Source organism: Accumulibacter sp., assembly GCF_029255285.1.
GTDB lineage: Bacteria > Pseudomonadota > Gammaproteobacteria > Burkholderiales > Rhodocyclaceae > Accumulibacter.
In genome coordinates this window covers 1-56,492 of record NZ_JAPUVI010000098.1, presented here as the reverse complement: position 1 = coordinate 56,492, position 56,492 = coordinate 1, and the positions used below count along the sequence as shown (strand labels likewise).

General features: G+C 64.5%; 54 protein-coding genes. 33 read left to right on the top strand and 21 right to left on the bottom strand.

Annotation, left to right across the window (positions count from 1 at the left end):
* Nucleotides 1-175 precede the first annotated feature (175 nt).
* From Q1M07_RS14170 to Q1M07_RS14155, 4 genes are all read right to left on the bottom strand, one after another.
* Nucleotides 176-766, bottom strand: a complete 591-nt coding sequence (locus Q1M07_RS14170) for a DNRLRE domain-containing protein (protein WP_300454565.1) — start codon at nt 764-766, stop codon at nt 176-178.
* 389 nt (nt 767-1,155) lie between these two features.
* On the bottom strand, nt 1,156-2,262 hold the full coding sequence (locus Q1M07_RS14165; protein ID WP_300454564.1) for an FkbM family methyltransferase: 1,107 nt from the start codon (nt 2,260-2,262) through the stop codon (nt 1,156-1,158).
* A gap of 9 nt (nt 2,263-2,271) precedes the next feature.
* Entirely contained in the window at nt 2,272-3,234 is a 963-nt protein-coding gene (locus Q1M07_RS14160) for a hypothetical protein (protein WP_300454563.1), read from the bottom strand.
* 4 nt (nt 3,235-3,238) lie between these two features.
* A complete protein-coding gene (locus Q1M07_RS14155; protein WP_300454562.1) occupies nt 3,239-3,748 on the bottom strand; it encodes a DapH/DapD/GlmU-related protein in 510 nt (169 codons plus the stop codon).
* 21 nt (nt 3,749-3,769) lie between these two features.
* Here Q1M07_RS14155 and Q1M07_RS14150 point away from each other — a divergent pair, with 21 nt between their 5' ends.
* From Q1M07_RS14150 to Q1M07_RS14135, 4 genes are all read left to right on the top strand, one after another.
* Complete coding sequence (locus tag Q1M07_RS14150; RefSeq protein WP_300454561.1) at nt 3,770-4,012, top strand: hypothetical protein; 243 nt, start codon at nt 3,770-3,772, stop codon at nt 4,010-4,012.
* Nucleotides 4,013-4,156: 144 nt separating this feature from the next.
* The gene (locus Q1M07_RS14145) at nt 4,157-5,176 is read left to right on the top strand and encodes a methyltransferase domain-containing protein (RefSeq protein ID WP_300454560.1); all 1,020 of its coding nucleotides are present in this window, start codon (nt 4,157-4,159) and stop codon (nt 5,174-5,176) included.
* Between the two features lie 13 nt (nt 5,177-5,189).
* Nucleotides 5,190-6,278: a class I SAM-dependent methyltransferase gene (locus Q1M07_RS14140; RefSeq protein WP_300454559.1), complete on the top strand. Its 1,089-nt coding sequence runs from the start codon at nt 5,190-5,192 to the stop codon at nt 6,276-6,278.
* 15 nt (nt 6,279-6,293) lie between these two features.
* Nucleotides 6,294-7,847, top strand: a complete 1,554-nt coding sequence (locus Q1M07_RS14135) for an amino acid adenylation domain-containing protein (RefSeq protein WP_300454558.1) — start codon at nt 6,294-6,296, stop codon at nt 7,845-7,847.
* Nucleotides 7,848-7,900: 53 nt separating this feature from the next.
* On the opposite strand, the gene Q1M07_RS14130 is transcribed toward Q1M07_RS14135, so the two are convergent.
* A complete protein-coding gene (locus Q1M07_RS14130) occupies nt 7,901-9,070 on the bottom strand; it encodes a VWA domain-containing protein (RefSeq protein WP_300454557.1) in 1,170 nt (389 codons plus the stop codon).
* Nucleotides 9,071-9,090: 20 nt separating this feature from the next.
* On the bottom strand, nt 9,091-9,933 hold the full coding sequence (locus Q1M07_RS14125) for a MoxR family ATPase (RefSeq protein ID WP_300454556.1): 843 nt from the start codon (nt 9,931-9,933) through the stop codon (nt 9,091-9,093).
* Between the two features lie 139 nt (nt 9,934-10,072).
* On the opposite strand from Q1M07_RS14125, the gene Q1M07_RS14120 reads away from it, so the two are divergent.
* The 5 genes from Q1M07_RS14120 to Q1M07_RS14100 all read left to right on the top strand — a co-directional run bounded on the left by Q1M07_RS14120 (nt 10,073) and on the right by Q1M07_RS14100 (nt 14,932).
* The gene (locus Q1M07_RS14120) at nt 10,073-11,404 is read left to right on the top strand and encodes an RHS repeat-associated core domain-containing protein (protein ID WP_300454555.1); all 1,332 of its coding nucleotides are present in this window, start codon (nt 10,073-10,075) and stop codon (nt 11,402-11,404) included.
* Complete coding sequence (locus Q1M07_RS14115) at nt 11,401-11,967, top strand: hypothetical protein (protein WP_300454554.1); 567 nt, start codon at nt 11,401-11,403, stop codon at nt 11,965-11,967. The genes Q1M07_RS14120 and Q1M07_RS14115 overlap by 4 nt, the downstream gene beginning before the upstream one ends.
* A 350-nt stretch (nt 11,968-12,317) precedes the next feature.
* The gene (locus Q1M07_RS14110) at nt 12,318-12,785 is read left to right on the top strand and encodes a hypothetical protein (protein ID WP_300454553.1); all 468 of its coding nucleotides are present in this window, start codon (nt 12,318-12,320) and stop codon (nt 12,783-12,785) included.
* 39 nt (nt 12,786-12,824) lie between these two features.
* Nucleotides 12,825-14,324, top strand: coding sequence for an RHS repeat-associated core domain-containing protein (locus Q1M07_RS14105; RefSeq protein ID WP_300454552.1), 1,500 nt, complete (start codon nt 12,825-12,827; stop codon nt 14,322-14,324).
* Nucleotides 14,325-14,572: 248 nt separating this feature from the next.
* Nucleotides 14,573-14,932 carry a hypothetical protein gene (locus Q1M07_RS14100; RefSeq protein WP_300454551.1) on the top strand — a complete coding sequence of 120 codons (360 nt, stop codon included), beginning with the start codon at nt 14,573-14,575 and terminating at the stop codon, nt 14,930-14,932.
* Nucleotides 14,933-15,871: 939 nt separating this feature from the next.
* On the opposite strand, the gene ppc is transcribed toward Q1M07_RS14100, so the two are convergent.
* Nucleotides 15,872-18,628, bottom strand: coding sequence for a phosphoenolpyruvate carboxylase (ppc, locus tag Q1M07_RS14095; protein ID WP_300454550.1), 2,757 nt, complete (start codon nt 18,626-18,628; stop codon nt 15,872-15,874).
* Nucleotides 18,629-18,921: 293 nt separating this feature from the next.
* Here ppc and fabI point away from each other — a divergent pair, with 293 nt between their 5' ends.
* A complete protein-coding gene (gene fabI / locus Q1M07_RS14090) occupies nt 18,922-19,755 on the top strand; it encodes an enoyl-ACP reductase FabI (protein WP_300454549.1) in 834 nt (277 codons plus the stop codon).
* 97 nt (nt 19,756-19,852) lie between these two features.
* Here fabI and Q1M07_RS14085 read toward each other — a convergent pair whose 3' ends face one another.
* Both Q1M07_RS14085 and Q1M07_RS14080 read right to left on the bottom strand, forming a co-directional pair.
* Entirely contained in the window at nt 19,853-21,037 is a 1,185-nt protein-coding gene (locus tag Q1M07_RS14085) for an acetate kinase (RefSeq protein WP_300454548.1), read from the bottom strand.
* A 1-nt stretch (nt 21,038) separates the two neighbouring features.
* Nucleotides 21,039-22,451: a bifunctional enoyl-CoA hydratase/phosphate acetyltransferase gene (locus Q1M07_RS14080; protein ID WP_300454547.1), complete on the bottom strand. Its 1,413-nt coding sequence runs from the start codon at nt 22,449-22,451 to the stop codon at nt 21,039-21,041.
* Nucleotides 22,452-22,755: 304 nt separating this feature from the next.
* Here Q1M07_RS14080 and Q1M07_RS14075 point away from each other — a divergent pair, with 304 nt between their 5' ends.
* The 5 genes from Q1M07_RS14075 to grxD all read left to right on the top strand — a co-directional run bounded on the left by Q1M07_RS14075 (nt 22,756) and on the right by grxD (nt 27,421).
* Nucleotides 22,756-23,328, top strand: a complete 573-nt coding sequence (locus tag Q1M07_RS14075) for a lipid-binding SYLF domain-containing protein (RefSeq protein ID WP_300454546.1) — start codon at nt 22,756-22,758, stop codon at nt 23,326-23,328.
* Nucleotides 23,329-23,708: 380 nt separating this feature from the next.
* Nucleotides 23,709-24,977, top strand: a complete 1,269-nt coding sequence (hemA, locus tag Q1M07_RS14070; protein WP_300454545.1) for a glutamyl-tRNA reductase — start codon at nt 23,709-23,711, stop codon at nt 24,975-24,977.
* Between the two features lie 67 nt (nt 24,978-25,044).
* Entirely contained in the window at nt 25,045-26,127 is a 1,083-nt protein-coding gene (gene prfA, locus Q1M07_RS14065; RefSeq protein WP_300454544.1) for a peptide chain release factor 1, read from the top strand.
* 98 nt (nt 26,128-26,225) lie between these two features.
* Nucleotides 26,226-27,026 carry a peptide chain release factor N(5)-glutamine methyltransferase gene (prmC, locus tag Q1M07_RS14060; RefSeq protein ID WP_300454543.1) on the top strand — a complete coding sequence of 267 codons (801 nt, stop codon included), beginning with the start codon at nt 26,226-26,228 and terminating at the stop codon, nt 27,024-27,026.
* 71 nt (nt 27,027-27,097) lie between these two features.
* A complete protein-coding gene (gene grxD, locus Q1M07_RS14055) occupies nt 27,098-27,421 on the top strand; it encodes a Grx4 family monothiol glutaredoxin (RefSeq protein ID WP_300454542.1) in 324 nt (107 codons plus the stop codon).
* A gap of 65 nt (nt 27,422-27,486) precedes the next feature.
* Here the strand turns inward: grxD and Q1M07_RS14050 are convergent, their stop codons facing one another.
* Nucleotides 27,487-27,855 (bottom strand): carboxymuconolactone decarboxylase family protein, encoded by a 369-nt coding sequence (locus Q1M07_RS14050; RefSeq protein ID WP_300454541.1) that lies wholly within the window; start codon nt 27,853-27,855, stop codon nt 27,487-27,489.
* 226 nt (nt 27,856-28,081) lie between these two features.
* On the opposite strand from Q1M07_RS14050, the gene Q1M07_RS14045 reads away from it, so the two are divergent.
* Nucleotides 28,082-28,513 (top strand): hypothetical protein, encoded by a 432-nt coding sequence (locus tag Q1M07_RS14045; protein ID WP_300454540.1) that lies wholly within the window; start codon nt 28,082-28,084, stop codon nt 28,511-28,513.
* 26 nt (nt 28,514-28,539) lie between these two features.
* Here Q1M07_RS14045 and Q1M07_RS14040 read toward each other — a convergent pair whose 3' ends face one another.
* The 5 genes from Q1M07_RS14040 to Q1M07_RS14020 form a co-directional block, all read right to left on the bottom strand.
* On the bottom strand, nt 28,540-29,826 hold the full coding sequence (locus tag Q1M07_RS14040) for a serine/threonine-protein kinase (protein ID WP_300454539.1): 1,287 nt from the start codon (nt 29,824-29,826) through the stop codon (nt 28,540-28,542).
* Nucleotides 29,827-29,843: 17 nt separating this feature from the next.
* Nucleotides 29,844-31,229, bottom strand: coding sequence for an argininosuccinate lyase (gene argH / locus Q1M07_RS14035; RefSeq protein ID WP_300454538.1), 1,386 nt, complete (start codon nt 31,227-31,229; stop codon nt 29,844-29,846).
* A gap of 182 nt (nt 31,230-31,411) precedes the next feature.
* Complete coding sequence (locus tag Q1M07_RS14030) at nt 31,412-32,410, bottom strand: SGNH/GDSL hydrolase family protein (protein WP_300454537.1); 999 nt, start codon at nt 32,408-32,410, stop codon at nt 31,412-31,414.
* A 275-nt stretch (nt 32,411-32,685) separates the two neighbouring features.
* On the bottom strand, nt 32,686-33,918 hold the full coding sequence (locus tag Q1M07_RS14025; protein ID WP_300454536.1) for an ABC transporter permease: 1,233 nt from the start codon (nt 33,916-33,918) through the stop codon (nt 32,686-32,688).
* Entirely contained in the window at nt 33,915-35,150 is a 1,236-nt protein-coding gene (locus Q1M07_RS14020; RefSeq protein ID WP_300454535.1) for an FtsX-like permease family protein, read from the bottom strand. The genes Q1M07_RS14025 and Q1M07_RS14020 overlap by 4 nt, the downstream gene beginning before the upstream one ends.
* Before the next feature lie 194 nt (nt 35,151-35,344).
* On the opposite strand from Q1M07_RS14020, the gene Q1M07_RS14015 reads away from it, so the two are divergent.
* The 14 genes from Q1M07_RS14015 to rpmG all read left to right on the top strand — a co-directional run bounded on the left by Q1M07_RS14015 (nt 35,345) and on the right by rpmG (nt 46,729).
* Nucleotides 35,345-36,208 (top strand): ThiF family adenylyltransferase, encoded by an 864-nt coding sequence (locus Q1M07_RS14015; RefSeq protein WP_300454639.1) that lies wholly within the window; start codon nt 35,345-35,347, stop codon nt 36,206-36,208.
* A 1-nt stretch (nt 36,209) separates the two neighbouring features.
* Complete coding sequence (locus Q1M07_RS14010) at nt 36,210-37,277, top strand: hypothetical protein (protein WP_300454534.1); 1,068 nt, start codon at nt 36,210-36,212, stop codon at nt 37,275-37,277.
* An 84-nt stretch (nt 37,278-37,361) separates the two neighbouring features.
* On the top strand, nt 37,362-37,601 hold the full coding sequence (gene hfq, locus Q1M07_RS14005) for an RNA chaperone Hfq (protein WP_300454533.1): 240 nt from the start codon (nt 37,362-37,364) through the stop codon (nt 37,599-37,601).
* A 142-nt stretch (nt 37,602-37,743) separates the two neighbouring features.
* Entirely contained in the window at nt 37,744-38,913 is a 1,170-nt protein-coding gene (gene hflX / locus Q1M07_RS14000) for a GTPase HflX (protein ID WP_300454532.1), read from the top strand.
* Nucleotides 38,914-38,933: 20 nt separating this feature from the next.
* The gene (gene hflK / locus Q1M07_RS13995; protein ID WP_300454531.1) at nt 38,934-40,196 is read left to right on the top strand and encodes an FtsH protease activity modulator HflK; all 1,263 of its coding nucleotides are present in this window, start codon (nt 38,934-38,936) and stop codon (nt 40,194-40,196) included.
* Entirely contained in the window at nt 40,193-41,083 is an 891-nt protein-coding gene (gene hflC / locus Q1M07_RS13990; RefSeq protein ID WP_300454530.1) for a protease modulator HflC, read from the top strand. Before hflK ends, hflC begins: the two co-directional genes overlap by 4 nt.
* Nucleotides 41,080-41,265 carry a DUF2065 domain-containing protein gene (locus Q1M07_RS13985; RefSeq protein WP_300454529.1) on the top strand — a complete coding sequence of 62 codons (186 nt, stop codon included), beginning with the start codon at nt 41,080-41,082 and terminating at the stop codon, nt 41,263-41,265. The genes hflC and Q1M07_RS13985 overlap by 4 nt, the downstream gene beginning before the upstream one ends.
* Complete coding sequence (locus Q1M07_RS13980) at nt 41,262-42,443, top strand: ATP phosphoribosyltransferase regulatory subunit (RefSeq protein ID WP_300454528.1); 1,182 nt, start codon at nt 41,262-41,264, stop codon at nt 42,441-42,443. The genes Q1M07_RS13985 and Q1M07_RS13980 overlap by 4 nt, the downstream gene beginning before the upstream one ends.
* The gene (locus Q1M07_RS13975; RefSeq protein ID WP_300454527.1) at nt 42,425-43,732 is read left to right on the top strand and encodes an adenylosuccinate synthase; all 1,308 of its coding nucleotides are present in this window, start codon (nt 42,425-42,427) and stop codon (nt 43,730-43,732) included. The genes Q1M07_RS13980 and Q1M07_RS13975 overlap by 19 nt, the downstream gene beginning before the upstream one ends.
* Before the next feature lie 92 nt (nt 43,733-43,824).
* The gene (locus Q1M07_RS13970; RefSeq protein ID WP_300454526.1) at nt 43,825-44,853 is read left to right on the top strand and encodes a hypothetical protein; all 1,029 of its coding nucleotides are present in this window, start codon (nt 43,825-43,827) and stop codon (nt 44,851-44,853) included.
* Nucleotides 44,854-44,980: 127 nt separating this feature from the next.
* Nucleotides 44,981-45,472 carry a hypothetical protein gene (locus Q1M07_RS13965; RefSeq protein ID WP_300454525.1) on the top strand — a complete coding sequence of 164 codons (492 nt, stop codon included), beginning with the start codon at nt 44,981-44,983 and terminating at the stop codon, nt 45,470-45,472.
* Between the two features lie 78 nt (nt 45,473-45,550).
* A complete protein-coding gene (gene radC, locus Q1M07_RS13960) occupies nt 45,551-46,228 on the top strand; it encodes a DNA repair protein RadC (protein ID WP_300454524.1) in 678 nt (225 codons plus the stop codon).
* Nucleotides 46,229-46,328: 100 nt separating this feature from the next.
* On the top strand, nt 46,329-46,562 hold the full coding sequence (gene rpmB, locus Q1M07_RS13955; protein ID WP_300454523.1) for a 50S ribosomal protein L28: 234 nt from the start codon (nt 46,329-46,331) through the stop codon (nt 46,560-46,562).
* A gap of 11 nt (nt 46,563-46,573) precedes the next feature.
* Nucleotides 46,574-46,729 (top strand): 50S ribosomal protein L33, encoded by a 156-nt coding sequence (gene rpmG, locus Q1M07_RS13950; protein ID WP_300454522.1) that lies wholly within the window; start codon nt 46,574-46,576, stop codon nt 46,727-46,729.
* Between the two features lie 100 nt (nt 46,730-46,829).
* On the opposite strand, the gene aroG is transcribed toward rpmG, so the two are convergent.
* The 3 genes from aroG to Q1M07_RS13935 form a co-directional block, all read right to left on the bottom strand.
* Nucleotides 46,830-47,909 (bottom strand): 3-deoxy-7-phosphoheptulonate synthase AroG, encoded by a 1,080-nt coding sequence (gene aroG, locus Q1M07_RS13945; RefSeq protein WP_300454521.1) that lies wholly within the window; start codon nt 47,907-47,909, stop codon nt 46,830-46,832.
* Between the two features lie 219 nt (nt 47,910-48,128).
* Nucleotides 48,129-49,214 carry an HD domain-containing phosphohydrolase gene (locus tag Q1M07_RS13940; protein WP_300454520.1) on the bottom strand — a complete coding sequence of 362 codons (1,086 nt, stop codon included), beginning with the start codon at nt 49,212-49,214 and terminating at the stop codon, nt 48,129-48,131.
* 163 nt (nt 49,215-49,377) lie between these two features.
* Nucleotides 49,378-50,295, bottom strand: a complete 918-nt coding sequence (locus Q1M07_RS13935) for an SLATT domain-containing protein (protein WP_300454519.1) — start codon at nt 50,293-50,295, stop codon at nt 49,378-49,380.
* Between the two features lie 366 nt (nt 50,296-50,661).
* Between Q1M07_RS13935 and Q1M07_RS13930 the strand changes: the two genes are divergently transcribed.
* The 3 genes from Q1M07_RS13930 to Q1M07_RS13920 all read left to right on the top strand — a co-directional run bounded on the left by Q1M07_RS13930 (nt 50,662) and on the right by Q1M07_RS13920 (nt 53,996).
* Complete coding sequence (locus tag Q1M07_RS13930) at nt 50,662-51,963, top strand: efflux RND transporter periplasmic adaptor subunit (protein WP_300454518.1); 1,302 nt, start codon at nt 50,662-50,664, stop codon at nt 51,961-51,963.
* Between the two features lie 11 nt (nt 51,964-51,974).
* A complete protein-coding gene (locus tag Q1M07_RS13925; RefSeq protein ID WP_300454517.1) occupies nt 51,975-53,201 on the top strand; it encodes an FtsX-like permease family protein in 1,227 nt (408 codons plus the stop codon).
* 78 nt (nt 53,202-53,279) lie between these two features.
* Nucleotides 53,280-53,996 (top strand): ABC transporter ATP-binding protein, encoded by a 717-nt coding sequence (locus Q1M07_RS13920; protein ID WP_300454516.1) that lies wholly within the window; start codon nt 53,280-53,282, stop codon nt 53,994-53,996.
* 156 nt (nt 53,997-54,152) lie between these two features.
* Here Q1M07_RS13920 and Q1M07_RS13915 read toward each other — a convergent pair whose 3' ends face one another.
* The 3 genes from Q1M07_RS13915 to Q1M07_RS13905 all read right to left on the bottom strand — a co-directional run.
* Nucleotides 54,153-54,938, bottom strand: coding sequence for a hypothetical protein (locus Q1M07_RS13915; RefSeq protein ID WP_300454515.1), 786 nt, complete (start codon nt 54,936-54,938; stop codon nt 54,153-54,155).
* A gap of 101 nt (nt 54,939-55,039) precedes the next feature.
* The gene (locus Q1M07_RS13910; RefSeq protein WP_300454514.1) at nt 55,040-56,068 is read right to left on the bottom strand and encodes a toll/interleukin-1 receptor domain-containing protein; all 1,029 of its coding nucleotides are present in this window, start codon (nt 56,066-56,068) and stop codon (nt 55,040-55,042) included.
* On the bottom strand, nt 56,065-56,492 hold a 428-nt coding region (locus Q1M07_RS13905), incomplete at its 5' end, for a tetratricopeptide repeat protein (RefSeq protein WP_300454513.1). The genes Q1M07_RS13905 and Q1M07_RS13910, both read right to left, overlap by 4 nt.

Genomic DNA, 56,492 nt, shown 5'->3' with positions numbered 1-56,492 from the left:
GCGAATTGTACCGCCGTTTCACGCTGCCAAAAAGCGGCTCGGAGCGATGCAACGGCGTCTGGCGACTGCTTCGCCCGAACCAAGCGGCAAGGATTTCAGTGGGCCTTGGAGTGCGTCGCGGACACGATGCCGGCGAGCCTCGTCCGGCAAGGGTCGCGTAGCGGGGGGGCCGGCATCAGGCCGTCGGTCGCCGGCGTGAAAAACAGCCGAGCAGGCCGAGGCTTCCCGCCAGCAGCGCTGTCGTCGATGGCTCGGGGACGGCCGAGATCTCGAGCAAGGGGCGTCGTGTCGTGTCGGCCGAGGCGGAGGAGGCGTACAGCGAGGCGATCGGGCGGCCGGAGGGAGAGCTGACAACGTCGGGTTGCAGGAGCTCGATGCCGAAGTTGGTCGTCGGATCGGATAGCCAGTCCTTGACCAGTTCAGTCACGTCGAAAGACACCCACCTATTCACACCATCCTGCACCGCTGACGTAAACGGTCCCGCCACTGCCGGCTGCGTCTCCCAGGTCACCGTGGTCTCGTTCCACGCCTCGGTCACGCGATGCAGTTGCGTGGTGACCGGATTGCTCGTCGTCGGGTTGTCGAACGGCGGCAGGCCGGGCAGGGCAAAGAGCTTGAGCGTCGCCTTGCCGACTTGGCCGGCGGTGAGGGCCAGCGTGCCGAGATCGAAGCGCAGCAGCGACCGTGTGTCGTGGGCGCGAGTCTCGCCCAGAGCGCCGATCAGCGGCTCGGTATTGCTGCTCCCGAGAAAGTTGCCGAAGGGCACCGCTGGCGCCGGTGACAGCGCGTTCAGCGTCTGGCTGTCGAGGTTGGTGACGCGCGCTGCGGTGGCGATGCGAAAGGCGCCGGGAACGCCGAATTCATAGACGAAGACGTCTGCGCTCGCCGCCTCGTCGGGTTGCAGGATGGTCGCCCCGTGCGCGGCACTCGTCAGTGCGGTTGCGAGGAGCAGCGGCAGCGCTCGGGATCAGGCAGTTTTTGTCATGTGAAAGACCTCCAGTACAAGGTGTGGCGGCAGGCACACACCATGTGTCCCGCCCCGTTCCCGATACGCGGGAAATCCCCGGCTGGATGCTTCTGCTTTGCCGCCGGCTTGCGATGGGGTGGTAAATCTGGTCCTGGTGCCGCGTACCGGGTTGGTTGCCGGCACGACGTTTACGGCGAGTCGAAAACTCCGTACAGCACCAGCATCATCGACATGTAGTTGCGCTGCCGCAGGTACAGGCGCATGTCCGGGGCCAGTTCCTTCAACAGGATCGGCAGGCGGAAGAAGTCTTCCTTGCGGTGCAATCGGGTGACGACGCGCGGGCGAAGTCGGCGGATCGTCTCCCGGGCGCCTGAAATCGCGGGATACTCGGCGCCGTTGATGTCGAACTTCATCAGGCTCACCGGCTCGGCGATGTCGTGCAGTAGCGCATCGATCCGGTCGACGGCAATCCGGCCGACACCGCCCGGGCTGATACGGTTGTCGATCGGCACTTCCTGGGGGGCAAACGGAAGCGTCGTCTTTTCGTCCCAGGCGCCGATTCTGAGCGGCAAGACCCTGGTCAGCCCCAGTTCCTCGATGGTCGCCTGGAGCTTGTTGAAGTTCTCTGCACTTGGCTCTAGCGAGATGATTCTTGAATATCTGCCGCCGGTGATCTCGTGGAATTCGCGCACGGTGTCACCGGTGAATCCGCCGACGTCGAGCAACACCTCGCTGTCGTGCAGGGGAAACTCCGTCGCCGGAAAATAAAGCCTGTCCAGGCGCACGAAGGGCCGCACATGTTCGAGATCCTCGCTGATCTTGGTGTTGATCGCCGCGACGTAGGTTTCCCGCGACAGGTCGTCGGCCAGCAGAGCCCATGCGGCGTCGAATCGTTCGGCGTTCTCCCGCACGAACCGACGGTCCATGAAAGCATGCGGCATGTTGAGATAGTCCGGGACATCGATCACGTGCACGTCCGTCACGCCCAGGCGGGTCAGCTTGTCGATCAGCAGCGGGTAGTTGGCGATGCCGACCACGATCGGCTGGCCGGCAAGCCGAGGCAACGCGTCCTCGGTGCGGGCCGGTGTCATGCCCATGAAGGGCTGTTCGGAATGATAAGCGGCGTCCACCATCACTCCGCCGACGGCGACGCCGTTCGCGTCGAGAAAGCGCTTCAGCACGTAGGCGTAAACGCCGGCGCCGTAGATCACGACCGGCTGCTGCGCTTCGCGGAGCCGGCGCAACAAGTCGCGCTGCGGCTTGCTACCGCTGGTGAGTCGATCGGCAATTCGCACTGGCAGGTGTCACCCTTCTTCAGGCCCGTAGCCCGTCAGTTCAGCAATCCCGAAGCCCGCACGGCCAAAATCGTTGCCGCAATAGAAGAGGAGAATACGTCCGTCGACTTCCAGCACCTGGCCATAGCACATCATCTGCGAGTCCCAGCCGGTCGCCGAGAGGTCGATCCCGACCTGCGAGTCGTCGCGCACCCAGCGCTTCAGATCGGTCGACGAAGCCTGCCCCAGACGATAGGCGCCGGCCGAAGTCGACGGCCGGCGCCAGGCGAAGATGGCGTGCCACTTGCCATCGATCTGGAACGGCGAGGCGATGTCCTGACACTCGTCGTCCGCCAGCGTCGGGATGATCGGCCGGCCATCGTGCTGCCAGTTCACACCGTCGCCCGATGTGGCCACGGCAATCTGGTACACCGGTTCATACTTCCCTTCGTCGAACAGCCATTTGCGGCCCGTCAGGTACCACATGTACCAGAGGCCGTCGATGATGCGCACGATCGGGCCGGTAACGAAATACGGTTCGCCCAGGCTGAGACCGAGAACCGGGCCGTCGCCGACGCGTTCGAAAGACGCTCCCCCGTCGCGGCTCACCGCCAGGCCGATCGCCAGGCTGTAGGGAACCGAGCGCAGGCGGGTCCACCCGGTGTAGTAGAGCAGAATCTCGTTACCCTGGCGTACGACGCTGCCCGGCATGACCCCGAACTCGTCGAAACAACCCATTCGGCCGAGACTCATCAGGGGCGCTTCGGCGACGCCGACAATTCGCGAAAGCTCATGTCGCGCCAGGTCGACGTAGGCGGGATAGGAGACGTACTGCCGATCGGCGGCGCGTTGCGGCCGGCCGGCGAAATAGACGCGAATGACCTCTTCGTCGAGCACCAGAGGTGTAGGGCACTGCGCGTACTCGCGTAGCCAGGAAGTGGCCGGACTTGCCGTCGGGTCGAAAACGCGGCCCAGTTTCTTCCACGCGAGCATGCCGTCAGCGACCTTCGCGGTTCGTCCCGAGCGCCGGCATCCGGGTCATGCGAAGAAAGGCGTCGCTTTCCAGCCGAAACCGCTCGGTGGCCGGCGCGATGAACACGCTGCGCGGCGGCGCGTCCTTGAGGACCCGTGTCGCGGCGCCCAGGAAGCAATCGGCGCCGATCGACAACTCGCCGCCGATGGTGGCGTTGAGGCCGACAAACGACCGTTCCCCCAGCACCACGCCGCCGCCCAGCGTTGCCCCCGCCGCGATCCAGCAATGATCGCCGATCGTCGAATGATGGCCGATCAGCGTGTTGTTCCACAAAGACACATCGTCGCCAATCCGCACTCCCGGCTGAATCCCCACTCCGTCGAGGATCAGGCAGTTTTCGCCGATCTCGAGCCAGGGGCCGTGATCCGCCCGCGGACTGACATAACTGACCAGGGTATAACCTTTGGCTTTCGCCTCGCCACACTTCCTGGCCCTGAGGGCGTTGAGTTCGTGATAGCCGAGCGCGACGAACATCGCCACCGACCCCGGCGGATAGTGACGTTCGAGATTCTCGAAAGGCACGACGGGATGGCCGTGGTGCCGGATTTCAGGCTCTCCGCCCGCTTCAGGCAGCCAGGCGGCGTCGCAGGTGAAAGCGACGACCTGGTAATCGCCATCGCGTTGAAAGTGCTGGTATGCGACATCGGCGATCTTTCCGAGGCCGAAAATAACGAGTGGTGGCATCGTCGTTCTACTCTCGCTGGGAACTCGTTCGCCCTGTCCAGTCTCACCCGCTGAGCGGACAGCCCGGAACGGCACGCCTGTCGCTTTACGTGCCGACCGGATATTGGCACACTGCGAGTATAGCCACCTTACGACCGCTTTCCTATGCCATGCCGCCGGTCGGGGTCCGGCCGACCGTTCGACACTCGGAAAGAGATCATGCGCCGCGGCGAAGAAAGCTTTTATGTCGATCCACTGACCCTCGAACCGCTGACCCTGGCGGAGGAAGAAATCCGGGAGGGAAATGAAGTCGTATCGGGGGTGCTGGCCAGCCCCTCCGGTCACCGTTTCGCAATCCGCCAGGGAGTTCCCGACCTGGTGTACCCGTTCGAACTGCCGGCGATCGATCGCCAGGCCTTGCAGCAGTATGAGGAACGGGCCGATGCCTACGACCGTTATCTTCCCCTGACCTTCAGCACCTATGGCGAGGACGAACAAACGGTGCGCAACGCGATGGTGGACAAGCTCGAGTTGCGTCCGGGTGCGATCGTGCTGGAGACGGGTGCCGGAACGGGGCGCGACTCGGAGATCATCGCGCGCCGCCTGGGTGCCGAAGGTCGCTTGTACATTCAGGATCTGGCACCGTCGTTTCTGGCGAAAAACATCGAGCGCCTGCGCGGAGTCGCCACCCGCGTCGAACCGGCGCTGGCCAATGGCTACTATCTCCCGTTCGCCGAAAACAGTTTCGATGCCTGCTTCCACTTCGGGGGCATCAACGCTTTCGGCGACATCCGCCGCGCCTTCGCCGAAATGGCGCGCGTCACCAAGCCTGGCGGCAAGGTCGTGGTGGGGGACGAAAGCATGCCGCCCTGGTTGCGCGATACCGAATTCGGCCGGATTCTCATGAATTCGAATCCCGAGTTCGTCTATCCGCTGCCCCTCGAAAAACTCCCCGTCGAGGCGCGCAAGACGCGTCTGGAATGGATCATCGGCGGCGTTTTCTATGTCATCGATTTCGTCGTCGGCGTAGGCGAGCCGCCCGCCGATCTCGACTTTCCGATTCCCGGGATGCGTGGTGGCACTCACCGCACGCGCTACTACGGGCAACTCGAAGGCGTCACGCCGGAAGCCAAACGGCTGGCCGCGGCCGCCCGCGCGGCGACCGGCAAGAGCATGCACCAGTGGCTGGACGACGTGGTGCGCGAGGCCGCCAGACGCGACCTTGGCCACGGCGACTAAGCCGCCCGGCAGCATGCGGCCTCCCGACGCGATGGGTGCGACGCTGGTTTTCCCGGCCGTCAATCAGGCCGCCGCCGACTACCTCGCCGCCGCTCGCCAAAGGGGGGAGCGGACCGTCTGCGCCGCCTCGCTGCCGAGCGACGCCGTAGACCCGGAAGGGGACGAAGTCCATCGCTTGCCGTCGATTTACGACCAGGATTTCGAGCCGCGATTCCTGTCGCTGGTGACGCAGTATTCGATTCGGCGCGTGTTCTGCCCGGTCGCCAGCGTGCATGCGTTCATGCGCCGCTTGATCGACCAACAGCAACTCGGGCTGGCCATGGTCGGCCAGTCGCCGATCCGCCAGCAGGTCGAGCAGCATCGCCGCCTGATGGCCCGGGCCGAACGCTTGCTGCCTTTGGTGCGGCTCTGCGCGGACGGCGCTGGCGGCCTTTCACTGATCGAAGTCGCCGGCGTTCTCCGCCAGGCGTCGCTGATCTACGGCGAATCGAACGACGACAAACTAGCCGCCATGATGGGAATCTTTGCCCGTGCACCGACCGGGGACGTGCTGGAGATCGGTTCGCTGATGGGACGCTCGGCTTTCGTCCTGCTCTATCTGGCCTGGCGCTACCGCATCGGCCCGCTGCTGACGGTCGATCCCTGGATGTCCGACAACGCCGTTCAACGGCAGTCGCCGCAATCGTTTCAGACCTTGGTCGAGGAGTGGGATTTCGACGTATTGCGCGAAGGTTTCCTGGTCAATATGGTGGCCTTGCGGGCGGACGACCATAACCACCTGCAGCTCAGCTCGCAACAGGCTTTCGAGCGCTATGCGGCGGGCCAGGCCGGTCGGTGTGAAGCGACGGCCAAGGTGAGCTACTCGGGCAGAATCGCGGTCATCCATATCGACGGCAACCACGACTACGAGTTCGTCAGGAACGATTGCCGGCTCTGGCTCGGCAGGACGCAACCCGGGTCGTGGCTCATCCTCGACGACTATGTCTGGGCGCACGGCGATGGGCCCTACCGGGTGGGCAACGAGTTTCTGCTCGAGCAGGCCGACCGGGTCGAAACGGCCTTTGTCTGCGGCAAGGCGCTTTTCGTCAGATTGCGCGACTAGCCGGCCGATTGCAACGTGGGCTACGTTTATAACCTGGGCCTGGCTTTCGAGAGCCTTGCCTTCAGCCAGCCCGAGAGACCGGCACTCGTCTTGGGCGGCGGTCGGACGCTCTCCTACGGCGATCTCGACCGCCTGGCAAACCGGCTCGCTCATTGGCTCAGGTCACGCGGCGTCGGCCGCCGGGACGTCTTGGGGCTGTTCAACGGCAAGACCGGCGAAGCCTACGCCTCAATGCTCGCCGCCTTGAAGATCGGCGCCGCCTACGTCAATTTCGACGACCAGAACCCGCCGCAGCGTCTGGCACGAATCCTCGCCACCTGCCGGCCACGACTGGTGATCGCCGATCACGACCTGGCGCCGGAAATCGAGCACGCCTGCGCAGCCGCAGGCACGCCCGTGACCAGGCTTCCCGACGCCGAATCCTTGACCGGCTGGCCGACGACGCGCAGCGGTGAAATGCCGCGCGTGACCGGCGGCGACCCGGCGTATCTCATGTTCACCTCGGGGTCGACCGGCAATCCCAAGGGGGTCGTCGTATCCCACGCCAGCGTTCTCAACTTCATCCCGTGGGCCGCCGACGAATTCGGCATCACGCCGCAAGATGTCCTGACCGGCGTCAATCCGCCGTACTTCGACAATTCCGTCTTCGACTTCTACGCCTCCTTGTTCACCGGCGCCGCACTGGCGCCGATCGGTCGTGACACGGTCGCCGCGCCGCGCGAGCTGGTGCGCAGGGTGGGGAAGTTGGGCTGTACGCTGTGGTTTTCCGTTCCTTCCTTGCTGATTTATCTGATGACCATGCGCCAGCTCCGCGCCGGCAGTTGGCCGGCGCTGCGCTGTGTCGTTTTCGGTGGCGAGGGCTATCCGAAACGGGAACTGAAAAAACTGTTCGACCTGTTCCACCCGACTGCCCGGTTGGTCAATGTCTATGGACCGACCGAATGCACCTGCATCTGTTCGGCCTATACCCTGAGCGAAGGGGATTTCCTCGACCCGAATGGGCTGGCGCCGCTCGGCAAACCGGCGGCCAACGTCTCCTGCCTCCTTCTGAAGGACGCCGATACGCCGGCCAGGCCCGGCGAAGTGGGTGAACTCTGCCTTCTCGGCCCGCAACTGGCGATCGGTTATTACAACGACGCCGAGCGCACGGCGATCAGCTTCGCGACCAATCCGCGCTGCATGGACTTTCCCGAGCGCATGTATCGCACCGGCGATCTCGTCCGGCAGGACGAACAGGGCTTGCTGTATTTCGTCGGCCGGATCGACAACCAGATCAAGCACCTCGGCTATCGCATCGAACTCGAGGAGATCGAAGCCGCTCTGCAGTCGCTGCCGCAGGTCACGCAGGCGGTGGCGATCTATCAACGCGTTCGCGAGCAGCACGGGCGCATCGTGGCCTTCGTCGGCAGCCGTGCAGCGATCGACGAAAGTGCCCTGCGCGACGCTCTGCACGACCGACTGCCCGCCTATATGATTCCGGGGCACATCGCAGTGCTCGCCGAGCTGCCGCGCAACGCCAACGGCAAGGCTGACCGGCAGGCGCTCGCCCAGCGTCTGCCGCCGCCTTGAGGTGCCGCCAGGTTGGCTTGCCGGGCCCAAGGGTGAAGAACCCCGGCCGGCGCCTACTTGCTCAGCAGGCGCATCCCTCGTTCGAGGCCGTCGAGCGTCAGCGGAAACATCCGGCTACCCATCAGGTTGTAGATCAGCGACGTCGACTGTCGATACGGCCAGGAGTGTTCCGACTCCGGGTTGAGCCAGATGGCGTGCGGCCAGGTTTCGGTCAGCCGGCGTAGCCAGACGGCACCGGGTTCGCTGTTGTTGAACTCGATGCTGCCGTTGGGCTGCACCAGCTCGTAGGGGCTCATCGCCGCGTCGCCAACGAAGATCAGCTTATAGTCGTTGCCGTACTTGTGCATGACATCGAGCGTCGGCACGCGCTCGCTGTGGCGCCGGCGGTTGTCCTGCCACAGGTAGTCATAGACGCAGTTGTGGAAATAGTAGTACTCGAGGTGCTTGAACTCGCTGCGGCAGGCCGAGAACAGTTCCTCGCAAACCCGGATGTGATCGTCCATCGAGCCGCCGATGTCGAGAAACAGCAGCACCTTGACGGCGTTGTGACGCTCCGGCCGCAGGTGCAGGTCGAGCCAGCCGGCGTTGCGCGCCGTACCGGCGATCGTGCCCTCGAGGTCGAGTTCTTCCGGCGCCCCCTGGCGGGCGAAGCGCCGCAGGCGACGCAGCGCCAGCTTGATGTTGCGCGTACCGAGTTCGACGCTGTCGTCGAGATTGCGATATTCGCGCTGCTCCCAGACCTTGACCGCCGAACGGTTCTCGCTCCGGCCGCCGACGCGGATTCCCTCGGGATGCGTACCGCCGTGGCCGAAGGGCGACGTGCCGCCGGTGCCTATCCATTTGCTGCCGCCGGAATGACGTTCCTTCTGCTCGGCGAGGCGCTGTTTGAAGGTTTCCATCAGCTTGTCCCAGCCGAGTTTTTCGAGCTGCGCGCGCTCGGCGTCGGTCAGGTGTCGCTTTGCCGCTTGCTTCAACCACTCCTCGGGAATCAGGACGTCCATCCCGGGCAGCGCCTCGACGCCCTTGAAATACTCGCCGAAGGCGCGATCGAACTTGTCGAAATGGGTCTCGTCCTTGACCAGGATGGCGCGCGAGACGACGTAGAAGTCGTCCAGGCTGTGCTCGATGACGTGCTCGCGCAGCGCTTCGAGCAAGGCGAGAAACTCCTTGATCGAAACCGGCAGTCGGCGCGCCTTGAGATGGAGGAAGAAGTCGATCAGCATCGCCGGCCCGTTGCGGCCACTCAGCGGTGGTGGCGTGCCATGAAGATCAGGCGTTCGAAGAGATGAACGTCCTGCTCGTTTTTGAGCAGCGCACCGTGCAAGGGCGGAATCGCCGCCTTTTGATCCTTGCTGCGCAGCGCTTCGGGCGGAATGTCCTCGGCCAGCAACAGCTTGAGCCAATCGAGCAGTTCGGAGGTCGATGGCTTCTTCTTGAGGCCAGGAATCTCGCGCAGTTCGAAGAACACCTCGAGCGCTTCGCGCAGCAGGGCCGGCTTCAGGCCCGGAAAATGGACGTCGACGATGCGGGTCATCGTCTCCTTGTCGGGGAACTTGATGTAATGGAAGAAACAGCGTCGCAGGAAGGCGTCGGGCAGTTCCTTCTCGTTGTTCGAGGTGATGAAGACGAGCGGGCGATGGCGGGCGCGAACGTTCTGACGAGTTTCGTAGACGAAAAACTCCATGCGGTCGAGTTCGCGCAGAAGGTCGTTGGGAAACTCGATGTCTGCCTTGTCGATCTCGTCGATCAGGACGACCGACGGCGTTTCACAGTCGAAGGCCTGCCACAGGACGCCCTTGACGATGTAGCTGCCGATGTCGGCGACCTTGGCCTCACCGAGTTGGGAGTCGCGCAGGCGGGAGACCGCGTCGTATTCGTACAGCCCCTGCTGCGCCTTGGTCGTCGACTTGACGTGCCACTGAAAGAGCGGCAAGCCCAGCGCCGCAGCCACTTCCTCGGCCAGCATGGTCTTGCCGGTACCCGGTTCGCCCTTGATCAGCAGCGGCCGCTGCAAGGCGATGGCGGCGTTGACGGCAAGGGTCAGGTCGCGGGTGCTCACGTAGCTCTCGGAACCGGCAAAGCGCATGGTCTTGCTCCTCTCGAAGAGCTGTCGATTCTACCCGCAAATCCGGTGTTACGGATCGGACAAGCCTTTTCCACCCTGGTATGAGCCAGGACAGCTACCTCGCCTTCGTCGACGACCAGGGCGCGCGCCTGAAGCAGAAGTGGCTGGCCAACGGCATCACCACCGAATACGCCGACCACGCCGACAACGGCGTCGCCCAAGTCCGCCACCGGGTCTACCATTTCAGCAACCGCCACACCCGGACGCTGACTCAGCACGACCTCAGCTACGACGCCCTCGGCCGGCGGCGCACTGCCGGCGAGCGCGCCGGCCCCTTCACGCCGCCGGCGAACGGCCCCGACATCGTCGCCGAGTACGAAGGCGACTGGCAGCAGCCAACGGCCTTCACGACGCACGGTCCGAACACCGACGACCCGATCTGCGCTACACCCGCAATGCCGCCGGCGGCTACGACAAGCGCTACGACCACCAGGATGCGCAGAACAACGCGGTCGCCGTCACCGACGGCAACGGCGCGCTGGTCGGCGCGCCACTCTTCGACGCCTGGGGCAACGCCGTCCCCGGCGCGCAACTGGGCCGCATCGAGCGCTACGGCGATACCGGTCGCGAGCCCGACGCCAGCGGGCTGATCTACTACCGCGCGCGCTACGACGACCCGACGCTCGCGCGCTTCACGCAACGAGACCCCAGCGGGCTGGCCGGCGGCCTCAACCCCTACGCCTACGTCGGCAACGACCCGGTCAATTACATCGACCCGAGCGGGCTGGTCAGGGCCAGCCCGGTCAGCACGAGCCACGAGACCGCCTACGGCGGCGGCGACTGCCTGTCGGTCAACGACGGCTACGGCGACGACGGTGAAACGCTGACGGATGCCGAGGTCGCGCGTGGGGAGGTGGAGTTTGGGGAGGGGGCGGTGCGGCTGGCGTACCTACAGTGCATGGAATGGGACGATGGCCGGACAGGACGGATAGCCGCCAGTCCTGATCCGCGTGCCGGGTCGATCGAGCACCAGTTGGCGCCGTACATGCAGGAAGCGATGGTCAATGTGATGGCGGGATCAGCGATCAAGGCCCTCGTTGGTACGGTCGGGGCGGTGGTGAGCAGGGGTACAATGCTGGTGCGGGAGGCGTTGGTTGGTGGGGAGGCGGCAGTTGCCGCAGAGACGGGAGTGCAGGCAACTCAGCCCAATCGAATCAATTCAGTCCGTGAATTGATTCGAAGAGCATACGAACCGGGACCATTCCAAAACTTCCCTGAATCGTTCAATGCGGAGATTTTCCAGAGCGGCACGAGGACGGTGACGCCGAACTTCTACCGAACCGCGAGACCCAACATGAGCAACGATTCGATTATGTATTCGTTGCCGGAGCAGGTGAATGGCCGTACTGGTGTGTTTGAAATTGGCGTCCGTCCTTCGGCATCGGGGAATTCAGAGGTCATCACACACCGCTTTTTCAGACGGAACCCATGATGATCAAGCAACCATTCCCATCGGCTTTCGAGTTTGAGGTGTTGAGTGAACTAGGCTCAGGCAACACCAAGCGTCGGTTTTATCCCGGAGCCGTTGAATCGGGCGGGCACGATGGCTTGAACGTCCGGGTAGTTCCGCACGAGGGCGAAGCGTGGATCGGCACATTCGCTTTCGGGCGATTCGGTCCCAAAACGATTACCGGAGTGTTTGCTACACCGAACCCAACTAAGCTCTGTGTGGTCGCCGAAGGGGAAGCCTACATCGTGGATGTCGCTAATCCCAAAGAGCACGAAAATCTTTCAATCGTCCCGGTGATCGCTGTGCGAAGCTCGGCAAAGCATCGGCTCTTGATCTTTGCCAATCACACCGAGCTTTTCGCGATTGGGGCTAACGGAATTGCATGGCGAACCGAGCGGCTTTCATGGGATGGCCTGAAGCTCACCACCATGACCGACGAGACTCTTTGCGGGGTGTTTTGGGACATCCGGACCGAATCCGAACAGAGCTTCAGCGTGGATTTGGCGACTGGGACTCACATCGGCGGAGCGTTCGTGCCAATCTAAGTTCGCACTTCGGAAGCAAGCTGGCACAACGTCGGGGTCAGGTTTTGAATCTTGCACTCGCTCACCTGTTCCGCCCGAAACCGAACACATCACCCTCGCCCATGCCGCGGACCTCGCACGACCTCACCTAAGACGCCCTCGGCCGGCGGCGCACCGCCAGCGAGCGCGTCGGCCCGTTCACGCCGCCGGCGCAGACCGTCGCCTACGGCGACGACCCGCTCGGCAACCGCCTCCGGCAGACCGACGGCGGCGCCGTCACCGCCTACCTGCACGACGCCACGCCGCAACTCAATGCGATCCGTTCCGGCGGCCCCGCCGGCGCGCTCGTCTACGACAACGCCGGCAACCTGGTGCGCAAGTGCCAGGGCGGCGGCGTCAGCGGCGGCGCCGCGACCTGCAGCGGCAGCCAGATCCTCGATCTTGTTTACGACGCCAACCAGCGCCTCGTCGCCGCCGCCGGCAACGGCGTCAGCGAGACCTACGGCTACGACGACCCGGGCCGGCGGATCCGCAAGACGAGCCACGGCGTCACCACCTGGTACCTCTACAACGGCCCGGACATCGTCGCCGAGTACGAGGGCGACTGGCAGCAGCCGGCAGCCTTCACGACGCACGACCCGAACACCGACGACCCGATCGTGCGCTACACCCGCAACGCCACCGGCGGCTACGACCAGCGCTACTACCACCAGGATGCGCAGAACAGCGCGGTCGCCGTCACCGACGGCAACGGCGCGCTGGTCGGCGCGCCGCTCTTCGACGCCTGGGGCAACGCCGTCCCCGGCGCGCAACTGGGCCGCATCGAGCGCTACGGTTAGAAAACCTCGGGGTCAAACCTCGGGGTCAGGTCTTGAATCTTGCATTCGCTCACCCATTCCGCCCGAAACCGACACATCACCCTCGCTAATACCGTCGCCGCCAAGAAAACTGCCCGCTGGCAATCGACCACGATGACCGATGCCACTCTTGCCTTTGCTCCGGCTCCGCTGACCCCTGCCGCTTTGGCGTTCGCGTTCGCCTTGCCCGAGCGGCTCGCCACCGTCTCGAACAGTCCGCTAACGGGCCCTCGACCAGCCCTTGCTGGACGCCTCGTTCCGCCGCCACCTATCCAGGAACTGCCGCATGAAACCCCTTTGCCGGTCAGCCCAGTTCGCCCTTCTCGCCGCTGTGCTCCTGCCACGGCCGACTCTTGCCCAGACGCCGCCGGTGGCGGCGTGGCTGCCGGCGGTCCTGCAACTGCTGCTGTCCTGCACCCCGGAGCCCGGCGCGGGCGTCTGCCTGCCCCGGGTGGCGCTCACGACCCCACCGGATGCCAGCTTCTTCTTCCTTCCGGCCACCATTCAGCTCGAGTTCTCGTCGCGCCTGGCTTCTTTCCCCTAGACGCTGACCCCGCACAACCTCATTCACGACGTCCTCAGCCGGCGGCGCGCCGCCAGCGAGCGCGCCGGCCCGTCCACGCCGCCGGCGAACGGCCCCGACATCGTCGCCGAGGACGAAGGCGGCTGGCCACCGGCGGCGACGACAAGCGCTACGACCACCAGGATGCGCAGAACAGCGCGGTCGCCGTCACCGACGGCAACGGCGCGCTGGTCGGCGCGCCGCTCTTCGACGCCTGGGGCAACGCCGTCCCCGGCGCGCAACTGGGTCGCATCGAGCGCTACGGTTATACCGGGCGCGAGCCCGACGCCAGCGGGCTGATCTACTACCGCGCGCGCTACGACGATCCGACGCTCGCGCGCTTCACGCAAAGAGACCCCAGCGGGCTGGCCGGCGGCCTCAACCCCTACGCCGACGTCGGCAACGACCCGGTCAAATACCTCGACCCCAACGGACGGGTCGGAGTCCGCCCGTTCAGCGCGAGCCACGAGACTGCCTACGGCGGCGACTGCCTGTCGGCCAACGGGTACGGCGACGGGAGGCTGAGCGACGCCGAGGTAGTGCGCTGGGAGGTGGAGTTCGGGGAGGGGTCGGTACGGCTGGCCGAAGGCGGATGCACCTCGTTCGGCGTGCGGGCAACGATTCAGACGGGGATCGATGCCTGGGTTGAAGAGGCTGACTACTCGGTGCCGGCGATGGCCGCCGGTGCGTTGCTGACCGCAGCCAACCAAATGAGTGTGCCGGATACGCCGTCGGAAGAGGCAAGGATGTTCGTGGCGCCGGTTCGCGTGCTGGGCAGGGATACAATGCTGGCGAGGGCGGCGTTGGTTGGTGGGGAGGCGGCGGTTGCGGCAAATAGTGCCGTGACGCTGAATGCGAGCACAATCCGGTTCAGCCGGAGCAATGTTCGCAGCTCTCTCCCTGAGATTACTGCGAGTATGAGGGCGAACGTCTGGCAAGGAGCGCCGATTGATGTGTAAGAATGGCTGAGGTACCTTGACCGCAGTGGACAACACCCGGCTTGCCGCTGCTGCGATGTCGAACACTCCCGTTCAAGGCATCATCCGGGGTTTTGGTGAAGCATTTCCGCCCGCACGGGAGGAAACCTGCAAGGTGGAACCTGGGGTGAGGCAGCTATGAATCGCATCGGTAATCTGAGCCCAGCGTGGCGACGCCTATACCCGAATGGCTCGCCGGGTGTTCACCCATCAACCCCAGGCTTCTCTCCATGAGTAAAGAACTGTTCATCGCACCTTCACATCAACGCCCGGTTTGGCTTGAGTATCCGCATTCGTTTTGTCGGCTAGTCGAGCAAGGGCTGATCCACCTCACCCCTTGGCACATCATGGAAGTTGAGTGGGCATTGGTTCACGCACGTGGCTTGGGCGAACGCTATCCGGGACGTGAGCTGTTTCCGTTCGCTTACCGGCAAGACAACGATGACGTGGCATGCTGGTCGAGCGGTGCAGGGGAAAAGGTGTTCGTCATTCATGACTTTGCTTCCCCAGGCTGGGAAGACGAAGCCGCGTTCAGCGACGTCTGGGCGTGGTTCCGGTCAGCCATCGATGAAACCATCGCTTGGGAGTGAGATTGTTGCAGAAAATAGGGGACGCACCACGATTTCACCCGGCGCGAAGCACTGTTCTTTTGCAACGCTGGGGGTCGAGTCTTGAACCTTGCACCTGCTAACCCGTTCCGCCCGAAACCGAACACATCACCCTCGCTAATACCGTCGCCGCCAAGAAAACCGCCCGCTTGAAACCGACCTCGATGACCGACGCCACCCTCGCTTTCACTCCGCCTCCGGCCCGAACGACCGCTGCGCCGGTCTCCGCACCCGCCTTGCCCGAGCGTCTCGCCACCCGTCTCGAACAGTCCGTTAACAGGCCCTCGACCAGCCCTTGCTGTACGCGTCGTTCCGCCGTCACTTCTCCAGGAACTGCCGCATGAAACCCCTTTGCCGGTCAGCCCAGTTCGTCCTGCTCGTCGCCGCCGCGCTCCTGCCACCGCCGGGCCTGGCCCAGACGCCGCCGGTGGCGGCGTAGCTGCCGTCGGATCTGCAACGGCGGCTGGCCGGCACGCTGGAGCCCGGCGCGGGCGTCTGCCTGCCCCGGGTGGCGCTCACGACCCCACCGGATGCCAGCTTCTTCTCCCCCCGGCCACCATCCAGCTCAAGATCTCGTCGCGCCTGGCCTCTTGCCCCTGGACGCTGACCCCGCACAAGCTCATTCACGACGTCCTCAGCCGGCGGCGCACCGCCAGCGAGCGCGTCGGCCTCTTCACGCCGCCGGCGCAGACCGTCGTCTACGGTGACGGTCTGCGCCGGCAACCACATCCGCCAGACCGACGGCAGCGCCGTTACCGCCTACCTGCGCGCCGCCACTCCGCAACTCAATGCGATCCGTTCCGACGGCCCCGCCGCTGTGCTCGCCGGTGCGCTGCCCTACGACAATGCGTGGCCTGATTCGGGTATTCGCCCCTCCCGCCGCGGCATAAAGGCGACGGGCAGAGCCTTCGCGCCTTGGACTCAGCCGCTGTTGCGCAGACCAGCGGCGATGCCGTTGATCGTCAGGTGGATGGCGCGTTTCACCCGCTCGTCCTGGTTGCCGGCACGCAGCCGCCGTATGAGTTCGATCTGCAGGTGATTCAGCGGGTCGAGGTAGGGAAAGCGGTGCCGGATCGACCTGGCGAGCAGCGGATTTTCTTCCAGTAGGCAGCCCTGCCGACTGATCGCCAGCAGGGCATCGACCGTCGCCTGCCACTCGGCCTTCAGCCGCGGGAAGATCGCGGCACGCAGCGCAGAATCCGTGACCAGGTCGGCGTAGCGGGCGGCGATCGCCAGATCGCTCTTGGCGAGAACCATGTCCATGTTCGACAGCAGGGTGCGGAAAAAGCCCCACTCGTGGTACATGCGCTGCAGCAACTCCAGACCCGCCGGCTGCTCGGCGAGGAATTCGCGTACCGCGCTGCCGAAACCGTACCAGCCCGGCAACATCAGGCGGCACTGAGCCCAACTGAAGACCCAGGGTATGGCGCGCAGATCTTCGATGGCAGTGGTTTTCTTGCGCGAAGCGGGTCGGCTGCCGATGTTCAGATGCGCGATCTCGGCGATGACCGTCGATTCCCAGAAGTAGCGTTCGAAGCCCTCCGTCTCGTAAACCAGGCCGCGATAGGCACGATAGGCCGACTGCGAGAGCCTGGCCATCGCTTCGAGGTACTCCGGCTGCGGCGCCGGGTCGGGCGCCGCCAGCAAGGTCGCTTCGAGAACGGCAGCGGCCAGGATCTCGAGGTTGCGCCGACCGAGCTCCGGATTCGAGTACTTGCTGGCAATTACCTCGCCTTGCTCGGTCAGTCGCAGCCTGCCCTGGACCGCGCCACCAGGCTGGGCGAGGATCGCCTGGTAGCTCGGACCGCCGCCGCGGCCCACCGAGCCTCCGCGTCCGTGGAACAAGCGCAGCTTGACGCGGTGACGCGCGAACACCTCGACCAGCGCAATCTCTGCCTGGTACAGTTCCCACCCCGAAGTCAGGAAGCCGCCGTCCTTGTTGCTGTCCGAATAGCCCAGCATCACCTCCTGCAGGTCGCCGCGGCTGTGCACGAGCCGCCGATAGGCCGGCAGCGAAAGCAGTTCGTCCATCACCCGCGGGCAGTTGCGCAAGTCCGGGATGGTTTCGAAAAGCGGCACGATATTCACCGCCAGATCGGCCGACTGCGGCAGCAGCAGGCCGCATTCCTTGAGCAGCAGCGCCACTTCCAGCAAGTCCGAAACGCCGTCCGTCTTGGAGATGATGTAGTTTTGCAAGGCCTGCCGACCGTAGGCGCGGTGAGCGTCGGCGGCGGTACGGAAGATCTCCAGTTCGTCGCGCGTCGCGTCGCTGTAGCTCAGATGAGGGGAGGCGAGCGGTCGCGTCGAGCTGATCTCGCGCAGCAGCAGCTCAATCCGCCCGGCCTCGTCGCGCCCGCGGTAGCCGGTGCCGGGACTCGCCGCTTCCAGCAGTTCGGCGACGACCTGCTCGTGCACCTCAGAGTTCTGACGCAGATCGAGTGTCGCCAGGTGAAAACCGAAAACCCGGGCCGCACGGCGCAGGGCGCGTAAGCGTCCACGCGCCAACAGCGGTGAACCGTTGGCCACCAGCGAACGATGAATGATGTCCAGATCGGCGGCAAATTCTTCCGCATCGGCGTAGGCGGCCGACTCGCCGACGGCATGCCGTTCCGGCTCGACGCCGTCGAGGCTGCGCAGGGTGGCCGCCAGGCGGGCGTAGATGCCGGTCAGCGCACGCCGATACGGTTCGTCGCGGCGTGCCGCGGCACTGTCCGGCGAACGTGCCGCCAAGGACTGCAAGGCTTCGGAAACGCCTACCAGGCCCTCGGCGAGCGACAGTTCGGCGCCCAGCGCGTGAATCTCGTCGAGGTGAAAACGTAGTGCCCGCGCCGACTGAAGCCGCAGGGTCTGGCGAGTGACGCCGGCGGTGACGAAAGGATTGCCGTCGCGGTCGCCGCCGATCCAGCTTCCCAGGTGGAGGAAGTCAGGCAGTTCGAGCGCTCGTCGTCCGCCATCGGCCGCGCCGAGATGATCCTCCAGCCAGCCGTAGAGCCTCGGCAGTTCGCGCAGGAAAGTGTAGTCGTAATACGACAAGCCATTGACCACTTCGTCGAGCACCATCAAGCGGCTGGTGCGCAGCATGCGCGTCTGCCAGAGAGTCAGCACGATGCGGCGCAAACCTTCGCCGAGCGACTCCTGCTCGTCGGGCGTCAGGTGGCCGTTGTCACGTCGCTGCAACAAGTCGGCGATCGCCCGTTGCCCATTGAGGGTACTCTTGCGCTGGACTTCGGTGGGATGCGCGGTGAGTACCGGGACAATCGAGGCGCCATCGAAGAAGTCGTACAGCTGCGCCGGATCGCAGCCGGCGGCACGGGCGCGCGTCAGAGCGTGGGCCAGGCTGCCGGCGTGCGGCGGCGAGCCGGCGATCAGGTGGGCGCGCGAGCGCCGGATATGGTGCTGATCCTCAGCAATGTTGGCCAGATGCGAGAAACAACTGAAGGCGCGCACGACGACTTGCGTCTGCTCGGGCGACAGGCAGTCGAGAGTCGCCGCCAGTTCCTGTCTGGCGCCGCTGTCCTCGTCGCGATGAAAGCGCAGGGCGCAGAGGCGGATACGCTCTACCAGGTCAAAAGTTGCCTCGCCTTCCTGCGCCCGCAGTGTGTCGCCCAACAGACGGCCGAGCAAGCGGATGTCCTCGCGCAGCGGCAAATCCTTGTCTTCGGTCGGAGCTTCCTGCATCGCGGCATTCCTTTCGGTCGTCAGCGCGGTATCGTCCGCGGAGTATAGGTTAGGTGGCGGTCGTCATGGCGCTCAAACCCGGAAAACCTTGTCGGCTGGCCGATCGTGCCTGCGCTAGAATGATGGGGTGCGAGCCTGATCCCCTCCCGGCAAGCGAGAGGCGAGGACCCTTCGGGAAAACCCCACCCGACCGCGTCGTCCGGGCACGTCCTGCGCCGGCCCACGGCTGCCCACCGAATATTCGCCAGGCTTTCCGACGCACTTCCACCCGACATGCCGATGAGGAACAAGACATGACCGATACCAATCCGACCGAGGCCTTCTTTCGCGACCTCGAAACCAAAGTCAAAGGCCCGACTGGCGCGCTCGAAGGGAAAAAGGCGCTGGTCATCGGAATCGCCAACGACCAGTCGATCGCCTATGGCTGTGCGCTGGCTTTCCGGGCTCTCGGCGCGAGCGTCGCGATGACCTATCTGAACGAAAAGAGCAAGCCCTACACCCAAGCGCTGGCCAATCACCTGGCGGTCGATCCGGCGCTCTATCTGCCCTGTGACGTGCGCATTCCCGGACAGCTCGAAGCCGTCTTCGCGGCGCTCGAGAAAAACTGGGGTCAGCTTGACATCGCGCTGCACTCGATCGCTTTCGCGCCGCGCGACGATCTGCACGGCCGTGTCACCGACTGCTCGCGCGACGGTTTCCTGATGGCCATGGACGTCTCCTGCCATTCCTTCATCCGCATGGCGAAGCTCGCCGAGCCACTGATGAAGGAAGGGGGCTCCTTGTTCACGATGAGCTACTACGGTGCCGAGAAGGTGGTCGATCGCTACAACCTGATGGGCCCGGTCAAGGCGGCGCTGGAGGCGGCTGCGCGCTACCTCGCCGCCGAGTTGGGAGCGAAAGGGATTCGCGTGCACCCGATCTCGCCCGGCCCGATCCGGACTCGTGCGGCGACCGGCATCGATCGCTTCGACGAGTTGATGGAGATCGCCGCGACGCGTGCGCCGAGCCGCATGCTGGTCAGCATCGAGGATGTCGGCATGGCCACGGCCTTCCTGGCTTCCGACTACGCGAAGCTGATCACCGGCGAAACGATCCACATCGACGGCGGCTATCACGTCGTCGGTTGAGCGCGGCTGTCGATGGCCCTGGCTCGCTCGAACGGGCGGTGAGCGATGAATTGCTCGGCGGCAGCAAGCCGCCACGCGCCAGCTCAGCGGCGCGGACCTAAAGACTCAACAACTGGCGGGTGTGGCGGGCGATCATCAGTTCCTCGTTGGTCGGCACCACCCAGGCCGAGGTTCTGCTTTCCGGGCGGCTGATGCGCGGCCCCCCCTGGTCGTTGGCCGCCGCGTCGAGCTCGATGCCGAGCCAGCGTGCCTTTTCGCAAACGAGCTGCCGAATACGCGCGCTGTTCTCGCCGATACCGGCGGTGAATACCAGCGCGTCGAGACCACCGAGGACGGCGGCGAGCGCGCCGAGTTCGCGGCTGATCCGATAGACGAAGAGTTCGATCGCCAGCCGGGCCCGAGGCGCCTCGCTGGCCAGTAGAACCCGCATGTCGTTGCCGATCCCGGACAGGCCGAGCAGGCCGGAGCGCTTGTAGAGCAGATCCTCGATCTGTTTGGCCGACAGACCTTCCTGCTGCAGCAGGTAGAGGACGATTCCGGGATCCATGTTGCCTGGCCGGGTACCCATCATCAGGCCGTCGAGCGCCGTGAAGCCCATCGAACTGCCGACACTGCGTCCGTCGTGGATGGCGCACATGCTGGCGCCGCTGCCCAGATGAGCAACGACCACGCGCCCGTCGGCGATTTCCGGCGCCACCGACGGCAGCGTCGCGGCGATGTACTCGTAGGAAAGGCCATGGAAACCGTAGCGTCGAATGCCGCGTTCGTAGTACTCATAGGGCAGGCCGTAAAGGTCGGCGATGCTCTCCTGGGTGCGGTGGAAGGCCGTGTCGAAGCAGGCCACTTGCGGCATCTCGGGCCGCGCCTGCTGTACCGCGCGGATGGCGGCGAGGTTGTGGGGCTGGTGCAGCGGCGCCAGCGGCACCAGAGCATCGAGCTTCTCGAGGGCCGCCGCGTCGATCCGCAGCGGCTCCGAGTAGTCGGGGCCACCGTGCACGACGCGATGGCCGACGCCGACCAGCACCCTTCCCTCGAGATGAGAGCGCAGAAGAGCAATGATCTCCTGCAGGGCCTGCGCTGGGCCCGCCACTTCCGCGGTAGTCCAGCGCCTTTCGACGATCGTGTTGCCCTCGCCATCCTTCGCCTTGAAGCGCGGTGCCGTGCCCAGTCCTTCGACCTGGCCGATCGCGAGCGGACGCATTTCGGCCGACGCAGGAAGTTCGAAGACCGAAAACTTGAGGCTGGACGAGCCGGCGTTGAGGACGAGAATTACCTTTTCCATGTCAGCCTCCGGTTTTCGTCGAGCCTTTGCCCAGCGTCGCGCTGGCCATCAGGCAGGCGACGGCGCACGAGGCGAGTTTGGTCCGCTTGCTATCGGCGCGGCTGGTGAGGATGATGGGCACGCGAGCGCCGAGTACGATGCCGGCGCCATCGGCGTTGCTCATGAAAGTGAGCTGTTTGGCGAGAATGTTGCCGGCCGTGAGATCGGGGACGACGACGATGTCGGGGTCACCGGCAACCAGCGAGTCGATGTTCTTGATGCGCGCGGCTTCCTGACTGATCGCGTTGTCGAAGGCAAGCGGACCGTCGACGAGCGCGCCGCTGATCTGGCCACGGTCCGCCATCTTGCACAAGGAAGCCGCGTCGGTCGTACAGATCATGCGCGAGTTGATCGATTCGACGGCGCAGATGATCGCCACTTTGGGACGCGCCACGCCGAGAGTCCGGGCCAGATCGATCGCGTTCTGACAGATGTCGCGCTTGACGTCGAGGTCGGGAGCAATGTTGATCGCCGCATCGGTGACGATCAAGGGCTTGTGATAGGTCGGCACGTCCATCACGAAGGCGTGCGAGATGCGTCGTTCGGTGCGCAGGCCGCTTTCCCGGCTGACCACTTCCGCCATCAGTTCGTCGGTATGCAGGCTGCCCTTCATCAGCGCCGCCGCCTTGCCGAGGCGGACCAGTTCGACCGCCCGATAGGCGGCGGCGTGACTGTGCGCGACGTCCTCCAAGCGGAGTCCCGAGAGATCGAAGCCATGCTGTTCCGCCACGGCGCGCAGCTTGACCAGCGGCCCGACGAGAATCGGTTCGATCAGGCCGTCGCTCCACGCCTGCAGTGCGGCACCGAGCGACGATTCGTCACAAGGGTGCGCCACTGCTACCGGCACCGGCCGCAGGTCTTGACAGCGTTCGACGAGAACCGCGAAGCGATCGTGGCTCTGGATCGACACCTGCGCCGCATCCGGACGTTCCATGCTGATCTTCGTCTGCGGCGCGATGACGCGGGCTGTGCCGGTCATGATCGTCATGCCGCGTCCGTTACGGCCAAGGCAATCGAAGGTCACGCACCGACTCGCCGCCTCCTTGGCGGTCGCGGTGATCGTGATGGTGACCTGTTCGCCGATCAGCAGCGGTGCCAGAAACTGCAGATCCTGGCCGACGTGTACCATTCCCGGTCCTGGAAGCTGGTTGCCGAGCAGGCCGGAGACCTGGGCCCCCAGCCACATGCTGTGCGCAGCGAGTTCGGAGGGGCCGAGTTGACGGTCGAGTTCGCTGTCGAGCTGGGTCGGGCTGATGTCGCCCGAAACGGCAGCGAAAAGCTGTACGTCACGCAAGCTTAGCGTGTGGCTGACCGCCGCCGTATCGCCGATGCCGATTTCGTCGAAACAACGGTTGCGAAGAGTTTCCCTGCTCATGACTGGCTCAATGGGGATGAAGGTAGCGGTTGGTGGAGGTCGGGTTCCGAACGCCGGGAGGCCGCCTGGAGCCTGTGCCGTTGGCGCCGGGGAATCTCCTCGGAGCGCGGCAACGAGTGCGAAGCGACCACGCGATCATTATAGCCTTGCCTGTCGGCACGCGGGCCCGGTGCGCAAGCTCCGGCATGGCAAGCGGTGGCAAGGACGGAGCCCCGTTTCGGCAGACCTTGGCGTATCATCATTTCTAGCCGGCTCGGGCGAGCCGGCAGACTCATTCCAGTGGCGATTCTCGATGGAGAAATACATGTACAAGACATTGGTTTCACGAGTTGCTCAACTCACGCGTTGTTTCCTGGCCGCCCTGGTTGCTGCGCTGGTCGTCCCGGCAAGCGCTTTGGCGGCGGAAGGCCGCGCGGCGCTCGAGCAGGAAGCACAACAGATCTATCAGAAGCTGGTCGCCAAGCAGCCGGCGGCCAAGGCGCTGTCCAGGGACGCCGCCGCCGTCCTCGTGTTTCCGAAGATCACCAAGGCCGGTCTCGTCGTCGGCGGGCAGTACGGCGACGGGGTCCTCTTCAAGGGCGGCAAGGTGGCCGGCTACTACAACACGGCGGGAGCGTCGTACGGCCTCCAGGCTGGCGCGCAGCAGTATGCCTACGCCATGTTCTTCATGAACGAGAAGGCGCTGGAGGCCCTCAACCAGAACGACGGGCTGGAAATCGGTGTCGGACCTTCGGTCGTGGTGGTCGATCAGGGAATGGGCAAATCACTGACCTCGACGACCGCGAAAGACGATATCTACGCTTTCATCTTCAGCCAGAAGGGCCTGATGGCCGGCATTGGCCTGCAAGGGAACAAGATTACGAAGCTGAACGACTAGCGGGGTCCGGCTCGCCGGCCCCTTCGCGCCGCGGCTGGCGAACGGTTTATGTGGCGTCGTGCAACAGCGTCACGAGCCGGCTACGGCAGGCCGGGTCACTGTGTCGCGGCACCCGTGGCGAGGATTCCCAAGGTTGCCCAAGGTCGCGACAATCGCGTAGTCAGGTTCGCGTCACTGCTTTATACCGACTCGATCGTTAGTACGAGGAGAGCGGTGGCGCGAATGTTATAATTCTCGGCTAACGTCCATGGCGTTTTCCGGCACCGCCGTGATGATCGCCATGACCCCACCCTCGACTCCCCGCGGCCGAGGGAGGTGCGTGAGTCGCTGGCGCGCCTTTCAGATCAATTTCCCGTCACCCTTGCCACCGTCTGCCGAGCATGGCGCTGTTTACCCTGGGCCTTAATCACCACACGGCACCACTCGCTGTGCGCGAGCAAGTTGCGTTTGACGCCAACACCGTGCGGCAAGCACTCGGTGACCTGACGCGCCGTAAGCCAGTCAATGAGGCGGCCATTTTGTCGACCTGCAACCGCACGGAAGTCTACTTCGCGACCGACATGCCCGAGGCCGCCGCTCAATGGCTGGCCGACTATCATCATCTGGCGCGCCACGAGATCGAGCCATACCTTTATACCTATCCCGAGCGTGACGCGGTTCGTCACGCCTTTCGCGTTGCCAGCGGGCTCGACTCGATGGTACTCGGGGAGCCCCAGATCCTCGGGCAAATGAAGGACGCGCTTCGTTTTGCGGAAGAGGCGGGAACGCTAGGCACGACCTTGCACAAGCTCTTTCAGCATTCTTTTGCGGTCGCCAAGGAGGTGCGCTCGACGACGGCGATTGGCGCCAATATCGTTTCGATGGCGGCTGCCGCCGTTCATTTGGCGGAGCGGATTTTCGAACGTATCGCCGATCAGAAGATCCTGTTCATCGGTGCCGGCGAAATGATCGACCTGTGTGCCCGCCATTTCGCCGCTCAGCGGCCGCGGCAAGTGGTCATAGCCAACCGCACGGTCGAACGCGGGCTCGCGTTGGCCGAGCGCTTTGCTGGAACGGCGATTCGACTCGAGGAACTCGGCGAACGTCTGTGGCAGTTCGATATCGTCGTCTCCTGCACCGCCAGCCCGTTGCCCATCCTGGGTCTCGGCATGGTAGAGCGCGCCATCAAACGGCGTCGTCATCGGCCGATGTTCATGGTGGATCTTGCCGTGCCGCGGGATATCGAAGTCGAGGTCGGCGAGATGGATGATGTGTTTCTGTACACCATCGACGATCTCGCACAGGTCGTGGAGTCTGGTCTCGAATCGCGTCAGGCCGCCGTGCTAGACGCGGAGGCGATCATTGCCGAGCGGGTCGACGCCTTTCTGCGCTGGATGGCGACGCGTGGTACGGTGCCGATCATCCGCTCGCTGCGCGATGCCGCCGAGCGCGCCCGTCGGCACGAGATGGAGCACGCGCTCAAACTGTTGGCCAGGGGCGACGATCCGGCGCAGGTTCTCGACCACTTCTCGCACCGTCTGACCAACAAGTTCCTGCACGCTCCGACGCAGGCGCTGAGCCAGGCAGATTCTGAGCGAGATGACCTCCAGTCGCTGGTCACCCGCTTGTTCCATCTGCATCCCGAGTCCCGCCGTTTTGACGAGTCGTAGCCGGACCACGGATCACCCGTTAATCCGTAAATCAACTATTCCCTCACACGACGCTTGAGCCGATCCGATGAACCAAAGTATCTGCGACAAACTTGAGCACTTGGCCGGTCGTCTCGACGAACTCGACCGCATGCTGGCGAGTGGTGAAGCGACGCGCGACCTGGACGAGTACCGTCGGCTGTCGCGCGAACACGCCGAGATCTCGCCAGTTGTCGCTCTTTACGACACTTGGCGACGGACCAGCGGCGACCTCGCTTCCGCGCTCGAGATGGTCTCCGACCCGGAAATGCGGGAGTTGGCGGAGGCGGAAGCGACGTCGATCAAGGAACGCTTGCCGTTGATCGAGGGAGAGCTGCAAAAACTACTGCTGCCCAAAGACGCCAAGGACGATCGCAATGTCTTCCTCGAAATTCGCGCCGGTACCGGCGGCGACGAATCGGCGCTCTTTGCCGGTAATCTGTTTCGCATGTACTGTCGCTACGCGGAGCGCCGGCGCTGGCAGGTTGAAGTGGTTTCGGCCAGCGTGTCCGACCTCGGCGGCTACCGAGAGATCATCGCCCGCATCGTGGGCATTGGCGTGTACGCGCGGCTCAAGTTCGAGTCGGGCGCGCATCGCGTGCAGCGTGTTCCGGATACGGAGGCGCAAGGCCGCATCCATACGTCCGCCTGCACAGTCGCGGTGATGCCCGAGGCCGATTCGCTCGAGGAAGTCCAGATCAACCCGGCGGAAATCCGGGTCGACACCTACAGGGCGTCCGGAGCCGGAGGGCAGCACATCAACAAGACCGATTCGGCGGTGCGGATCACGCATCTGCCGACCGGGATCGTCGTCGAATGCCAGGACGATCGGTCGCAGCACAAGAACAAGGCACAGGCGATGTCCGTGCTGGTGGCGCGCATCCGGGATGCGCAGGAGCGCGAACAGCAGGCCAGCATTGCTTCCGAGCGGCGGAATCTGATTGGCAGTGGCGATCGTTCCGAACGAATCCGGACCTACAACTTCCCGCAGGGTCGAGTTACCGATCACCGAATCAATCTGACCTTGTACAAGATCGAAGCGATCATGGACGGTGACCTCGACGAATTGCTTGCCGCTCTGACTGCCGAGCACCAGGCGGATCAACTGGCTTTGCTCGCCGAGAGCGCCTAGTAGTGCAAGACAAGCCGCATGCCGTTTCGCGCCCGTGCGGTCAGCTGGCGCTTTTCTGAATGCCGGTGCGAGCGACAACTCTCGGCGAGGCTTGGCGCATGGCCAGCCACCTGGTCGATCGGATCGACGCACGCCTCTTGGTGCAACACGTCGCCACCTGCACGCATGCCGAGCTGATTACCTCGCCGACGCGGGCGCTGTCGACGGAGCAGTCTGCTACCCTCGAGGCGCTCGTCGAACGTCGCGCCGCGGGGGAACCCCTGGCTTATCTGCTCGGCTCGGCGGGTTTTTATGGCCGCGAGTTCGCCGTTACTCCTGCGGTGTTGATTCCCCGTCCCGAGACGGAACTGCTGGTCGAGTTGGCGGTCAACCATCTGCAGTCGTTACAGCGACCCAGTGTGGCGGATCTCGGCACGGGCTCAGGGGTGGTGGCGGTGACCATGGCCCGCCTTTGTCCGGCGGCGCGTATCACCGCGGTGGATCTGTCCACGGCGGCACTGGCCGTGGCCCGCCGCAACGCGCAAGTACACAACGTCGAGGTGGATTTTCGGGCCGGCGATTGGTATTCGCCATTGGCGGACGAACGCTTCGACCTGCTGGTTGCCAACCCGCCATATGTGTTCGAGGGTGATCCCCATTTGCAGCGCGGGGGTCTTCCCTACGAGCCACAGATGGCGCTGACCGATGGCGTGGTCGGAGGTGACGGTTTGACGTGTGTCCGCGTCATTGTCGGCGGGGCGGCGGACCACCTCGTGCCGGGCGGCTGGCTGCTTCTGGAACATGGTTACGAGCAGGCGTCGGAGGTGCGTGGTCTGCTGCGCCAGGCAGGGTTTTCCGACGTCGCGTCGTGGACGGACCTGTCCGGCATAGAACGCGTCAGCGGCGGCTGCCTGCGTTGACGGCTGGTCGACGTAGCCGCTAAACTCGATGCCGATTTTCGTTCTCAACTATGGGTAGGATGGGATTTCCGATGGATGCGCAGGAATTGATCAAGCAGCAGGTAAGCAGCAACCCAGTGGTGCTCTACATGAAGGGAACGCCGCAGTTCCCGCAATGCGGTTTCTCGGCGGTCACTGTGCAGATTCTCAAAGCCTGCGGCGTTTCCAGTTTTCTGAGTGTCAATGTCCTGGAGAATCCGGAGATCCGCAGCGGAATCAAGGAATATGCCAATTGGCCGACGATTCCGCAGCTCTATGTGCGTGGCGAGTTCATTGGCGGTTGTGACATCATGCGTGAGATGTACGCCGACGGTGAGCTGCAGAAATTATTCGAAGGTTTGGTGGACGCCGTCTGACGGATCGTTCGTCGCACCGTCGCCGTGAGTGGTGACGCGTGCCGCCTCGTTCCGCCAGCCGGCGCTCAGGAACTCCCCGAAATCGGCTTGGCGGCGCTGAATTCCTCATAGGCGCGGATTGCTTCGGCCGCGTACATGAGTGACGGCCCGCCACCCATGTAGGTGCACACGGCCAAGGTTTCCATCAGCTGGGCGCGGCTGACACCCAGTCGAATCAGAGCCTTGACATGAAAACCGAGGCAGGCGTCGCATCGGCTGGCGACACCGATTGCCAGGGCGATTAGTTCTTTGTCGAGGGCCGACAGGACACCGGGTGCGAGTGCCGCCTTGGCCATGGCGTTGAAACCCTGCATCGTATCGGGACTGTCGTGGTGCAGGGTACGCAATGCCTTGGAAACATCCTGTGTAATCGTGGTAAAGGACTTGCTGCTCATGATTTCTCCGATTGTTTTATTAGAAAATTCTAATATACATCGGAAGACCGCTCGGAGCAACCCGCCTTCGGGCCGGCTACGCCGTCGGATCTTTCGCGAGCGACCTTCGACGATGGGTGGACGACTGGGCTGTCGCCGCCGGACAGCGCTAGGTCTATTGGTCGGCAGCCTTGCCCTATTGTTGACGGCTTGTGCGGGCTACAGCGGATACGGACTCAAGACGGGCGTGGCGACCCGACTCGATGTGACGGCAGCGATGGGCACGCCGGCCATGACTTGGCGAGATGCCGATGGCAGCGAGCAACTGGCGTATCCGCGCGGGCCAGAAGGTCCTCATACGTTCATGGTTTTCATGGCTGCCGATGGACGGCTGCAGCGAATCGAGCAGGTGTTGAAGATGACGTATTTTGCCCGTCTGCAGCCCGGAAGAAGTGACAAAGAGTCGGTTCTGCGTCTGCTCGGGCCGCCGGTTCCGCAGTGGACGGAATACTACCCGGCACGCGACGAGTTGGTTTGGGAGTGGCAATTCTGCGATAGCTGGAATCAGCTCGCGCGTTTCGATGTGCTGTTCGACGCCGCTACCGGAGTTGTCCGCACCGCTTATCAGCGGCCGGCGCTGATGGGCCCGGATGGTGTGGCGCCGTTTTGTGGGCAATAAGCGAGGCGCCCTGAGCGGACAACCTGTCAGAAGCTCACTAGGCGCAGGTTGGCCGATGTCAGGCGCTCGCTCAGGACGGCCAGGAAGGCCTGGTAAAAGTGGAAGCGGCACGACTCGGACGACGTTTTCAAGGCGTTGCCGGTTATCCTGGCAAGTTTGGCTCGGGTCAGGGTGACGATGTCGGCGCCACGAATCGACTTTTCTTTACCGATCACCGCCATCTCGCCGAAACAGTCGCCGTTTGCCAGCAACTCCAGGACCATGCCATTCTTGAGCACCTTCAGCTCGCCCTCGGCAAGAAAATAGAAGCAGTCCCCGGGTTCTCCGTCGCGAATCACCACTGTGTCGGGTTCAACACAGGTCCATTCCGAGAAGCGCACGACTTCCCAGATTTCGACGTCCGAAAAGTCAGCAAAGAAGGGGAAGGAGCGCAGCGTATCGAACTTTTCGAGGTCAGGCATGCGATCGCTCGCGACCTTCAGTTGCCGATCGCGGAAGGCCTGTGCCAAGTCGTGCGCGAACTCCTGCCAGCTACGGTAACGCTGATGAAGCTTCTTGCTCATCGCGCGCGCGACGATTTTGTCGAGGACTTCCGGAATGCCGCTACGCAATGTCGAAGGTCGGCGAAACTCGCCGTTGATGATCTGATAGATCATGTCATAACTGTTTCGCCCTTGAAAAGGCAGGTGACCGGTCAACAGCTGATACATGACGACGCCCAGCGAGTAGATGTCCGTCTGGTGATCGAGCGTCTGCTCCTTTACCTGTTGCGGTGACATGTAGGCTGGTGAGCCGATGCCCAGAACCAGCGTGCGGTCGGGTGAGCCGATGATGGCTGCCCCGAAATCGGAGAGCTTGATGTCCCCCTGATTGGGATCGGCACTGGTCAACAGGATGTTGGCCGGTTTGATGTCGCGATGGATGATTCCGGCCTGGAAAGCAAACTCGAGCGCGCGCGTGCACTTGAAAACGATTTCGACGATGCGCTCGATCGGTAACAGTCGGTCGGCGGCGCACACAGTCTCCAAGGTTCCGCCCGCGACATACTCCATCACGATATAGCACAGTTGGTCGTCGACCACCGCATCGTAGGTCTGGACAATGTGCGGGTGCAACAGCTTGCCGATCAGGGCCGCTTCATTGAGAAAAAGGTGCGTATAGAGGCGTCGCCGCTTGGCATCTTTCAGAATGTCCGGAGAAGCGACTTTGACCGCCACGTTCCGTTGAGTGAAGGGGTCTCTGCCCAGGTACACCGTGGACGTCGCGCCGCGACCGATTTCGCGGACCAGCTCGTATTTGCCGATTTTCTGCATGCTTGGCGTCGCCGACGCTAGGCGCGGCGGGCGCGGGCGATTGCTGCCAAGACCTGATCGGGAGCGGTGCCGCCAATGTGCCGGCGCGACGCGAGAGACCCTTCGACGGTCAGCACCGCGAAGACGTCGTCGTCGATCAGCTCCGAGAATTGCCGCAATTCCGTAAGTGGGAGTTCGGCCAGGTCTACGCCGCGTTCTTCGGCATGGCGAACAGCGAGGCCGACCACTTCGTGCGCGTCGCGGAAAGGCAGCCCCTTGCGGGTCAGATAGTCGGCCAGATCGGTGGCGGTGGCAAATCCCTGGTTTAAAGCGTGGCGCATGTTCTCCGGCTGGCTGGTGATGCCGGGGATCATCTCGGCGAAAATGCGTAGCGTGTCGCTGACCGTGTCTACGGCGTCGAACAACGGTTCCTTGTCTTCTTGGTTGTCCTTGTTGTAGGCCAGTGGCTGACCCTTCATCAGAGTCAGCAAGGCCATCAGATGCCCGTACACCCGGCCCGTCTTGCCGCGCGCCAGTTCGGGTACATCCGGATTCTTCTTCTGGGGCATGATCGAACTGCCCGTGCAGAAGCGGTCGGCAAGCTTGACAAAGCCGACACGCGGGTTCATCCACAATACGAGCTCTTCCGAAAGGCGCGACAGGTGCATCATCGTCAAGGCACTGGCGGCACAGAATTCGATAGCAAAATCACGGTCGGAAACGGCGTCGAGCGAGTTTTCGCAAACGCCGTCGAAGCCCAGCAGGTCGGCCACGAGCTGACGATCTATCGGATAACTCGTGCCGGCCAGCGCGGCCGCACCGAGCGGCAGGCGGTTGGTGCGGCGGCGACAATCGGCAAAGCGCTCGGCATCACGTTTGGTCATCTCGAAATAGGCCAGCAGGTGATGTCCGAAGGTTACCGGTTGCGCCACCTGGAGATGCGTGAAGCCGGGAAGTGGGGTAGCCGCCTCGGCTTCGGCGAGGTCGAGCAGCCTCGACTGAAATTGCCCAAGCAGACCGAGGATGTCGTCTATCGAATCGCGCAAGTACAGGCGAACGTCGGTCGCCACCTGATCGTTGCGCGAACGGCCGGTATGCAAGCGTTTGCCAGCGTCACCGACGAGTGCCGTCAGGCGTTTTTCGATGTTCAGATGGACATCTTCGAGGTCGAGGGACCAGACAAAAGAGCCGGCTTCGATCTCCTGGCTGACCTGTGCCATGCCGCGCTCGATCTCGGCAAGGTCTGTCATGGCGATGATGCCTTGTCTAGCCAACATCGTCGCGTGCGCCAGCGAGGCGCGGATATCCTGACGCCAAAGGCGCTGGTCGAAGGCCACCGAGGCGGTGTAACGCTTGACGAGTTCGGATATCGGCTCCGCGAAGCGGCCGCCCCAGGTGTACTGTGAAAAATCCGATTGGCTCATGGGGGGGCTTCCTGGGCAAGAATCGCTTACCGAGCCGGCGAGCGGCACAGCGTCGAGTCAAGCGAAGTATAAACCCATTCCCCGAGCGCTGCGCTTAGCGCTGCGGTCGGCGGCTGGTTGACCAGGCGCCGGGGAGAAGCGTCGTCGTCAGCCTGCCGCGGATGGCGGCAGGCCGATGCCTACTATCGGCGGGCGCGTACGCGGCAGCTAATGCCGAGCGCCAGCGTCATCAAGAGAAGCGTCGTCGGTTCCGGAATCCGCGCCAGCATGCGCTCGCCAAGGAGGGTATGTAAGGCGCTGGTCGGGTGGATTCCGTCCCAGAACAGATACTCGTCGGGGTTGGCGCAGACCGTACCGCCACCCGTGAAGCCCGTGTCGTCGCCCGTGTAGCAGCGGCTCGTGGTGTTGGTGAAACCGTACAGCGACTTGTGGGCAATGACTTCGTTGAGGTTCGCGTAGGTGTCGAAGTCGATGATGTCCAGACCGCTCAGACCGGCCTCGAGCGCCGCCAGAGTGCTGGCGAGGCCCGCGTTGAAAGCGACGCTCAGGGCGTGCGCCCCGGCTTGCGCGGCCGGGCCAAATTCCCTGACGCGCGGTACGAGGGCGAGATCGGGTACGTTGGGAACGAAAATCTTCCGCGCGCCATCGGCGTAGAGTGCACCGATGGCACTCGCGAGGTCGCTGATCGTTTGTCCGACCGTCGGAATCGGGTTGCCGTTGACATCGCTCGTCTTGCCCAGAATGATGTCCTGCAGGTTGTTCGATCCACCCCACAGCACGTACAGCGCACTACTGTCCGCTGGCCCGGGACGGGCCGTGAAGCTTGCCACCTGATCGAGAATGCCTTTGAACGGTGCGCCAAAAATCTGGTAGCGGGTACGCGCGCCGCCGAAAGCGAAGTCGTTACCGCCGAGCACCGAGGGGGTTGCGCTGAAGCCGGTACCGAGGCCGGCCGCGACGACATCGGCGTAGATCGGACCATTGCTGGCGCGGCCTTCTGGATCGTAAGGGGCGCCCGGGATCGTGGCCGGTGCTCCGGGCGGGTGGGGCACTGTGGCATAGACGGCAGTCACATTGCCGACGTCGGTCAGGCTGTCGCCAAAAAAATAAACGCCTGTCGGAGTCGCGATCGCGGGTATGGAGACGAAGGCGGTAAGTACAGCAACAAACAGATGACGCATCGTGTGGGTCTCCCCTCAATAAATGGCGCAAGTGGTACACGGTCGTCGAAGTGGAAATCCTCACCTCCCCGCGGACGTGCAAGGGAGAAGTGGACGCCGTGGGCGAAAAAACTGCCTGGCGACAGAAGCAATAATCACGCCTCGATTCTCGGAATGAGAATTAAATCTTGTTAGAGCAATAGGTTGTTTTGCCGGCGCCAACTCGACAAGCATCGGCAGGCGGCAGTTTCACCGTCAGGTGTAAAATATTTCGACAGGTCGCTGCCGCGTGCCGGTCACGCGCCGTGGCGCAGGGCGTCGACGATCGGCAGGCGCGAGGCGCGCCGCGCCGGTAGCACGGCGGCCAGGCAGGTGGCGGTAAAGCCGATCGCCCCGGCGCTCAGCACTTCGATTGGCAGTAGTCGGATCAGCGCCGTGTAGCCGATGTTGGCATTCGGTGGCGGAGGCATCGGTATCCCGATGGCGGAAATCAGCCAGGCGGCAAGACAACCCAGTCCCATACCGAGGATCGCGCCGATCAGGCCGACCAGGACGCTCTCCGTGACGATCAAACGGAACACGCGTCCCGGCCGGTCGCCGAGTGCGAGCAAGGTACCGAACTCTCGCGTCCGTTCAAAAATCGTCATGTTGACGCTATTCGCCACGCTCAACAGAACCATCAGCAGGATGATCAGCCGCAGTACGCCGAACTGGCGGCCGTACAGTTCCACCGCTTTGTCGTAGAAATCCGACAATTCTCGCCAGGAGACGATCTCGTAGCCTGCCGGCGCGAACTGCCGGCGTAGCGATTCCTGTACACGCGCCGTGTCTTCGGTCTTGTCGAGCGCCACCACGAGGACATGCGCGGACTGGGTATCCATCAGATTCCGCGCCGCAGCCAGGGGAATGCGGACGGCCCGCGCGTCGAACTCCTTGGAAAAGCTCTGAAAGATCCCAACTACTTCGAAGTCGAGGGTATTGACCGCGCCCTGCGCCAGGCTGATCACCAGGTTCGCACGGTCGCCGGCTTTCAGACCGAGTGTCCGCGCGACGCCCTGCCCGAGGACAATTCCGTCGTGGTCGCTGTCGGCCAGCGGACGTCCTTCCGTATAGTTCAGGTAGCTACCCAGCCGCGCTTCCGAAGACGGCTCGACGCCTTGGCCGATGATGCCCAGATCGCGCTTGCCGTTGTTGATCATTCCGGCAAACTCCAGGCGCGCCAGCACCATCTGTATTGCCTTCTGCGTCAGCAGTTGCTTTTTCAGTTCGCCCGGGTTTTCGATCAGATAGTGCTCCGGGGCACGAGTACGGCCGTCCCGGAAGCCCTGGCGGGCAATCTGCAGGTGGCCGCTCTGGGAATGGATCAGCGCCTCACCGAGCTGGACGAAGATGTCCTGCACGAAACCGCCGGCAAGAATCAGCCCGGTCACGCCAAGGGTGATTGCCGCCAGCGTCGCCGCCGAGCGGAGGCGCTGGCGAAAGATGTTGCGCAGAGCAAAAGACCACTGGCTGGGGAGCGAAATGTTCATTGATTGTGTCGTAACGCGTCGACGATGTTCATCCGGCTCGCTTTCCACGCCGGCATGAGGCTGGCGAGCAGAGTCGTAAACAGCGCCAGCAGGAAAGCATCGACCGCCAGCGAGCGGTTGACCAGAACCTGGCCGATGTAGCCTCGCGACATGCCCGGTGGCGGTGGCATCGGAATGCCGACGGCCGAAATCGCCTGCGCCAGCGCGTACCCCAGAGCGACTCCGAGGAGTCCGCCGAGCAGGCCGACCAACGTTCCTTCGATGATGAACAGGCCCATCACCTGGCGGCTACGCAGGCCGATCGCCAGACCGGTGCCAATCTCGGTCGTGCGCTCGAGTACGCACATGGTCTGCGTGTTGGAGATGGTGAGGACGATCAGCAGACCGATGATGTACTTGACGACGCTGACCTGCTTCGAAAACAGGACCACGGTCTTGTTGTAGAAATCCGCCAGATCGGACCACGGCACAACTTCGAAATCCTTTGGCGGCAGGACTCGGCCGAGGTGCTCGGTGGCCGATCGGGTGAGTTCGGTGTGCTGCAGAAGGAGGACCCATGACGTCGCACCGTCGACTTTCATCAGCTTTCTGGCGATCGTCAGCGGCAGACGCAGGGCCCTGTCGTCATACTCTTTGGAGGTCGTGGCGAAGGTTCCCGCGACTTTGACCTCGACGGCGTTGGCACTGCCGTTGGCCGCCGTCACCAGCAAGACGATGACGTCTCCAGCCTGGACGCCCAGGCTGCGCGCCAAGCCCTCGCCGAGGAGGGCGGCGGATTCGCCGGCTGACGTCAGATCCCGACCGCTGACGATGGTGACACTGCTGCTCAGGAGCTTCTCACGCTCCGGATCGACGCCGTCGCCGATGAAGGCAATCGTTGCTTCTTCATGACTGATCAAACCGCTGAACGCCAGGCGGGGAGCCAAGCTGGCAAAACCGGGGGTTTTTTCGACCAGTTGCTGTTCGGGCGAACGACCCGGCAGCAGAAAAGCGTAAGGATCGGCGATTCCCTTGTCAAAATAGCCGGGGCGAACGATCTGCACGTGACCCAGTTGCGAGTGGATCGTTGTCTCCCGCAGATCCTGGAAAATGAACTCGATGAAGCCGCCGGCGAGCAGGAAAGCGACGATGCCGAACGCGACAGTGCCCACGGCGACCAGCGTACGCTGTGTGTTGCGTCGAAGGTTTCGCAGCGCAAGGCGGAGATCGGGAATCAGGTTAGCTATTGGCACCGCGTCTACTTTGCCTGTAATGTTTCACCGGAAGCCGCTCACAGCCATGGCTTAAGGCTTTGAAATTACTCGCGACAGGCGCCAGTCTTGCGGCCATCGGCCAAGTTAAATCAAATCGTTGCGCTGGTACGCAACGCCGGATTCGGCGATTTGCCGGAGACGGTCAAGGTCTTGATACTAATTGCAGAGGGGTAATCGTGCAAGCTTTCGACTACGATCAGGCGTTTTCACGGAACATCGGTTGGGTAACCGACGCCGAACAAGCCCGCTTGCGAAAAGCGCGGGTGGCGATCGCCGGTCTCGGCGGGGTCGGCGGGTTCCATCTTCTGACGCTGGCACGGTTGGGCATCGGAGAGTTCAACATCGCCGATCTCGACATCTTCGAAGCCGCCAACTTCAACCGCCAGGCGGGTGCCGGAATGTCGACCGTCGGCCGGCCCAAGGTCGAGGTTCTCGCGGCCATGGCGCGGGATATCAACCCGCAATGCCGCCTGCAACTTTATGGGGAAGGCGTCAAGGAAAGCAATCTGAGCACCTTCTTCGAGGGCGTTGATCTGTACGTCGACGGCCTCGATTTTTTTGCCTTCGGCGCTCGCGAACAGGTGTTCGGCTATTGCGCCCGGCACGGCATTCCTGCGATCACGGTCGCGCCGCTCGGTATGAGTGCCGCGTTGATGAATTTTCTCCCGGGCGGCATCAGTTTCGAAGACTATTTCCAGGTCGCCGGTCGACCCGAACTCGACAAGGCGATACGCTTTCTCGTCGGTCTGGCGCCTGCCTTGCTCCATCGCCACTATCTGGCAGACCAGACGCGGGTCAACCTGGAGCTTCATAAAGGGCCGTCAACACCGATGGCCTGTATGCTGTGCGCTGGCGTTGCGGCCAGCGAAGCGCTCAAGATTCTGCTCGCCCGGGGCAAAGTGTGGGCCGCTCCGCACGGCATTCAGTTCGACGCCTATCGTAATAGGCTGGTCCACACCTGGCGGCCGGGCGGCAACCGTCACCCGTTCAATCGCCTGGCGATCGCCCTGGCCCGCTACAAGCTTGGAATCGACTGACATGGAACAACCGACCCCGGAGCAGCTCCGTTTCGTCCTTGAAAGCGCCATCCTCGCACCCTCGGCCGACAATCATCACCGGGTCAGATTCACCGTCAGTGGCGATAGCATCGGCGTCCGCCTGGTCGACCGACGCTTGCCGCTCGAGGGGGGATACAAACGTGTCCTGTTGCTGCTGTCGCTGGGTGCACTGGTCGAGAACCTGACGATTGCGGCCAGTCGTTTCGCCATCGCCACGGAAGCGCTCCTGTTGCCCGACCCCGCGCACCCCGATGTGGTTCTGAAAATCCGCCTGCGCCCGCAAGCCGCTGAAGTCGACCCGCTGTGGTCTATGATTCCTCTTCGTCACACCAACCGGGCGCTGATTTTTCGCGGCCCGGCGATGAGCAACGAACAGCGTGCGGAACTTGCCGTTGCCGTCGGCACGCGCCCGGGCAACGAACTGATCTGGTTGGACGAAACCGAATCACGTCGGCAGGTGCTGCGCCTGATGCGCTGTGCTGAAACGGAGCGCTTTCGCAACCCGCTCCTGCACGAGGAACTGTTTTCTGCCATCCGCTTCGACGTCGGCTGGCAAAAATCCTGTACCGAGGGCTTGCCGCCGGGCAGTTTGGGGGTGGAAGCGGCGCTGCGCATATTCTTCGCTGCGCTGCGCCACTGGTCGTTGGCCCGTCTGGCGAATATCTTCGGCGCGCACCACTTGCTCGGCGTTCGCTCCTGCTTCCTGCCTTGTCGGCTGGCGCCACACCTGGGGTTGCTGGCGACCCGGCGGACCGACGATCAGTCAGTCATCAATGCCGGCCGCTCTTTCCAGCGGCTGTGGCTGGTTGTCACGGCGCATGGGCGAGTTCTGCAACCGATGCCGGCCTCGGCCCTCTACGCCTTCCCGGCGGCCAGCGAGGAGGGCATTCCGGCAGCCCTGCAACGCCACCTGGTGGAAGGCTGGAAGAAAGTCCTCGGCGACTCGTTTCCCCTGATGTTGTTCCGCCTCGGCTCGGCGACACAGTCGCCCGTCGTCAGCGGGCGGCGGCCGCTGACCGATTACCTGGAAGGCGCTTGGGGAGTCTAGCTTCTGGCGCGGCTATCTGGCCATGGGGGACAAAATCCATTATGCTGGCCGCTCCAGACATCAACCAAAGATGGAGTTCGAAGGATGACTAACAAAGGGCAACTTCTACAAGACCCCTTTCTGAACACGTTGCGGCGCGAGCGCGTGCCGGTTTCGATCTACCTGGTGAATGGCATCAAGCTGCAGGGTCAAATCGAATCCTTCGATCAGTATGTCGTTTTGCTCAAGAACACGGTTACTCAAATGGTCTACAAGCACGCGATTTCGACGGTCGTACCCGGACGTCCGATCACCATTCAGCAGGACGCCGACAGCGAGGCGTGATGAAACTGGCTCTGAAGTTGCGTTTGAAGCTGCCCTGCCCCTCGGCGAATCGCCGCCTCGGCGTCGAGTGCTACCAAGTCGCGCCGCCGGTGACGTTCTGACTGCCCCCTCCGCTTGCCCCAAATTTTCTCAGACCGTCAGCATGGATGAGCGTCCCTTGAGCGAGGAGCGTGCGGTCATCGTGCAGCTCGACTTCGGTGGCGACAACCTCGACGAACAACTCGAAGAGCTTCGCCTGCTGACCCGCTCGGCCGGTGCCGTGGTATGTGCCGAGGTGCATGGGCGGCGCCATGGCCCCGACGCGGCGACCTTCGCGGGTAAGGGCAAGGTACTCGAAATCGCTGCCGAAGTCGCGGCACACGAAGCCGACCTGGTGATTTTCAATCACGAGCTCAGTGCCGGCCAGGAGCGTAATCTGGCGCGCGCGCTGTCGTGTCGCGTCATCGACCGGACCAGCCTGATCCTCGATATTTTTGCGCAAAGGGCGCAGAGCGCGGAGGGAAAACTGCAGGTGGAACTGGCGCAACTCGAACGCCTCGCGACCCGCCTGGTGCGTGGCTGGACTCACCTGGAGAGGCAGAAGGGTGGCATCGGCCTGCGGGGTCCAGGCGAGACGCAACTGGAAACCGACCGACGTCTGCTCGGGATACGGGTCAGGTTGCTGAAGGAACGACTGGCCAGGCTGGAGCGTCAACGGGGTGTGCAACGCCAGGCGCGAGGCCGCGGCGAGCAGTTGAACGTGTCGCTGGTCGGTTACACCAATGCCGGCAAGTCGACGCTGTTCAATGCCTTGACGCATGCCGGCGTTTTTGCTGCCGATCAGTTGTTTGCCACACTGGATACGACGACGCGCAAGCTGTGGTTGCCGGAAGTCGGTCACGTCGTGCTGTCCGACACCGTCGGCTTCATCCGCGACCTGCCGCACTCGCTGGTCGCCGCTTTCCACGCCACACTCGAAGCGACGGCCGAGGCCGACCTGCTGTTGCATGTCGTCGATTCGGCCAGCCCGGCACGCGACGAACAGGTGGCTGACGTGAACAAGGTGCTGGCCGAAATCGGCGCGGCCGGCGTGCCACAACTGACGGTGCTGAACAAGCTCGATCTGAGCGGATTGCCGCCGGCGGCCGAGCGCGACGAATATGGTAGAATCTTCCGTGTTCGTGTCAGTGCCCGATGCGGCGATGGATTGCCGCTCCTGCGCGACGCTCTCGCCGAAGTGGCCCGCGCGAAAACGGCTGGGCGGCGGCATCAGCCGGCGGTGGCCGGTGCGTCGCCGGCCGGCATGACCATTGATTCAGACGGTTCCCCATGATTTCCAGCCTTGGAGTGTTTATGTCGCTCAATGACCCGCAGTGGGGCAATCGCGGCAACGATGACGGCGGTGGCAAGCGTCCCAATCAGGGGCCGCCCGACCTTGAACAGTTGTGGCGCGATCTCAATCGCCGGTTGTCCGGAATTTTCGATCGCAAGCGTGGCGGTGGTGGCGATCGCGGCGGCGAACGCCCGCCGGTGCCGTTCAATCCTCGGTTTCTCGGCGGCGGTATCGGCTTGCTGCTGGCGGTCGTCGTCCTCGCCTGGATGGCGAGCGGTTTCTATATCGTCGATGCGTCGCAGGTTGGCTTGGTGCTGCAGTTCGGTCGCTACAAGGAGAGTACCGATTCCGGTTTGCGCTGGCGGCTGCCATACCCCATCCAGTCGCATGAACTGGTCAATGTATCGGGTGTGCGTACGCTGGAGATCGGCTATCGCGGCAGCGAGAAGAACAAGGTTCTCAAGGAAGCCTTGATGCTCACCGATGATGAAAACATCATCAACATTCAGTTCGCCGTGCAATATATCCTGAAAGATCCGGTCGACTACGTGTTCACCAACCGGCATGCTGACGATGCGGTCATGCAGGTGGCCGAGACGGCCATCCGTGAGGTGGTCGGCAAGAACAAGATGGACTTCGTGCTCTACGAAGGGCGGGATACCGTCGCCGCCAACGCGTCGAAACTGATGCAGGAGATTCTCGATCGTTACAAGACCGGAATTCTGATTTCGAAAGTGACCATGCAGAACGCACAGCCACCGGAGCAGGTGCAGGCGGCCTTCGACGATGCGGTCAAGGCGTCGCAGGACCGTGAGCGCCAGAAGAACGAGGGCCAGGCCTACGCCAACGACGTCATTCCGAAGGCACGCGGCACGGCAGCGCGCCTGCTCGAAGAAGCCGAGGGTTACAAGAAGCGCGTCATCGCAACGGCCGAAGGTGATGCCAGCCGCTTCCGACAGATCAACACCGAGTATGCGAAGGCGCCGGAAGTCACGCGCAGCCGCATGTATCTCGAGACCATGCAACAGGTTTACTCGAACACATCCAAAGTGCTGGTCGATACCAAGGGGCAGGGCAACCTGCTTTATCTGCCGCTCGACAAGCTGATCCAGGCGGCCGGGGCGATTGCCGCGACGCCCGCGACGGGCGTTTCCACCGAGCCGGCCGTGGCGGCGGCGCGTCCGGCTCCGGCGATTTCGAACGAGGTGCCGCCACAGGTGGTCGAGAAGAGCGAAACGCGTTCACGCGAAACGCTGCGCCAGCGTGATCGGGAGGGGCGTTGATGAAGAGCATCAATGTCGTCGCCGGGGTTTTCGTCGCGCTGCTGGTTCTGCTCGGTGCGACGATTTTCACGGTCGACCAGCGGCAGTACGCCATGGTCTTCCAACTCGGCGAGATTCGTAACGTGATCGAGGAGCCGGGTCTCTATTTCAAGTGGCCGCTGATCCAGAACGTGCGCTATTTCGACAAGCGGATCTTGACTCTCGACAGTGCCGAGCCCGAGCGCTTCCTCACTTCGGAGAAGAAGAACGTTCTTGTGGACTCCTTCACCAAGTGGCGAATCATCGATCCGAAGCTCTACTACCGCTCGGTGGCCGGTGACGAATCACGCGCCAAAACGCGTATAGCGCAGACGGTGAACGCCGGCCTGCGTGAAGAGTTCGGCAAGCGAACCGTGCATGAAGTGGTTTCCGGTGAGCGCAACAAGATCATGGAGCAGATGCGTGAGAAAGCCGATCTGGATGCGCGCAATATCGGCGTCCAGATTGTCGATGTACGGGTGAAGCGCGTCGAACTGCCGAGCGACGTCAGCGAGTCGGTCTATCGGCGGATGGACGCGGAACGCAAGCGTGTCGCCAACGAGTTGCGTTCGCAGGGCGCCGCCGAGGCCGAGAAGATTCGTGCCGACGCCGACAAGCAGCGTGAGGTGATCGTCGCCGAGGCCTATCGTGATGCCCAGAAGATGAAGGGTGAAGGCGATGCCAAGGCCGCTGCCACTTATGCCCAGGCCTTCGAAAGCAACGCCGAGTTCTATGCCTTCTATCGCAGTCTCGAGGCCTATCGCGGTAGCTTCAAGGGAAAGAGCGATGTCATCGTCGTCGAGCCCAGTTCGGATTTTTTCAAGTATATGAAGAGCGTCGGCCGGGGTGGCGACAAAGCCGGCAGATGACCGACAACCTGTTGCTGGCTTTTGCCTTGATGCTGGTGCTAGAAGGCCTGCTGCCCTTCGTTGCTCCGAACGCTTGGCGTGAGACTTTTCGCCGCCTGACCCGCCTTTCCGATGGGCAGATTCGTTTCGTCGGCCTGACCTCGATGCTCGTCGGACTGGTCTTCATCATGCTTTTCAAGTGAACTGGCTGCTACCCGAACACTTGGCCGATGCCTTGCCGCCCGAGGCGGCACAGATCGAGCGCCTACGCCGAAGGCTGCTCGACTTGTTCCAGGTACACGGCTACGAACTGGTTCTGCCGCCGCTGCTCGAACACCTCGATTCACTGCTTACCGGCTCCGGACACGATCTCAAACTACGCACCTTCAAGCTCGTCGACCAACTGTCCGGACGCACGCTAGGCCTGCGCGCCGACATGACGCCGCAGGTCGCCCGCATCGACGCCCATCTGCTCAATCGCCAGGGGGTGACGCGGCTTTGTTACTGTGGCAGCGTCCTGCACACACGGCCGGCGTCGCTGACGGCGAGCCGCGAACCGATCCAGCTTGGTGCCGAACTGTTCGGTCATTCCGGGGTGGCGGCGGACCGCGAGATCATCCGGTTGATGGCCGATTCGCTTTGCGCTGCGGGAGTGGCGCCGGAACGTATCGATCTCGGTCATGTTGGCGTGTTTCGCGCGCTGGCCGATGCGGCCGGTCTCGATAGCGACCTCGAGGCGTTGCTGCTGCAGTTGCTGCAGGCCAAGGACGTGTCTGGCCTGCGCGAGCTTTGCGCTCGGCTGGACGAGCCCTTTGCTTCGGCACTGCTCGGTTTGCCCGACCTCTATGGCGGGGCAGAGACACTCGCCGCCGCCGCCGCTGCGCTGCCGGTCTTACCCGAGATCGGCGTCGCTCTGAACACGTTGCGGCAATTGCAGTCCTCGCTACCTGATCTTCCGCTGTCTTTCGACTTCGCCGACTTGCGCGGCTACCACTATCACAACGGCGTCGTTTTTGCAGCTTATCATTCCGCTTTCCCGAGCGCCATCGCGCTTGGCGGGCGTTACGACGGAGTTGGCAAGACTTTCGGCCGGGCGCGTGCGGCTACCGGTTTTTCGCTCGACCTGCGAGAGCTGGCACGCCTGGCGACCGGCGGAGCATATTTGGCGGCGATTCTGGCACCGCCTTCGGCGGCCGACGCGGCGCTCGCGACATCGATCGCCACCTTGCGCGCGCAAGGCGAGGTGGTCGTCGAGCTTCTGCCGGGCGAAACGGGCAGCGAAGGACCGCTGTGTGACCGGTGGCTGGTACGACGCGACGGGCAATGGGTCATTGAGGCAATCAACCAGGACGGAATACAGGCATGGCTAAGAACGTCGTAATCGTCGGCACCCAGTGGGGCGACGAAGGGAAAGGCAAGATCGTCGACTGGCTCACTGATCATGCCAAAGGCGTTGTTCGCTTTCAGGGCGGTCACAATGCCGGCCATACACTGGTCGTCGGTGAGAAGACTTACAAGCTCAACCTGGTTCCCTCGGGAATCGTCCGCGGCGGCGTCGACTGTTTCATCGGCAATGGCGTCGTTCTCGACATTCATCACCTGATCAGCGAGATACAGGTTCTCGAGTCGGGCGGCATCGACGTGCGGGCGCGGCTCAAGATCAGCCCGGGCTGCCCGATTATCCTTCCCTACCACTCGGCGCTCGACCACGCGCGCGAGGCGGCGCGTTGTGCCGACCTCAGGATAGGTACCACGGGCAAGGGCATCGGCCCAGCCTACGAAGACAAGGTGGCACGCCGCGCCCTGCGGGTCTATGACCTCTTCCATGCCGATCGCTTCGCCGACCGGCTGCGGGAGAATCTCGACTATCACAACTTTGTTCTGACCCGCTACTTGGGCGCGCCAGCGGTCGATTTCGACGTCGTGCTGGGGCAGGCGATGGCCGACGCCGAACACGTCAGACCGCTCGTCACCGACGTTTCGGCGGCCTTGCACGCACTCAACAAGGCCGGTCACAACGTCCTGTTCGAAGGAGCACAGGGGGCCCTGCTGGACATCGATCACGGTACCTATCCCTTCGTCACGTCGTCGAATTGCGTTGCCGGTCAGGCCGCGGCCGGTTCAGGGGTCGGTCCGGGGATGCTCCATTACGTTCTCGGAATCACCAAGGCCTACTGTACGCGCGTCGGTGGTGGCCCGTTCCCGAGCGAGCTGGATATCGAAAGCCAAGGTCTGCCGGGCTGTCAAATGTCGCAAAAGGGGCGTGAATTCGGTACGGTCACCGGACGTAAGCGTCGTTGCGGTTGGCTCGACGTCGCCGCTCTCAAACGTTCGATCCAGATCAACGGCGTTACCGGGCTGTGCATCACGAAACTGGATGTCCTCGATGGTTTGCCCGAGCTGAAAATCTGCACCGGCTATCGGTTCGACGGCCGAGTCGTCGACATGTTGCCGATGGGCGCCGATGAAGTCGCCGCGTGCGAACCCGTATTCGAGACCGTTGCCGGTTGGTCGGAGTCGACCGTCGGGGTGAGCACGATGGCGGCGCTACCGGCGGCGGCACAGGCTTACCTGGCACGCGTCGAGGATCTGTGCGAGATCCCGATCGACATCGTGTCAACCGGGCCCGAGCGCCGCGAGACGATCGTTCGCCGTCATCCGCTGGAGTGATCTGGCGGGCGCGTGACCGTTCGTCGGCAACGCTCGGCTCGTGTCAATGGCGGCTGGAATCGGGGCAGGTTGTTCCATAGCGGGAGAAGGCCATGGGTATTCTCGACTGGTTCAAGAACAGGCCGGCGCAGTTCGATCCGAACCGCGTATCGGCTGAGTTGGTCCGCGGCGCCACCGAGAAAGCGATCGCGCTCACCAATCCGCGCCTGCAACTGCTGCCCTCGTGTCACTCGCGCCTGGCGCCCGCTGTCGAGACGACGATCGAGTTCCTGCGCGCCATGATCGAAGCGCTGCCAGGTGCGCGACCGTTGTCCACCGCTACCTGGCCCACCGATCCCGCCTTGCGGGCGTTTTTCGTTGCGCCGGCCGACATTCCCGCCGCGCTTGGCCGTTCGGACAATCTGCGCACCCTGTTCGACAAGTTTCCCGAACTTGACGAGGCGTGTCTGGTGCTTGGCATGGCGTTCAGCGAGCAGAAGGTCTTCGGAATGGCGCTGCAAGGGGAGATGGTTCAGCGTGACGTCATCCAGACCAGCGTCAGCTTCTCGGATCACCGGGCGCACATCTGCGGCCGCGACGAGGCGAGGCTGCGCCGTATCGTCGGCGTCGAGGTGTTCGACTATCTCCTCGGTCGGGCCTTGGCCGAGATCGGCGAAGATCGTGCCGAACGACAGGAACTCGAAGCCAAACGCTCGCTCATCCGGGCACGCCTGCGCTTGCTGCAACAGCAGGGTCCGGGGCTGGGTTCGATGTTTGGCTCGCCTCCCGCGGCACGCAGCGAACAGGCCAGGCTCGAAGCCGAACTGCTCGAAAACGAACGGCAGCTCGAAGCCGTTGGCGACACGCAATCGGCGCTGGCGATGGAACTTGAGTGCTTGCGCGAGGTTCTCGCCAATCCCGAGCGCTACCTGCGGATCAGCTACCGGCGCTTGCGTCTGAACGCGATGAATATCGTGCTCGACGCGCAGAGTGGCGACGCCGCGGCGGAAGTCGATTTTTCGGTTGCTCAATTGACCGGCCCGCCGCCGGTGCAGCGCGCCTTTATGCTGGCGCGTGTCGCGCGCACCGAGCTGCCCGCCGCACAGGGGATCGATTTTGCCGATGCGGCGCGCTATTTGTGACGGCCCGAGCAGCCGGGCGCGCGGGAAAAGCGTATGCTTTCGGTCGGCGGTCTCGTCGCGCCGCTCAGACAGTCAACACCCACCATGATCGACCTACGCGTCGACGCTATCTTCAGGAGAATCTGGCATGAATCGAGAGGAAGTCCGTGACCAACTGCTGGCGCCGGTCCTGCAGTGGACCAAGCTGGGAAGGCAGATCAACCAAGCGGTGCTGGACTCGGCCGAAGTCGTGGCGCAGCGCAGTTCCGGGCTGCTGCGCGGCAACAAGGACGGCAGTGGGCGCGACTGGAAGGAAGTGGCTCGGATGACGCGCGAGAAGGTGGCCGTGCCGCTCGAAGGAATCGGCGCCATGGTCAAGGTTTTGCCGGGCGAAACCACCAGATTCTGGGTGCGTACCGGCGAAGTCGTCGCGGCGTCCGCCAGTAGCGTCGTGTCGCTGGCCGGCAGTCGCAGTGTCGAGGATTTGCGCATGCGCGGAGCGCGGTTTGGCGAGACGCTGGTCGACGGCGCGCTGGTCTGGTATCAGCTTTTCGGCAGCGCGGCGACGCTCACCGCGGCGGCCGTCTCGCCGTTCGTCCGCCAGGTAAGGGATAACGCCGAACGGCTTGGCCAGCGCTGATTCCCGTTGGCACGCACCCCGCCAAACGGCGGCGTGTGGCGGGACCCACGAAGAAGGCGTGCCACTCGATCTGAAAAGATGGCGATCTCCGACTGGCCAGAGGACGAGCGGCCGCGCGAGCGGTTGCTGACTCAGGGCGCCGCGGCATTGTCGGATGCCGAGTTGCTGGCCATCTTCCTGCGCGTCGGCAGCCGGGGCCGTAGCGCAGTAGACTTGGCGCGCGATTTGATCGCTCGCTTTGGTGGTCTGACGCGACTGTTTGCGGCCGGTCAGGCGGAGTTTTCCGCCGTGCCTGGAATGGGGCCAGCGAAGTATGCTCAACTGCAAGCCGTCGTCGAACTCGCACGGCGGGCGCTGGCCGAAGACCTGAAACGGGGCATCGCCCTGGTTTCTCCTGCTGCCGTGCGCGACTACCTGCGGCTGCGGCTCGCCGGCCTCCCGCACGAGGTGTTCGTCGCTCTCTGGCTAGACGCGCAGAACCGCCTGATCGCCGCCGAAGAGCTTTTTCGCGGCACACTGACGCAAACCAGCGTCTATCCACGTGAGGTCGTCAAACAGGCGCTCTACCACAACGCGGCAGCCGTGGTGCTGGCGCACAACCACCCGTCGGGAGTCGCCGAACCATCGCGTGCGGACGAACTGCTGACGGCTGAACTCAAGCAGGTACTGGCTTTGGTCGATGTCCGGGTGGTCGACCATTTCATCGTCGCCGCCCAGTCGTCGCCGCTGTCTTTCGCCGAGCGCGGCTTGCTGTAGCCCGATGCCGGTGAGAGCGGGCGGTAAAGGGCTTGAAATGGACGCGTCGCATAGGCTAGAATCACCGGCTTTCTTCCCAAAACAAATTGGAGCGACAATCATGGCGCGTGTTTGCCAGGTGACGGGCAAAGGCCCGATGGCGGGGAACAATGTCTCCCACGCCAACAATAGAACGAAGCGCCGCTTCCTTCCGAATTTGCAATATCGCCGCTTCTGGATCGAGGGCGAAAACCGCTGGGTGCGCCTGCGGGTATCGAACGCCGGTCTACGCACGATCGACAAGAACGGGATCGACACGGTGCTCGCCGAGTTGCGCGCACGCGGTGAGATCTGAGGAGAACAGCCATGCGTGACAAGATCAAGCTCGAATCCACGGCGGGCACGGGACACTTCTACACCACGACCAAGAACAAGAAGACCATGCCGGCCAAGATGGAAATCAAGAAGTACGACCCGAAAGCCCGCAAGCATGTGATCTACAAGGAGATCAAGCTGCGCTAGAAACGCTCCCGGTGGTCTGGAGGACAAAAAAGCCGCGGTACACGCCGCGGCTTTTTGGCGCTCGCATTCCGGGTCGCGCTCCGGAGTCAAAGTCGATCGATCACTGTGCGGCGTTCACCAGGCGGCGGGCGCGTACGCCTTTTGCCAGCAGGTCGAGCACCTGCAGCGAATCCTCCCACCCCAGGCAGGCATCGGTGACGCTCTTCCCATACTCCAGTGGCTGTCCCGGTATCAGGTCCTGACGTCCTTCGACGAGGTGCGATTCGATCATTACGCCGATGATCCGTTCCTCGCCTGCGGCGAGCTGGCTGGCCGTGTCCCTGGCGACCTCGATTTGTTGTTTGAAGCGCTTGTTACTGTTGGCGTGCGAGGCGTCGATCATCAGGCGGGCCGCGAGGCCGGCGGCGGCGATTTCCCGGCACGCCGCGTCGACCTGTAGTGCATCGTAGTTCGGCTGGGTTCCGCCGCGCAGTATCACGTGACAGTCTTCGTTGCCGGCGGTCGACACGATTGCCGAATGGCCCGCCTTGGTGACCGACAGGAAGTGATGCGGCGATTGCGCGGCGCGGATCGCATCGATCGCGATGCGGATGTTGCCATCGGTTCCGTTCTTGAAGCCGACCGGGCAGGACAGCCCGGAAGCCAGCTCGCGGTGAACTTGCGATTCGGTGGTGCGCGCCCCGATCGCCCCCCAGGCGATCAGATCGGCCGTGTATTGCGGGGTGATCGTGTCGAGAAACTCGGTCGCGCAGGCCAGGCCCAGGTCGTTGATTTCGAGCAGCAGTCCACGCGCCAGACGCAGCCCTTCATTGATCCGGAAGCTGTTGTCGAGGCGTGGGTCATTGATCAGCCCCTTCCAACCGACCGTGGTGCGTGGCTTTTCGAAATACACACGCATGACGATCAGCAGATCGTCCTCGAAACGGGAGGCTTCCTTGCGCAGCCTGCCGGCGTACTCGACAGCCGAATCGACGTCGTGGATCGAGCAGGGGCCGATCACGACCAGCAGGCGCGTGTCGGCGCCATGCAGGATGCGGTGAATGTGTTGACGTGTGTTGTAGGTCGTCAGTGCGGCGCGGACACCGACCGGAAATTCCCGGAAGACATGTGCCGGCGGGACCAGCTCCTTGATCTCGCGAATGCGTACGTCGTCGGTGTTCGGTTTGCTCTGCAGGGTCATGGGACTTTCTCCGGGGCTGCCGCCCGGGTTCGACGGCGGGCTCGATTCTAATGGAAAGACGGCGCCGATGGTGCGCCGCAGTATCGGGCGATCGGCCCGGACGGGCGGGCACAGCGGTCGACGGAGTTGATCGTGCGGCGGCGATCACCGGCCCCCCGGCCCGGCGCCTCGGCCGCCCGATCATCGGCCGGGGGTTTGGTGGCTCTGTTGCGCGTCCGCTCAGCCTGTCGGGTTGAGCGTCCGGCCAAGCTCGCGGTCGGCGTGCCGGGCCGCGATGCGGACGAATTCCTCCTGGCAGGCGAAGAAGGCGTCGACGACATCCGGGTCGAAATGACTGCCGCGTCCGTCGTGGATGATCCGCAGCGCCTTTTCGAGGGTGAATGCACCCTTGTAGATGCGCGGATTGACCAGCGCATCGAACACATCGGCCAGCGCCATCAGGCGCGCCGCAATCGGGATCGCGTCGCCCGCCAGCCCCTCGGGGTAGCCGGAGCCATCCCATTTCTCGTGATGATAGTGCGCAATGTCTTTCGCCATGCTCAGGAACTCGATCGATTTCTCGGCTTCGCTCTCGGCTTGCCGGAGGGCTTCGTAACCGAGACGACTGTGGGTTTTCATGATCGTCCATTCGTCCGCTGTCAGGCGGCCCGGTTTGAGCAGGATTTCGTCCTTGATGCCGATCTTGCCGATATCGTGCAAGGGGGCCGACTTGACGAAGATCTCGATGTTGTGCGGCGTCAGAAAGCCGGCGAAACGAGGATGCGAGCGCAGCGCGATGGCCAGCGTGCGTACGTAGCCTTGCGTGCGTCGCAGGTGGTTGCCGGTCTCCGGATCGCGAATCTCGGCCAGGCGGGCGAGCGCGCGAATGCTGATATCCTGGATCTGGTCGATTTCTTCGCTCAGGCTGCGGTTGTCGGCGAGCAGGCGATCGCGTGCCGCTTTCAGCTCGAGATGTGTGTTGACGCGTGCGTTGACGATGGCCGGCCGGATCGGCTTGGTGATGTAGTCCATCGCCCCCAGCGCCAGACCGTGCTCCTCCTCTTCTCCGCGCTCGAGAGCGGTGATGAAGATCACCGGAATGTCGGCCGTCTCGGGGTTGGCCTGCAAGTGCCGGATGACTTCGTAGCCGTCCATGCCCGGCATGATCACGTCGAGCAGAATGAGATCCGGTCGCGGTGGGCTGACCGCCGCCTGCAAGGCTCGCCGCCCCGAATCGACGGCGCGGACGCGATGCGCCGGACTGAGCAGACTGTTCAGAATCGCCAGATTTTCACGTGTATCGTCGACGATCAGAATGGTTGCCATGAGCATCCTGCGCGGGGAAGTACTGTCGGCGTGCTCAGAAAATTACCCTTTCCATTGCCAAAGGCTATCGACGACCTCGATCCCGATGCCAGTTGGTCCTGGCGCCGGTCCGTCGCTCCCCGGCAGCGTCCGGGCGACCTTCCGCTGCGCCGCTCCAGCGCGCTCACGCAGGCACCTGCGGGCCGTCGCCGGTGGCCGGGTCGATGGCTTTCAGTTCGATATTGGCCTCGCTGGTCTCGCCGGCCTGAACGCTTACCGTCGCGCTGCCCTGCCAAGTGCCCGCGTTGGCCTTGACCACAACGAGGTGGCTGCCGGGGTTGAGCGCGCTGAGCAGGACGCTGCCGCTATCGGTCCGCCGGACAAGGCGGTTGTCGAGATAGATTTCGGCCGGTCCGCTGATCGCCGTCGCCGAATGGATGCCGACCACCAGGTTGCCCGGACGACGCTCGGCCTTGTCCTTGTCGATCGCCGCCTGCAGCTCGGCCAGTTGCTCCTTGAACTGTGCGATCCAGGCCTGGAACTCCTGCTCGACGAGATCGCCGACCTCTTGCTGGAAAGCGGTCAGCAGCCCGATGGCGGCCGCCTGCTGCTCGTCGCTCGGCTGGGTCCCGCTCACCTTGATACGCCACAGTCGCCACGACAACTGAAACTTCTCCAGCGATCGCTGCAAGGCCATCTGCGCCGTCATGTAGCGCATCCATGACGACGAAAAGCCGAAGTAGCGGTCGAAAAGCATCGACGCGGCAGCCAGGGCGATCAGAATGTAGCCCCACTGGGTGGCATTGGCGAGCGCTGGCTTACCGTTCCCGGCGTCGCCGAACAGGTAGGCGCCGCCAACCAGCGGTGCCAGACCGCCGAGGATGCCGAACAGGATGGCCAGAAAGCGCAGCAGCCGGGACAGCCGACGCGGCCAGATCTTGTTGCGCAGATACCAGTCGGCGGCCTCCACGGCCCGCTTCTCGAGGTCGGCGGCGAGCATCTGCAAGGCCTCGCAGTCGCCTTGTTGCTCGTTGCCCGACTCCTGGTCGAAGGCCTCGCGCGGTCTGATGTCGCGGGAAGAGGCTGGCGGCAGCGTACTCATGGCGTATCCTCCTGGCGAAAGGGTGTCTGATGGGGCGACCCGGCGGTGCGGCCGGCGTTTTCCGTGCCTTGTCCACCGCGTCGGGCATTCCTGCCGCCTGTCGCCGCGATGTCGCTGACCGACCCTGATCGTCTCGACTGCCTCGATTATGCGACAAGGCGAGCCTCAAGCGTAGCCAGATGATCGATCGGCCGGTAGTTTGCCGCCGGAAGTCGTCCGTCAGCGGCGCTCGAACGCCAACGGATGCCGCAGGCGGCGTCCGGGTGTGGGATGATGCGCGCTGCCGCGTGTCGGTCGATCGACGCGCGGCGCCGTTGCGCTCGCCGGTCGGGCGCGCGGTCGCTGCAAAACGTGAGAAGTGGACCAATGCCCCGCCGTTCGCTCGTCCTCGTCGTCTGTCTCGCCGCCATGCTGGCCGTCCTGCTCGGCGGCTGGCTGGTTCGCGCGCCCAGCGTGGCGGCGTTTCGCCTGCAAGCCGCGCCGCTGGTGCGCAGCCTGCAGTTTTCGGCGCGCGTCGCGACGCTGTCGCGTGTGGACGTCGGCAGCACGCTGACCGGCCGCATCCTCGAAGTGGCGGTCGAACAGGGCGCGCAGCTCAGGCGGGGCGACGTCCTGGCCCGTCTGGAAACCGACGAACTGCGCGCCGCGCTGGCGCAGGCGCAGGCCGGCGAGCGCCAGGCCGCCGCCCGCCTGGCCGGCCTGCGCAGCACCGGGCGGCGCGCGGCGCAGGCCGCCGTGGCGCAGGCCGATTCGGTACTGGCCGCCGCGCAGGCCGACTGGCAACGGACGCAATCGCTGGTCGCCAAGGGATTCCTCAGCGTCGCGCGCCTCGACGAAGCGCGGCGCGCCACCGAGGTGGCGCGGGCGCAGCAGGTGGCGGCCCAGGCGCAGCAGGCGGCCAACGCCGAGCAGGGGAGCGACCTCGTCCAGGCCGAGGCGCAGCTCGCACTGGCCACCGCCGCTACCGCGGCGGCGCGGGCCCGCTTGGCGCAGGCGGTGCTGACCGCGCCGGCCGACGCCCGGGTGCTGGCGCGTCTCGTCGAGCCCGGCCAGATCGTGCAGCCCGGACGGGCGCTCTTCAGCCTGGCGCTGGCCGGCCCGCGGCAACTGGTGGCGCAGGTCGACGAGCGCTATCTCGAACAACTGCAGGTCGGCCAGCCGGCCAGCGTGCTGGCCGATGCCTTTCCGGACCGGCGTTTCGCGGCGCGCGTGCTGTCGATCTCGCCGCTGGTCGATGCCCAGCGCGGCGCGATCGAGGTCAAGTTCTCGCTGTTGCCCGACGCGCCGGCCTTTCTGCGGGAAGATATGACGCTTTCGGTGGAAGTCGAGACGGCGCGCCGCGATTCCGCGCTGGTGGTGCCGGTGGACGCGCTGCACGGTGATCCGGCGGCAGACAGCGCCGTCGTCCTGGTCGAACGCGACGGCCGTGTCGAAGCGCGGACGGTGCGCCTCGGTCTGCGCACGCTCGATGCCGTCGAAGTGCTCGAAGGTTTGCGCGCCGGCGACACGGTCCTGCGTGCCGGGTCAGGCGGCACGCTCGCGGCGGGCAGTCGCGTGCGCCCCGTGATCGCCGCCGAGAGCGCCCCGCCGCTCGCCGTCCCGCCCGGTTTGCGCAAAGGCGCGCACGAAGACGCCGGCGCCGCGATGAGCCAGGCGATGGGCCGCTGAGTTTGCCGTCGATGCTCGACTGGCTCGCTTTCGAACGCCGCGTCGCCATCCGCTTCCTGCGCGAAGGGCGCATGCAGACGGTGCTGATCATCGTCGGCGTCGCCGCCGGCGTGGCGGTCGTCGCCTACATCTCGGCGCTGATTACGGGCCTGCAACGCAACACCCTGGAGAAGACGCTGGGCGCCCAGGCGCACGTCACGCTGAGCGCGCGCGACGACGTGGTGCTTCCGGCGCGCGTCCCGGACGCCGACAGCACGGCACTGGTGCACACGCAGCCGCGCGTCCAGCGACCGCGCAGCATCGCCAACTGGCAAGCGCTCGTTCCCGTCCTCGAAGCGATGCCGGCGGTGGCCGCCGTTTCGCCGATGGTTTCCGGCGCCGGTCTGGCGCAACGCGGCGAAGCGTCGAAATCGATCGCGCTGATGGGTGTCGACCTCGAGCGCTACGATCGCATCGTGCATCTGCGGACCAAGGTCGTGCAGGGCGAGGCACGCCTCGGGCCGGGCGAGGGGATCATCGGCCGCGAACTCGCCGACGACCTCGGCGTTCGCGTCGGCGACCGCATCGCTATCGTCACCGGTACGATCGGCGATTCCTTGCGCGTCACCGCGCTGGTCGACCTCGGGGTGCGCGAACTCAACCGGCGTACCGTCATCGTGCCGCTACGTGCGGCGCAGAGTCTGGTCGGCCTGCCCGGCGGCGCGAGCGGGCTGGATCTGGCGCTGTTCGATGTCTGGGCCGCACAGCGCCTCGCCGCCGACCTCGCGCGGCAATTTCCGTACAAGGTCGAGATCTGGCAGGAGGCGAATTCGCAACTGGTTTCGGCGCTCAACGCACAATCAGTCAGCACGGCGCTGATCCGCGGTGTCGTGATGGTCGTCGTGGCACTCGGCATCGCCAGCGTGCTGGTCGTTTCGGTGGTCCAGAAGCAACGCGAGATCGGCATCCTGCGCGCCATCGGCGCAACGCAGGGACAGATGCGGCGCGTCTTCCTGCTGCAGGGAGCGATCGTCGGCGCGCTCGGCTCGGCGCTCGGCGTTCTGCTCGCCGTCGGGTTGATCAAGGCGTTCACGACCTTCGTGCGCGGCAGCGACGGCCTGCCGCTCTTTGCCATCACGCTGGCTCCCGGCCTGGCGCTGAGCATCGCCGGAATCGCCACCCTGTGCGGCGTCCTGGCTGCCGTCGCACCGGCGCGGCGCGCCGCGGCGCTCGATCCGGCGCAAGCGATCCGGCTGTGAGGCGGCGGACATGAGGTCGCCACTCGTGGTGCGAAGCGGCACCCCGGCGGCGGCCGGCGCCGATGCGGGGGGCGCGCCATGACCGCCACCCGTCCGCCGCTGATCGAACTCGCCGGCGTCGGCAAGCGCTACAACGTCGGCCTGCCGAACGAAACCGAGGTGCTGCACGGCGTCTCCTTCGCCGTCGAGCGCGGCGAGTTCGTCGCGCTGATCGGCCCCTCGGGGTCGGGCAAGAGCACGCTGCTCAACATCGTCGGCCTGCTCGAACGGCTGACGGCCGGCAGCTACCGCATCGAGGGCGCCGAGGCCGGCCGGCTCGACGATGCCGGGCTGACCTTGCGGCGGCGCGCCGTGTTCGGTTTCGTCTTCCAGTTCCACCACCTGCTGCCGGCCTTCTCGGCGCTCGAAAACGTGACCCTGCCGGCGCTCATGCGCGAGGCGCGCGTCAGCGCCGCACAGCACGAGCGGGCGCGCGCCATGCTGACCGCCGTCGGTCTCGGTCAGGACATGCACAAGCGTCCTGGCGAACTGTCCGGTGGCATGCAGCAGCGCGTGGCGATCGCCCGCGCGCTGGTCCTCGAACCACCGCTGGTGCTGGCTGACGAGCCGACCGGCAACCTCGACCGCGCGTCTTCCGACGAAGTCTTTTCCCTGATGCGGCAAATGCACGCCGACCTGAACACCTCTTTCCTGATCGTCACCCACGACCCCCGCCTCGCCGCTCGCTGCGACCGGGTGATCGAACTGGTCGACGGCCGCATCGAGAGCGACCGGCGCGGAGGCGGGACGGCGTAGGAGCCGCGCGTCGCCGCCGGGGACGCCGGCCAGCCGGCGTCCGGTCGAGCGCCGGCTGGCCCAGGCGCGTGGCGTGTGCGCCGGTCGGACGGCGCGTCCGGCGTTCATACCGCTTCCGCTGGCCGCCGGCGAGACGATTCGCCGGCCCGTGGCCGGCTAGCGCTCCCTGATGAGGTAAACGCCGTCGAAGCGCACATTCGCGCCACCGCAATGGCCGTTGTCGGCCACCACCAGATAGCGGCCGACCTGCGTCAGCTCCGCGGCGCAGTCGTCGGCGCCGCTGCCTGCCATGAAGCGCGCACGGCGTCCCTGCCACGCCAGTTCGCCGGTCATTTCTCCAGTATGCACCACACGGACCCCGGCCCCGACAGGTGCGCCAAGCCAGCTGGCGCTGCCGTCGATCGTCAGGCGTCCCTGGCGGCCGGCAATCCGGATCCGGCCATCGTTCGGCGAATAGCGCCAGACGCCGATCCAGTCCGCGGCGCGCAGCGCTCCGCCCGGCGGGCGAAACTGCAGATCGCTCGCTTTCAGCCAGCCGACCGTCTCGTGTTTCTTGCCCACGAACCAGGCACAGGCCCAATTCCCGACCACCTTGCCGACCAGCACCTCGTCGCCGGCAAGCAGATACGCGCGTTGCCGGCAGCTTTCGCTGTCGTCTGGACAAGGAGCGTCGTCGCGATAGAAGGTGAAGCGCTGCTGGGCCGCACCCAGCAGCGTCGCCACCTGCAGCGATTGCTGCTCGGCAGCGAACAGGCCGTTGCGGCAGACGGTGGCTGCTTGCTCGTTCGCCGCGGCCGACAGCGGCAGGCAGAAGGCGGCGATGCAGAACCAAGGCCAGCGGCAAACCGAGGGGGCTGGCCGGCGCGCCGGCGCGCCACGATGCCGCGTCATGAGCGAGCGAAGCCGTGCGCTCGACGATTCTCCCGAAAACTTCCCGTTCATCGGCATCCTCCTTTCTGTACGAGGCAAGCGCTGCCCTCGTCGACCCACCTGCTGGCCATCACGCGCAGAGATCAGGTCGGGGGGTATCCGCGTGCGCCGCGTCAGCTACACGCCTCGCGATCGACCGTGCGGCGCGCTTCGAGCTGGCAGACGACCTGGCCGTCGAAGGCGCAGGTCCAGCCGCGAGTCTCCGGCCGGCAGCGCCAGCCGCGCGCGTCCGGCGTCGCGCCAAGCAGCTTGTGCGTCGGACTCTTCTCGTAGACCGCGCAGAGCGCGTCGGCCTGGCGCTGCACGTCGGCCGCGCTGCGCTCGCGCGCCGCCGCTTCGCTTCCCGCCGGCGACAGCGCTGGCGGGACGACCAAGGGCAACGCGTCGTCGCTCCGCTGCCAGCGTTCGTCCGCCACGTTGCGACACGCGGCCAGCGCCGCTTGTGCCGCCGCGGCGAAAGCCCCGGCCGGGTGGTCGCGCAGATACGCACGATAGCCGTCGCCGCGGCCGCTGTCCTTCACCGCCTGCCGGGCCGCTGCCCACGCCTCTTCGTCGGCCCGCGCCGGTACGCCGCCGACGCCGGTCGCGCGACACGCCTCGCGCAGCGCAGCGGCGCGGCAGATCGCCGGCGTCCAGCCGGCGAGGGGGATGATCAGACCGATCAGCGATACGGCGGCGAGCAGCGTCGCCGCCGCGCGCCAGGGCCGATAAGGACTCCCCGGCGGCACCGGCGGCGGGCGTGACCGCCCGTCGGCGATCGCGCGCAGCGTAGCGACGAAATTCCGCCAGCACGCGGCGTCGGTCGCGCCGTTCCACGCCGTCAGGTCGAGCGCCTGCACTTCGCCGAAACCGAAGGGCGGCGCCACAGCGTCGAGGCGCACCGGCAGCAGAACGCCGCGCGTCTTGGCGCGCTCCGCCTCCTCGCGCACGTAAGCCCCGTCGGGTCCGGTCGACGCGTGCGTCCAGCAGACGACGACACAGCGCGCCGCGTCGAGCTGCTCGGCGATCCTCTGGCGCCAGGGCTCGCCGCCGCCGATGTCCTGGTCCCACCACACCGACACGCCCGCGGCACGCAAGGCGCTGACCAAGGGCTCGACGCGCGGCCGATCTTCGCGCTTGTAGCTGACGAAGCAGTCGCTCATCGCTCGCTGGCCGCGCGCCGCTGCGCCTCTTCGACAAACGCTTGATCGACCGGCGACAGAACGCCACGCGCCTGCAGGGCAAGCCAGGCGTCGGCGACCTCCCGCCAAGTGACGCCGCCACCGATCCTGGCGAGCCGCCAGAGCGACACGGCCACGTCGCGCTGCGCTTGCGCCGACGCCGGGTTCGCGGCCGCCAGCCGGCGGCGCATCTGCAGGCTCTCGTCGAAGCTGCGCCGGGCGGCGGCGAGGTCGCCGGCCGCTTGCTGTACGTCGCCGAGCCTGTCCAGGCTGACCGAGACGTCGCGCTGCGCTTGTGCCGACGCCGGGTTCGCGGCCGCCAGCCGGCGGGCGATCCGCAGGCTCTCGTCGAAGCTGCGCCGGGCGGCGGCGAGGTCGCCGGCCGCTTGCTGCACGGCGCCGAGCT

Coding starts and splice junctions, on each gene's coding strand:
- Q1M07_RS13965 (WP_300454525.1), top strand. CDS start 44,981: ATGAATCGAGAGGAAGTCCGTGACCAACTGCTGGCGCCGGTCCTGCAG.
- grxD (WP_300454542.1), top strand. CDS start 27,098: ATGGATGCGCAGGAATTGATCAAGCAGCAGGTAAGCAGCAACCCAGTG.
- Q1M07_RS14140 (WP_300454559.1), top strand. CDS start 5,190: ATGCGGCCTCCCGACGCGATGGGTGCGACGCTGGTTTTCCCGGCCGTC.
- hflK (WP_300454531.1), top strand. CDS start 38,934: ATGTCGCTCAATGACCCGCAGTGGGGCAATCGCGGCAACGATGACGGC.
- hflX (WP_300454532.1), top strand. CDS start 37,744: ATGGATGAGCGTCCCTTGAGCGAGGAGCGTGCGGTCATCGTGCAGCTC.
- Q1M07_RS14010 (WP_300454534.1), top strand. CDS start 36,210: ATGGAACAACCGACCCCGGAGCAGCTCCGTTTCGTCCTTGAAAGCGCC.
- Q1M07_RS14160 (WP_300454563.1), bottom strand. CDS start 3,234: ATGCTCGCGTGGAAGAAACTGGGCCGCGTTTTCGACCCGACGGCAAGT.
- Q1M07_RS14155 (WP_300454562.1), bottom strand. CDS start 3,748: ATGTTCGTCGCGCTCGGCTATCACGAACTCAACGCCCTCAGGGCCAGG.
- Q1M07_RS13920 (WP_300454516.1), top strand. CDS start 53,280: ATGACCGCCACCCGTCCGCCGCTGATCGAACTCGCCGGCGTCGGCAAG.
- Q1M07_RS14085 (WP_300454548.1), bottom strand. CDS start 21,037: ATGGAAAAGGTAATTCTCGTCCTCAACGCCGGCTCGTCCAGCCTCAAG.
- Q1M07_RS14130 (WP_300454557.1), bottom strand. CDS start 9,070: ATGCTGATCGACTTCTTCCTCCATCTCAAGGCGCGCCGACTGCCGGTT.
- rpmG (WP_300454522.1), top strand. CDS start 46,574: ATGCGTGACAAGATCAAGCTCGAATCCACGGCGGGCACGGGACACTTC.
- radC (WP_300454524.1), top strand. CDS start 45,551: ATGGCGATCTCCGACTGGCCAGAGGACGAGCGGCCGCGCGAGCGGTTG.
- Q1M07_RS13940 (WP_300454520.1), bottom strand. CDS start 49,214: ATGGCAACCATTCTGATCGTCGACGATACACGTGAAAATCTGGCGATT.
- Q1M07_RS13970 (WP_300454526.1), top strand. CDS start 43,825: ATGGGTATTCTCGACTGGTTCAAGAACAGGCCGGCGCAGTTCGATCCG.
- Q1M07_RS13915 (WP_300454515.1), bottom strand. CDS start 54,938: ATGAACGGGAAGTTTTCGGGAGAATCGTCGAGCGCACGGCTTCGCTCG.
- Q1M07_RS14040 (WP_300454539.1), bottom strand. CDS start 29,826: ATGCAGAAAATCGGCAAATACGAGCTGGTCCGCGAAATCGGTCGCGGC.
- argH (WP_300454538.1), bottom strand. CDS start 31,229: ATGAGCCAATCGGATTTTTCACAGTACACCTGGGGCGGCCGCTTCGCG.
- Q1M07_RS13925 (WP_300454517.1), top strand. CDS start 51,975: ATGCTCGACTGGCTCGCTTTCGAACGCCGCGTCGCCATCCGCTTCCTG.
- rpmB (WP_300454523.1), top strand. CDS start 46,329: ATGGCGCGTGTTTGCCAGGTGACGGGCAAAGGCCCGATGGCGGGGAAC.
- Q1M07_RS14030 (WP_300454537.1), bottom strand. CDS start 32,410: ATGCGTCATCTGTTTGTTGCTGTACTTACCGCCTTCGTCTCCATACCC.
- Q1M07_RS14075 (WP_300454546.1), top strand. CDS start 22,756: ATGTACAAGACATTGGTTTCACGAGTTGCTCAACTCACGCGTTGTTTC.
- hfq (WP_300454533.1), top strand. CDS start 37,362: ATGACTAACAAAGGGCAACTTCTACAAGACCCCTTTCTGAACACGTTG.
- prfA (WP_300454544.1), top strand. CDS start 25,045: ATGAACCAAAGTATCTGCGACAAACTTGAGCACTTGGCCGGTCGTCTC.
- Q1M07_RS14145 (WP_300454560.1), top strand. CDS start 4,157: ATGCGCCGCGGCGAAGAAAGCTTTTATGTCGATCCACTGACCCTCGAA.
- Q1M07_RS14080 (WP_300454547.1), bottom strand. CDS start 22,451: ATGAGCAGGGAAACTCTTCGCAACCGTTGTTTCGACGAAATCGGCATC.
- prmC (WP_300454543.1), top strand. CDS start 26,226: ATGGCCAGCCACCTGGTCGATCGGATCGACGCACGCCTCTTGGTGCAA.
- Q1M07_RS14025 (WP_300454536.1), bottom strand. CDS start 33,918: ATGAACATTTCGCTCCCCAGCCAGTGGTCTTTTGCTCTGCGCAACATC.
- Q1M07_RS13910 (WP_300454514.1), bottom strand. CDS start 56,068: ATGAGCGACTGCTTCGTCAGCTACAAGCGCGAAGATCGGCCGCGCGTC.
- Q1M07_RS13985 (WP_300454529.1), top strand. CDS start 41,080: ATGACCGACAACCTGTTGCTGGCTTTTGCCTTGATGCTGGTGCTAGAA.
- Q1M07_RS14115 (WP_300454554.1), top strand. CDS start 11,401: ATGATGATCAAGCAACCATTCCCATCGGCTTTCGAGTTTGAGGTGTTG.
- Q1M07_RS14100 (WP_300454551.1), top strand. CDS start 14,573: ATGAGTAAAGAACTGTTCATCGCACCTTCACATCAACGCCCGGTTTGG.
- Q1M07_RS13930 (WP_300454518.1), top strand. CDS start 50,662: ATGCCCCGCCGTTCGCTCGTCCTCGTCGTCTGTCTCGCCGCCATGCTG.
- Q1M07_RS13935 (WP_300454519.1), bottom strand. CDS start 50,295: ATGAGTACGCTGCCGCCAGCCTCTTCCCGCGACATCAGACCGCGCGAG.
- fabI (WP_300454549.1), top strand. CDS start 18,922: ATGACCGATACCAATCCGACCGAGGCCTTCTTTCGCGACCTCGAAACC.
- aroG (WP_300454521.1), bottom strand. CDS start 47,909: ATGACCCTGCAGAGCAAACCGAACACCGACGACGTACGCATTCGCGAG.
- Q1M07_RS13975 (WP_300454527.1), top strand. CDS start 42,425: ATGGCTAAGAACGTCGTAATCGTCGGCACCCAGTGGGGCGACGAAGGG.
- Q1M07_RS14050 (WP_300454541.1), bottom strand. CDS start 27,855: ATGAGCAGCAAGTCCTTTACCACGATTACACAGGATGTTTCCAAGGCA.
- ppc (WP_300454550.1), bottom strand. CDS start 18,628: ATGCAGGAAGCTCCGACCGAAGACAAGGATTTGCCGCTGCGCGAGGAC.
- hemA (WP_300454545.1), top strand. CDS start 23,709: ATGGCGCTGTTTACCCTGGGCCTTAATCACCACACGGCACCACTCGCT.
- Q1M07_RS14125 (WP_300454556.1), bottom strand. CDS start 9,933: ATGCGCTTTGCCGGTTCCGAGAGCTACGTGAGCACCCGCGACCTGACC.